Below are 57,671 nucleotides of genomic sequence, written 5' to 3' on the forward strand. Positions count from 1 at the left end.
ACGACCATGACCATCACGGAGCCGAGGTCCGGCATTCCCATGACGACCAGCATCGGGAGCGCCGCCAGGCCGAGGGCCTTGGCGACGGTCCGGTGGTCGGGGTGCAGCTGGTCGCCCGCGTCGACGCGTTCGGCGAGCAGCATCGCCATGCCGAGAATAATGGTGATCTTGGTGAATTCGGAGGGCTGGAGGGAGAAGCCACCGGGGAGGAGGATCCAGGCGTGGGCCCCGTTCACCGTGGTGCCGAGCGGGGTGAGGACGGCCATCACGAGGACGACGGACACGCCGTACATGATCGGCACGGCACCGCGCAGGGTCCGGTGGCCGAGCCAGATGGTGCCGATCATCAGGGCGAAGCCGATGCCCGTGTTGAGGGCGTGACGGAAGAGGAAGTAGTACGGGTCGCCGTGGGTGAGCGAGTCACGTCCCCGGGTCGCCGAGTAGACGAGCAGCGAGCCGATGAAGGAGAGCGCGATCGCCGAGCCGAGCAGCGGCCAGTCGAGGCGGCGCACGACGGAGTCGCGGGCCATGAGCCGGCCCCAGCCGGACCGCTCGGGGCCGTAGCGCGGGACGGAGAAGCCTGCCATCAGTCACGCCTCCCCAGGACCGCGGCGAGCGTCTGCTCGGTCGCCGGCTTCTGCGAGTTCGGGTCGTACGGCTTGATCTTCGGGGCGTCGATGGTGCCGTCCGTCTGGATCTTCGGCAGCGACTTCTGCGGGGTCGGCAGCAGGGCCTTCTTGAGGTCCTGCTTGCCCGCGGCGTCGAGGCCGTACAGGGCGTTGTAGATGTTGCGGACGGCGGGTCCCGACGCTCCGGAACCCGTACCGCCCTGGGAGATCGTCATGACGATCGAGTAGTCCTTGGTGTATGTGGCGAACCAGGAGGTCGTCTGCTTGCCGTAGACCTCGGCCGTGCCCGTCTTGGCGTGCATCGGGATCTTGTCCTGCGGCCAGCCGCCGAATCGCCAGGCGGCGGAGCCGCGGGTCGCGACACCCGCGAGGGCTTCGTCTATTTCGTTGCGCGTCTTCTTGGTGAAGGGGAGCTTGCCGTGCGACGTCGGCTCGATCTTCTGGACGGTCTTGCCGTCACCGCTGACGATCGCCTTGCCGACGGTGGGGTCGTAGAGGGTGCCGCCGTTGGAGATGGCCGCGTAGATGGTCGCCATCTGGATCGGGGTGACGAGGGTGTCGCCCTGGCCGATCGAGTAGTTGACGGAGTCACCGGCGCGCATCTTGTCGCCTTCGAGGCAGTTCTCGTACGCGATCTGCTCGACGTACGTGCCGCCCTTCTTGCCCTGCTTGCACCAGGCGTCGTGGTTGGCCTTGGCGAAGTTCTTCTTCCACTCGCGGTCCGGGACGCGGCCGCTGACCTCGTTGGGGAGGTCGATGCCGGTCTCCTTGCCGAGGCCGAACTGGTGGGCGGTCTTGTAGAACCAGTCGTTGGGGTTCTTCTTGGGGCTGTTCCCGCCGTCCTTCTGCCACTCCTGGTGGGCGAGGCCGTAGTAGACGGTGTCGCAGGAGACTTCGAGGGCGCGGCCGATGGTGATGTTGCCGTAGCCCTGGGACTCGAAGTTCTTGAAGGTCTGGCCGCCGATGGAGTAGGAGCTGGGGCAGGGGTAGTTGCCGTCGAAGGGGTATCCGGCGTTGACCGCGGCGGTCGAGGAGATGACCTTGAAGATGGAGCCGGGTGCGGCCTGGCCCTGGATGGCCCGGTTCAGCAGCGGGAAGTTGGAGTTCTTGCCGGTGAGCTTGGCGTAGTCCTTGGCTGAGATGCCGCCGACCCAGGCGTTGGGGTCGTAGTTGGGCAGCGAGGCCATGGAGACGACCCGGCCGGTCTTGGCCTCCATGACGACGACGGCGCCGGAGTCCGCCTTGTAGTTCTCGCCGGTGTTGGTGTCGAACTCGGTACGGGCGGTCTTCATGGCCTGGTTGAGCTCGTACTCGGCGACGGCCTGTACGCGGGCGTCGATGGAGGTGACGACGCTGGCGCCGGCCTGCGCCTCGTCGTTCTTGGCCTGGCCGATGACCCGGCCGAGGTTGTCGACCTCGTAGCGGGTGACTCCCGCCTTGCCGCGCAGTTCCTTGTCGTACGTGCGCTCCAGGCCGGAGCGGCCGACCTGGTCGGAGCGGAGGTAGGGCGAGTCGCTGTCCTGGGCCTTGGTGATCTCGTCGTCGGTGACGGGTGAGAGATAGCCGAGGACCTGGGCGGTGTTCGCCTTGCCGGGGGCGGCGTAGCGGCGGACGGCGGTGGGCTCGGCGGTGATGCCGGGGAAGTCCTCCGCGCGTTCGCGGATCGTCAGGGCCTGCTGGGTGGTGGCCTCGTCGGTGACCGGGATCGGCTGGTAGGGCGAGCCGTTCCAGCAGGGCTGCGGGGTCTTCGCGTCGCAGAGCCGGACCTTGTCGAGGACGTCCTTGGGCTTCATGTCGAGGACGCCGGCGAGACGGGTCAGCACGCTCTTGCCGTCGTCGTCCATCTTCAGCAGTTCGGTGCGGCTGGCGGAGACGACGAGGCGGGTCTCGTTGTCGGCGAGGGGTACGCCGCGGGCGTCCAGGATGGAGCCTCGGGCGGCGGGCTGGACGACCTGCTGGACGTGGTTGTTCTTCGCCTCGTCGGAGTACTCCTGGCCGTTGCGGATCTGGAGGTACCAGAGGCGGCCGCCGAGGGTGAGCAGCAGGGAGAAGACGAGGACCTGGATGACGATGAGGCGGATCTGGACCCGCTGGGTCCGGCCCGTCTCCGGGATGTTGGTCACGGGGCACCCCCGGTGGTGGTCGGGCTGGGTCCTGTCCGGAGTTCCGCGTCGTCCGCGCGGGACTCCGCACAGGAGCCAGGGGTACGGGGGGCGAGGCGGGCGGCCCCCGGGTGATGCGGCCTCACAGTCTCTTGACTCCCTTGATCCGTCCGGCGCGTGCGGCGCGGTTGCGGGCGGCCTTGACGCGCAGTCCGCCGCGCTGGCTGCCGATCCGGAGTCCGGTGCCCGCGGCGAGCCAGCCGGCGGACGCGTCGCCCCGGCCGGAGGAGGACTCGGTGAGCGGGTCGTTCACCGTGCGTCGGGCGGCCGCCATGATCAGCGGGACGGTGAACGGCGCCAGGAGCAGGTCGTAGACGGCCGCGGTGAACAGCAGGCTGCCGAGGCCCACATGGCGGGCCGCCGTGTCGCCGACGAGCGCGCCGACGCCCGCGTAGAGCAGGGTCGATCCGATCGCCGCGGCGACGACCACGGCCATCGGGACGAACGCGGACTTGAGCTGTCCGTTCTCGGGCCTGGCCAGGCCGGCGAGGTAGCCGATGACGCAGAGCACGAGGGCGTAGCGTCCGGCGGCGTGGTCGGCCGGGGGTGCCAGGTCGGCGAGGAGGCCCGCGCCGAAGCCGATGAGCGCCCCGCTGACGTGCCCGTACACGAAGGCCAGTCCGAGGACGACCATGAGCAGCAGATCGGGTACGGCTCCGGGGAGCTGGAGCCGGGCGAGTACGGATACCTGGACGACGAGGGCGATCACGACCAGAACGATGGAGAGCAGAGTCCGGTTGACGCGCATGGGGATCAGCTCTACCTCTGTTCGTTTACCGCGTTGTCGGCGTTCGGTGTGGCGTTCCCGCTGGGGTTCGGGTCCGGGCTGCCGCTGGGGCTCGTGCTCTGGTGGATGTTGCCGACCACGTTGCCGTTGGTGTCGACGATGTCGCCGTTGGGCGAGATGGTGACGGTGACGGTCGGGGTGGGCTTCGGCTTGGCCGGTTTGGCCGCCTTCTTCGGCAGAACCGTGTCGCGGGGGTCCTGGCGGGGTGCCTGGACGACGATGCCGACGATGTCGAGCTTGGTGAAGCCGACGTACGGGCGGACGTAGACGGTCCGGGTCAGGTCGCCGCCGGACGGGTCGACGCGGACGACCTCGCCGACCGGGACGCCGGGTACGAACGGCTTGTCCTTGCTGGAGCCGAACGTGACGAGGCGGTCGCCCTTCTTCACCTTGGCCTTGCCGTTCAGGAACTGGACGGACAGCGGGCGCGAGCCCTGGCCGGTGGCGAAGCCGAGTTCGTCGGTGGACTCCATGCGGGTGCCGACGGTGAAGTCGGGGTCGTTGGCCAGGAGCACCGTGGCGGTGTCCGGGCCGACGGTGGTGACGCGGCCGACGAGCCCGTCGCCGTTGAGGACGGTCATGTCACGCGTGAGGCCGTCCTTGGATCCGGCGTCGATGGTGACCGTCCAGGAGAAGCCCTGGGCCGCTCCTATGGCGATGACTTCGGCGGCCTTGATGCCGTACTGGCCGGCGTCCGACTTCTTGAGCATCTTGTCGAGCTCGCGGACGCGGCTGCGGTTGCGGTCGTCGCTGCCGAGCCTCGCCTTGAGTTCGGCGTTCTGCTTCTCCAGCGCGGCGATCTTGTCGTGGCGGTCGCCGGAGGCGCGTACGGCCCCTATGGCGTTGCCCACCGGATCGACCGCTGCCGCCACGCCGTTCTCCACCGGCCCGAAGACGGTGGCGGCGGCCTGCCGGGCGCCGTCCACCGGTGACTCCTCGCCGCCTCGGATGTCCACCGTGATCAGTGCGAATGCGATGGCGATCAGCAGCACCAGGAGCAGCCGGCTCTCTCGTGTGTCCCTCACGTGCGGCGGCCGTGCCTTCCTCGTAGGAATGTTCGTGCCTGTATATCAACGATCCTCCGGGCGGAGCGGCGGTGTCCGCCCGGAGGGCCCGTGGAGTTCCTACCGCCGGGGCTGGGCGTCCAGCACCTGCTGGAGTGCCTCGAACTCCTCGACGCACTTGCCGGATCCGAGCGCGACGGAGTCGAGCGGGTCCTCGGCGATGTGGATCGGCATGCCCGTCTCGTGGCGCAGCCGCTCGTCGAGACCGCGCAGGAGCGCGCCGCCGCCGGTCAGGACGATGCCCCGGTCCATGACGTCGCCGGACAGCTCCGGCGGGCACTTGTCCAGCGTGGTCTTGACCGCGTCGACGATCGCGTTGACCGGCTCCTCGATGGCCTTGCGGACCTCGGTGGCGGAGATGACCACGGTCTTGGGCAGCCCCGAGACGAGGTCGCGGCCCCGGATCTCGGTGTGCTCGTCCTTCTCCAGCTCGAACGCCGAACCGATGGTGATCTTGATCTGTTCGGCGGTGCGCTCACCGAGCAGGAGCGAGTACTCCTTCTTGATGTGCTGGATGATCGCGTTGTCCAGTTCGTCACCGGCGACCCGGATGGACTGGGCCGTGACGATTCCGCCGAGCGAGATGACAGCGACCTCGGTGGTGCCGCCACCGATGTCGACGACCATGTTGCCGGTGGCCTCGTGGACCGGCAGGCCGGAGCCGATGGCCGCCGCCATGGGCTCCTCGATGATGTGCACCTGGCGGGCGCCGGCCTGCGTGGACGCCTCGATGACGGCGCGTCGCTCGACCCCGGTGATACCGGAGGGCACGCAGACGACGACCCGCGGGCGGGCCAGGTAGCGGCGCTTGTGGATCTTGAGGATGAAGTAGCGGAGCATCCGCTCAGTGATCTCGAAGTCGGCGATCACGCCGTCCTTCAGGGGCCGTACGGCGACGATGTTGCCCGGCGTACGGCCGATCATCTTCTTGGCCTCGGAACCGACCGCGAGGATGCCGCCGGTGTTGGTGTTGATGGCCACGACGGACGGCTCGTTCAGAACGATGCCGCGCCCCCTGACGTACACCAGCGTGTTGGCAGTCCCGAGGTCGATAGCCATGTCACGGCCGATGAACGACATTGAGTTCCCCTTGTTCCCCATGAGGATGCGTCGGGCCTTCCCAAGCGAAAGCGATGATGGCTTGTTTTGGTAGGCGAGATGAGCGCTGCGGGCGTGGAAGCTTCCATCGTAGTGCCGGAAACACCGACACAGCGCGAGGGTCCTTCGCCATGCTGGGCAGAACGGGTGGCCGTTCCACTCATGGTGACGTTACGTCGAAGGGATGCGTTCCCGCGATCGGGGACCCTATACCGAAGGGCGACCGAATTACTTCGGTCGCCCCAGGTCATGAGCGCTGTTCGGCTGATCGGAGGTCAGGAAAGTCCCGGAAAGAACAGCTTCATTTCTCGCTCTGCGGACTCCTCGGAGTCCGAGGCGTGGATGAGGTTCTCCCGGGTGATCGTGCCGAAGTCGCCACGGATCGATCCGGGCGCGGCGGCGATCGGGTCGGTGGGGCCCGCCAGGGCGCGTACGCCCTCGATGACGCGCTCGCCCTCGGCCACCAGGGCGACGATCGGGCCGGACTGCATGAACTCGACGAGCGGCTCGTAGAACGGGCGGCCGACGTGCTCGGCGTAGTGCTGTTCCAGCGTGGCGCGGTCGAGCGTACGGAGCTCCAGCGCCGTGATCTTCCAGCCGGCCTTGCGCTCGATGCGGCCGACGATCTCGCCGACCAGACCGCGACGGACGGCGTCGGGCTTGAGAAGAACGAGGGTGCGCTGGGTCATGTGCGGCTCCTTGCAGGCATGCGGGTGCGGTGAGGCGAGATTACAGGGGTACGGTGACGGGCCGGCGGCCGGGTTTGGCCGCCGTGACCGCCTCGGGGCTCAGGTGCCGGCCGGAGCCTGCGCCGCCTCCTGCGCGGCCCACCGGGCCTTCACCTCGTCGATCTTGCGGCCGTAGTGCACGGAGGCCCACCACAGGGCGCCGAAGATCACACCGAGGATGAACATCACCGGGACCACGAAGCCACTGGCGACCAGGGCCACCTGGAGCACCCAGCCGAGCTGTACGCCCCCGGGGCGGGTGAGCATCCCGCACAGCAGCACGGACAGCAGCATGCCGATGCCGCAGACCGTCCAGACCGTGCCGGTCGTGAGGTCGTCGGACTTCATCGCGACGAGTCCGGCGAACCCGATCACGAAGAACTCACCGATCAGCGTCGATGCACAGAGCGTACGCACAGGGTCAGTGCCTTCCCAGGAGCAGCCGGGCCTCGCCGACCGTGATCACGGATCCGGTCACCAGCACCCCGGCGCCCGCGTACTCGTCCTCTTCCTCGGCGAGGGTGATCGCCGCCTCCAGCGCGTCGTCGAGCCGGGGTTCGACCTGGACGCGGTCGTTGCCGAAGACCTCGACGGCGACCGCGGCGAGCTCGTCCGCGTCCATCGCGCGGGCGCTGGAGTTCTGGGTGACGACGACCTCGGCGAAGATCGGCTCGAAGGCTTCCAGGAGCCCTCGGACGTCCTTGTCGCCACTGGCCCCGACCACCCCGATCAGCCGGGAGAAGCCGAACGCCTCGGAGAGGCCGTCGGCGGTCGCCCGTGCGCCCGCCGGGTTGTGCGCGGCGTCCAGGACGACGGTCGGGCTGGAGCGGACCACTTCGAGGCGGCCCGGTGAGATCACCGAGGCGAAGGCCTTGCGGATGATGTCGGCGTCGAGCGATCCGGCCTGCTCGGCGCCGATACCGAAGAACGCCTCGACGGCGGAGAGGGCCACCGCCGCGTTGTGCGCCTGGTGGGCGCCGTACAGCGGCAGGAAGATGTTGTCGTACTCGCCGCCGAGACCGCGCAGCGTCAGCAGCTGGCCGCCGACCGCGATCTCGCGGGAGACGACGCCGAACTCCATGCCCTCGCGGGCCACGGTCGCGTCGACCTCGACGGCCTTCTTCAGCATCACCTGGGCTGCGTCGACGGGCTGCTGGGCGAGGATGACCGTGGCGCCCTGCTTGATGATCCCGGACTTCTCCACCGCGATCTCGCCGGGCGTGGAGCCCAGCCGGTCGGTGTGGTCCAGGGAGATGGGGGTGACGACGGCGACCGTGGAGTCGATCACGTTGGTCGCGTCCCAGCTGCCGCCCATGCCGACCTCGACGACGGCGACGTCGACCGGCGCGTCGGCGAAGGCCGCGTACGCCATGCCGGTGAGCACCTCGAAGAAGGAGAGCCGGTAGGGCTGCTGCGCGTCGACCATCTCGACGTACGGCTTGATGTCCTCGTAGGTGGAGATGAACCGCTCGGGGTCCATCGGGGAGCCGTCCAGGCTGATCCGCTCGGTGATCGACTGCACGTGCGGCGAGGTGTAGCGGCCGGTGCGCAGGTCGAAGGCGCCGAGCAGCGCCTCGATCATGCGGGCGGTGCTCGTCTTGCCGTTGGTCCCCGTGATGTGGAGGGAGGGGTAGGCGCGCTGCGGGTCACCGAGCACGTCCATCAGCGCGGCGATGCGCGTCACGGACGGCTCCAGCTTGGTCTCGCCCCAGCGCCCGGCGAGCTCCTGCTCCACCGCGCGCAGCGCCTTGTCCACCTCCGGGTCGGCGGGGCGGGCGGGGACCTCGTCGCCCTGCGGCGGTCCTGACGCGGCGCGCAGGGTGCGGCTCCCGGCCTCGATCACCGCCAGGTCGGGGTCGCGCTGGGTCGCTTCGTCGACGATCTCCGCGAAGGTCTCGTCGGAGTCGGAGGCGTCGGGCCGGTCGGAAGGGCGGGGCTCACTCACGGGGCCCAGTCTACGGATGGGCACGGACATCGCGCGCAGCGCCCGGCGGGGCGGGCACGGGCGAGCCCTCCGGCGGATCGGGCACGGCGGAGCCCTTGGGCCGAGCGGGCACGGCGGGGCGGGTACAGCGAGAGCCCCCGCCCCCTCCTGCGAGGGTGACGGGGGCTCCGCGGCGTCTCAGCCCTGCGGGAGTGCGGCCAGCTGGCCGGAGATCCGCTCGATGTCGGCCTCGGCCTTGGTGAGCCGGCCCCGGATCTTGTCGACCACGTTGTCCGGAGCCTTGGCGAGGAACGCCTCGTTGCCGAGCTTGGCGACAGCCTGGGCGGCCTCCTTCCGGGCGGCCTCCAGGTCCTTCGTCAGCCGCTTGCGCTCGGCGCCGACGTCGATGGTGCCGGACAGGTCGAGCGCGACGGTGGCGCCCGCGACCGGCAGCGACGCGGTGGCGTGGAAGCCGTCCCCGGCCGGCTGGAGCCGCAGCAGCTGGCGGATGGCCGCCTCGTGCGGTGCCAGCGGGGTGCCGGTCAGGGTGAGCTCGGCCGGGACCTTCTGGCCGGGCTGAAGGCCCTGGTCGGAACGGAAGCGTCGGACCTCGGTGACGACCTGCTGGACGAGCTCGATCTCCTTCTCGGCGGCGTCGTCACGGAAGCCGCTGTCCCCCGGCCACTCGGCGATGACGACGGACTCCCGGCCGGTGAGCGCGGTCCAGAGCGTTTCCGTGACGAACGGAACGACGGGGTGCAGCAGGCGCAGCATCACGTCGAGGACCTCGCCCAGGACCCGGCCCGAGACCTCGGCCGGACGGCCGCCGCCGAAGAACGTGGTCTTGGACAGCTCGACGTACCAGTCGAAGACCTCGTCCCAGGCGAAGTGCCGCAGCGCCTCGCTGAGCTTGGAGAACTGGTAGTCGTCGTAGAACGCGTCGACTTCGGCGACCGTCTTGTTGAGACGGGACAGGATCCAGCGGTCGGTCACCGACATCTCGTCGGCGGACGGCAGCTCGCCCTCGATCGTCGCGCCGTTCATCAGGGCGAAGCGGGTGGCGTTCCAGATCTTGTTGGAGAACTTCGCGGAACCCTGGACCCACTCCTCGCCGATCGGGACGTCGGTACCGGGGTTGGCGCCGCGCGCGAGGGTGAAACGGAGCGCGTCGGAGCCGTACTTGTCCATCCAGTCCAGCGGATTGACCACGTTGCCGAAGGACTTCGACATCTTCTTGCCGTGCTCGTCGCGGACCATGCCGTGCAGGACGATCGTCTCGAACGGCGGGACGCCGTCGTTGACGTACAGGCCGAACATCATCATCCGGGCGACCCAGAAGAAGAGGATGTCGTAGCCGGTGACCAGGACGGAGTTCGGATAGAACTTCGCGAGGCTGTCGGTCTGTTCGGGCCAGCCGAGCGTGGAGAACGGCCACAGGCCGGAGGAGAACCAGGTGTCCAGGACATCGCTGTCCTGGGTCCAGCCCTCGCCGGTGGGCGCCTCGTCGTCCGGTCCGACGCAGACGACCTCGCCGTTCGGGCCGTACCAGACGGGGATGCGGTGGCCCCACCAGAGCTGGCGCGAGATCGTCCAGTCGTGGAGGTTGTCGACCCAGTCGAAGTACCGCTTCTCCATCTCCTGCGGGTGGATCTTGACCTTGCCGTCGCGGACGGCGTCACCGGCCGCCTCGGCGAGCGGGGCGACCTTGACCCACCACTGGAGGGAGAGGCGGGGCTCGATGGTGGTCTTGCAGCGCGAGCAGTGGCCGACGGAGTGGACGTACGGCCGCTTCTCGGCGACGATCCGGCCCTCCGCGCGCAGCGCGGCGACGATGGCCGAGCGGGCCTCAAGCCGGTCCAGGCCCTGGAAGGGGCCGGGGACCGTGATGACGGCGCGCTCGTCGAGGACGGTGAGGAAGGGCAGGTCGTGGCGCTTGCCGATCTCGAAGTCGTTCGGGTCGTGCGCCGGGGTCACCTTGACGGCGCCGGTGCCGAACTCGGGGTCGACGTGGTGGTCGGCGACGACCGGGATGGTGCGGTCGGTCAGCGGCAGCTTGATCTGCTTGCCGACCAGGTGCTTGTAGCGCTCGTCGTCGGGGTGGACGGCGACGGCGGTGTCCCCGAGCATCGTCTCGGCGCGGGTGGTGGCGACGACGATGGTTTCGTCGCCCTCGCCGTACCGCATGGAGACGAGCTCGCCGTCGTCCTCCTGGTACTCGACCTCGATGTCGGAGATCGCGGTCAGGCAGCGCGGGCACCAGTTGATGATGCGCTCGGCACGGTAGATCAGCCCGTCGTCGTACATCTGCTTGAAGACGGTCTGGACGGCCTTGGACAGGCCCTCGTCCATCGTGAAGCGCTCACGGGACCAGGCGACACCCTCGCCGAGCCGGCGCATCTGGCCGGAGATCTGGCCGCCGGACTCGTTCTTCCACTGCCAGACGCGCTCGACGAAGGCCTCACGGCCCAGGTCGTGGCGGGACTTGCCCTCCTTGCCGAGCTCGCGCTCGACGACGTTCTGGGTGGCGATACCGGCGTGGTCCATGCCCGGCTGGTAGAGCGCCTCGAAGCCCTGCATGCGCTTGCGGCGGACGAGGGCGTCGATCAGCGTGTGCTCGAAGGCGTGTCCCAGGTGCAGGGATCCGGTGACGTTGGGCGGCGGGATGACGATGGAGTACGGCGGCTTGTCGCTGTTCTCGTCCGCCTCGAAGTAACCGCGTTCTACCCAGCGCTCGTACAGCTTCCCCTCTACCTCGGCCGGCGTGTACTGGGTCGGCAGTTCGGGGTTGCTGGCTGGCTGCTGCGCTGCGTTCTCGGTCACGCCCCACAGTTTAGGGCCGTCACAGCACTGCACTGAAACCGGATTGTTCAGCGGATTCTTGGGAGGAACCCCGGGCGTTCATGCCCGGGAGGAATCGCACCCCGTGGTTGCGACGCGGAGCGTCGCGGTGTCGTGACCGGCGGAGCCGGTGAAATCGAGTCGGCGCGGAGCGTCGGGACGGCCGGTCCGGCAGGGCCGGACGTGAGGGCTCAGCCGGGGTGCTTCTGGTTCTCGATGTATTCCTTGATCACTTTGAGTGGAGTCCCACCGGCGGAAGCGGCGAAGTAGGACGGGGACCAGAAGTGGTCGCCCCATAGGTAGCGGCGGATGTGGGCGGGGAACTCCTGGCGCAGTCGGCGGGCGGAGACGCCCTCGAGGGAGCCGACCAGTCGGGACAGTGCGATCTTGGGGGGATAGTGGACCAGGAGATGGACGTGGCCGGTTTCGCCGTTGAACTCGGTCAGCTCAGCGCCGAAGTCGGTGCAGACGTCCCGCGTGATCTCCTCGCATCGGACGAGGATCTCGTCGGTGAAGGGGCCGCGTCGGTACTTCAGGGTGAAGACCAAGTGCGCGTGGGGGGGGTGGAGACAATTGTTCTGCCCCTCCTCAGATCGGGTCTTTGTTCCCATCGGGGCGATATGGACTGATTGCAGGAGTGTTAGCGTCGCCGTCATGAAGCTGGTGGTGCGGGTCAAACTCCTACCGACGCCCGTACAGGCGAAGGCACTTGAGGAAACCCTGCACGTCTGCAACGAGGCTGCTTCCTGGGCCGCACAGGTCGCCTTCGAGGAGGGCGTGCACCGCCCCCTGGGCCTGCGCAAGCACACCTACACCGAAATCAGATAACGCTGGGGACTGGGGGCGCAGGCCGCCCAGCACGCGATCAAGAAGACCTGTGACGCCTACACCACCTTGAAGGCCAACCTCCGGGCCGGCCGGTACGGCCGGCCCGGCACCAAGCGCCACACCCGCGTCTCGGGCAAGCCGGTCACTTTCCGCAAGAACGCGGCCCAGCCCTACGACGACCGCATGCTGTCCTGGCAGCACCAGGCCCGCACGGTCTCCATCTGGACCACGGCGGGCCGGTTGAAGGGCATGGCGTTCACCGGGCAGGCAGAGCAGCTGGCTGTGCTGGCCGGACACCGCCACGGCGAGTCCGACCTGGTCCGCCAGGGCGGGAAGTGGTTCCTGATCGCGACCTGCGAGATCCCCGAGAAGACCCTCAACGCTCACCCGGTGGGCTTCGTCGGGGTCGACCTGGGGATCGTGAACATCGCCGCCACCTGTGACGGCGAGCGCCACTCCGGGCGCCGGATCAACCGCAAACGTACGAACGACCGGGCGCTGCGCTCCAAGCTTCAGAAGAAGGGCACGAAGTCCGCGAAGCGGCGGGCGAAGAAGTACGCGGGCAAGGAAGCCCGCCGCAACAAGGACATCAACCACAGGATTTCGAAGCGGATCGTGGCGGAGGCTGAACGCACCGGTCGTGGGATCGCCCTGGAAGAACTGACGGGTATCCGCGAGCGGGCACGGCTGAGAAAGCCCCAACGCACCACGCTCCACTCCTGGCCCTTCGCCCAGCTCGGCTCGTTCATCGCCTACAAGGCGAAGAAGGCCGGAGTGCCGGTGATCTACATCGACCCGGCGTACACCAGCCAGGAATGCTCCCAGTGCCACCACACCGCACACACCAACCGGCCTACCCAGGCCCGCTTCGCGTGCAAGGCCTGCGGCTTCGTCGAGCACGCGGACCACAACTCGTCCCACAACATCACCCGAAGAGGGTGGATGGCATGGGTCTGCGGGGCCCAGTCAACGGCCCCAGCCCTCACACTCATCGCGTGAGAGCCGGACGCGGCCGGGACCCATCACAGCCAGTGATGACCCGAGCAGCAAGCCCGAGACTTCGCTCCCGGGCAGTTGACTAACGGTGTGCCTCCCGGTGTCCCATACCCGCGGGCCGTCCGTCAGGATGTTCGGAACGTATAAGCATCACGAACAGGGGACACCGCAGATGAGCTACAACCAGCCGGGCCCGTACGGCGGTCAGCCGCCGCAGGGCCAGCCCGGACCGTACGGCCAGCAGCCGGGCCCCTACGGCGGCCAGCCGCCACAGGGCCAGCCGCAGGGCCAGCCCGGTTACGGCTATCCCCAGCAGGCCCCCCAGGGCGTCCCGCCCCAGCAGCAGCCCCCGCAGCCGGGCTACGGCTACCCGCAGGCCCAGCAGCCCGGCCCCTACGGCCAGCAGCCCCCCGCTCCCCCGTACGGCGGCCAGCCGGTCTACGGCCAGCAGCCGGGCTTCCCCCCGGCCGCCCCGCCGAAGAAGAAGACCGGCCTGATCATCGGCGTGGCCGTCGTGGCGCTGGCGGTCATCGCGGGCGGCGTGTACTTCCTGACATCGGGCGGCGCCAGCAACAGCGACGTCGACGACTCCACCAAGGGGTACAAGCTGACGCCGACGGCGACGCTGGACGGCTACAAGAAGCAGGGCGCCGCCGGGGAGTCGGGAGCGCCGACCGGGGAGGAGAAGACCAAGCTCGACGGGCTCGGCATCAAGAACCCGCAGAAGGCGGGCGCCAATTACCAGTCGGGCACCGAGGACAACCCGATCGCGGGCAAGTCGATCACGCTCTCGGGGTACTGGGGCGACGTCACCGACCCGGCCAAGGTCATCGACAACGCGTTCAACGTCGCGGAGTCGGAGTTCGCGAAGGGCGAGGAGGGAATGGATGTCGAGCGTGTCGGCAGCGCCAAGGCCGTCACGCCGGACGGCTTCAAGGGTGCCCTCATGAAGTGCCAGGACATCAAGGTGCTGAACAAGGAGGGCGACGGCACCGCCGCCAAGGGGCCGAAGGAATTCACCCTCCCCGTGTGCGTCTGGGCCGACTACAGCACCGTGGGTACCGTGATGGGCGTGGACGTGGCCCTCTCCATGACCGGCAAGGGAATGGCTCAGAGCGATTTGGCGGACATCACAGCCAAGCTCTACAACACCTCCCGCACCAAGATCTGATCCACGCGACGCGAAGGGGCGCCCCGCCGGATCAACCGGCGGGGCGCCCCCTACGTATGTCTCTACGACACCGCTACGCCGACTTCTCGTGCCGCCCGTCGTCGCCCTTGCCGATCGTCCTCGGCTCGCGCGGGACCAGCGTCGGGTTGACGTTGTTGCGGACCACGTCCGCCGTGATGACGACCCGGGCGACGTCCTTGCGGGACGGCACCTCGTACATCACCGACTGGAGGACCTCCTCCATGATGGCGCGCAGGCCGCGCGCGCCGGTCTGGCGCAGGATCGCCTGGTCGGCGATGGCCTCCAGGGCCTCGCGCTCGAAGTCCAGCTCCACGCCGTCGAGTTCGAACAGCCGCTGGTACTGCTTGACCAGGGCGTTGCGCGGCTCGATGAGGATCTGGAGCAGGGCCTCGCGGTCCAGGTTGTGGACCGAGGTCAGGACCGGGAGGCGGCCGATGAACTCGGGGATCATCCCGAACTTCACCAGGTCCTCCGGCATGACCTCCTGGAACTGGTCGCTCGCCTGGATCTCCCGCTTGGAGCGGATCGTGGCGCCGAAGCCGATGCCCTTGGCGCCGGCCCGGGACTCAATGATCTTCTCCAGACCGGAGAAGGCGCCGCCCACGATGAACAGCACGTTCGTCGTGTCGATCTGGATGAACTCCTGGTGCGGGTGCTTCCGTCCGCCCTGCGGCGGTACGGAGGCGGTGGTGCCCTCCAGGATCTTGAGCAGGGCCTGCTGGACGCCCTCGCCGGAGACATCACGGGTGATCGACGGGTTCTCGCTCTTGCGGGCGACCTTGTCGATCTCGTCGATGTAGATGATCCCGGTCTCGGCCTTCTTGACGTCGTAGTCCGCCGCCTGGATCAGCTTCAGCAGGATGTTCTCGACGTCCTCGCCGACGTAGCCGGCCTCCGTCAGCGCCGTCGCGTCGGCGATGGCGAACGGGACGTTGAGCATGCGGGCCAGTGTCTGGGCGAGGAGTGTCTTGCCCGAGCCCGTGGGGCCCAGCAGCAGGATGTTGGACTTGGCGAGCTCGATCGCGTCGTCACGGTTCGAACCGCCGCCGTTCTCCCCGGCCTGGACCCGCTTGTAGTGGTTGTACACAGCGACGGAGAGGGCCTTCTTCGCGGGCTCCTGCCCGACGACGTACCCCTCCAGGAACTCGTAGATCTCGCGGGGCTTGGGAAGTTCCTCCCAGCGGACCTCGCTCGTCTCCGCGAGCTCCTCCTCGATGATCTCGTTGCAGAGATCGATGCACTCGTCGCAGATGTACACACCGGGTCCCGCGATGAGCTTCTTCACCTGCTTCTGGCTCTTTCCGCAGAACGAGCACTTGAGCAGGTCGCCGCCATCACCGATGCGTGCCACGAGGTGCTTCCCCTTCGCCTGGGAGACGCTTGGTTCAGCGGCTCCTGGTGCCTCTATCCGACGGTACCTTGCCTGGCCCCCCGTTCGGGCCCCCCTTGGCACGGTTCACACGGCCGGGGCCGCATGACCCTGCCGTACCAAGGGGTAGAGGCCGACGTCAGGCGGCCGCTCCGGCCGCGCTCTTGCGCGTCGCGATGATCTGGTCGACCAGGCCGTAGGCCAGGGCGTCCTCGGCGGTCAGGATCTTGTCGCGCTCGATGTCGTCGCGGATCTTCTCGATCGGGGTGGTGGAGTGCTGGGCCAGCAGCTCCTCCAGCTGGGTCCGCATCCGCAGGATCTCGTTGGCCGCGATCTCCAGGTCGGAGAGCTGCTCACGGCCGGTCTGCGAGGACGGCTGGTGGATCAGGACCCGCGCGTTCGGAAGCGCCAGGCGCTTGCCCGGCGTTCCCGCGGCGAGCAGCACGGCAGCGGCGGAGGCCGCCTGGCCCATGCAGACCGTCTGGATGTCCGGCTTCACGAACTGCATCGTGTCGTAGATCGCGGTGAGCGCGGTGAACGAGCCGCCGGGGCTGTTGATGTAGATCGAGATGTCCCGGTCCGGGTCCATCGACTCCAGGCACAGCAGCTGCGCCATGACGTCGTTGGCGGAGGCGTCGTCGATCTGCACGCCGAGGAAGATCACGCGCTCCTCGAAGAGCTTCGCGTACGGGTCGTACTCACGCACGCCCTGCGAGGTGCGCTCCACGAAGCGCGGGACGATGTAGCGGTTGTCCACCTGCGGGCCGGTGTAGAGGCCGCTCGCGGACGCGCCGGGGAAGTTGTTCATGTGGGTGTTCACCATCCTGGTGGCGTTCTGTGGCTGGGTGTCTCGGCATACGAGAGAGAAGCGGTGCGGTACGGCGCGATCCGGTGCTGACCGGGTCAGGCGCCGGTGCCGCCGCCGCCCGGAACGCCCGATGCGACGGTGATGATCTCGTCGATGAGGCCGTACTCCTTGGCCTCCTCCGCGGTGTACCAGCGGTCGCGGTCACCGTCGCGGATGATCGTCTCCACGGTCTGGCCGGAGTGGAGGGCGGTGATCTCCGCCATCCGCTGCTTGGTGCGCAGCAGGTACTGGGCCTGGATCTTGATGTCCGAGGCCGTACCGCCGATGCCGGCCGAACCCTGGTGCATGAGGATGTCGGTGTTCGGGAGCGCGAAACGCTTGCCGGCGGCGCCGCCGGTGAGCAGGAACTGGCCCATCGAGGCCGCCATGCCCATACCGATGGTGACGACGTCGTTCGGGATGTACTGCATGGTGTCGTAGACCGCCATGCCGGCCGTCACCGAACCACCGGGGCTGTTGATGTAGAGGTAGATGTCCTTGTCCGGCTCGGCGGCAAGGAGAAGCAGCTGCGCGGTGATCTTGTTGGCGATGTCATCGTCGACCTGCTGACCGAGGAAGATGATGCGTTCGCCGAGCAGTCGGCTGTAGACCTGGTCACCGAGGCCTCCACCGAGGGACGGCTCTCCGGCGGCGTAGGGCATCAGATTCGTCACGTATCCACCTGCTCGTCTCTGACGGCTCCGGCCGTCTCAGCGTCTTCGTACCGGGTGGGCCGGGACTACCCGACCCTTCCTCTTCATGGACCCTAACGCGCAGGTGGGACAACGCCATCCCGCTTCCGCAACTGTTCGCTGGGAGCGCAAGCTCCGCAGTCCGCACAAGGGTTGTAGGGGACCTGCGCCGATACGACGACGGGCTCCGGACGCCATTGGCGTCCGGAGCCCGTCGTGCGGGTTCAGCGCGAGGCTCAGGCCTCGGTCTTCTCCTCGGCGGCGTCGGCGGTGCCCTCGGCGGCCTCGACCACCTCGGTGGCCTCCTCCGCCGCCTCTTCCTCGTCCTCCAGGTCGACGATCTCACCGTTGGTGTCGACGACCTTGGCGGCCTCGACGACCACGGCCAGCGCCTTGCCCCGGGCGACCTCGCCGACGAGCATCGGCACCTGGCCACCCTCGACGACGGCCTGGGCGAACTGGTCGGGGCTCATGCCGGAGGAAGCCGCACGCCGCATGAGGTGCTCGGTGAGCTCCTCCTGGTTGACGTTCAGCTTCTCCTTGTTGACGAGCTCGTCCAGGATGAACTGGGTCTTGATGCCCTTGATGGCCTGCTCGGACGTCTCCGCCTCGAACTCCTCAAGGGTCTTGCCCTGGATCTCCAGGTACTTCTCCAGGTCGAGACCCATCTGGCCGAGCTGGTGGTGCTCCAGGTTGTGCTTGCGGGTCTGGACCTCGTCCGCGAGCAGCTTCTCCGGGATCGGGACCTCGGCGAGCTTCAGCAGCTCCTCCAGGACGCGCTCCTGGGCCTGGGTGGCCTGGTCGTACTGCTTGGTGTTCTCCAGGCGCTTGCGGCTGTCCGCCTTCAGCTCCTCCAGCGTGTCGAACTCGCTGGCCATCTGGGCGAAGTCGTCGTCCAGCTCGGGGAGCTCGCGGGCGGCGACGGCGGTGACCTTGACGGTGACCTCGGCGTCCTTGCCCTCGGCGGAGCCGCCCTTCAGCTGAGAGGTGAAGGTGGCCTCGCCACCCGCCTCCAGGCCGGTGACGGCGTCGTCGATGCCTTCGAGGAGCTCACCGGAACCGATGGTGTACGAGACACCCTCGGCGATGCCGTCCTCGAGGACCTCGCCCTCGACCTTGGCCTGCAGGTCGATCGTCACGACGTCGCCCTCGGCGGCGGCGCGCTCGACCGGGTTGGTCGAGGCGAAGCGCTCGCGCAGCTGCTCCACGGCCTTCTCGACGTCCTCGTCGCTGACCTCAAGGGCGTCGACGGTGACCTCGATGCCGGAGTAGTCCGGGATCTCGATCTCGGGGCGTACGTCAACCTCGGCGGTGAAGGAGAGCAGCTCGCCGTCCTTCAGCTCCTTGATGTCGACCTCCGGCTGGCCGAGGACGTTGAGCTCACCCTCGTTGACGGCCTCGGTGTAGAACTTCGGGAGCGCGTCGTTGACGGCCTCCTCCAGCACCGCGCCGCGGCCGAACCGCTGGTCGATGACCCGGTTGGGGATCTTGCCCTTGCGGAACCCCTTCACCGTGACCTGCTGGTTGATCTTCTTGTACGCCGCGTCGAGGCTGTCCTTGAGCTCCTCGAAGGGCACCTCGATGCTGAGCCGAACCCGGGTCGGGTTCAGGGTCTCCACGGCGCTCTTCACGGTTCGGTCTCCTTGGTGGCTGACTTCTTGGGGTTCTGCTCCACCGCACAGGAGGCGGCTTCGCGGACCGAGCCCGGTACATCAGACACACGGGCACGCATTTTGCATAGTAACGGCAAGGGGGAGAACTCCCACAACGCGATCTTGCCGGTGGTCGGGGTGGCCGGATTCGAACCGACGACCTTCCGCTCCCAAAGCGGACGCGCTACCAAGCTGCGCCACACCCCGTCGGTGCGACACGTAGGGTACATGCAGACGGGCAGTGCGTCGGACGCTTTGTGCGGCCGCCGCCGGACCGGAAGCCGCGCGGGGCCATGGGGTGTGCGGACAGCACCCGCGACCCGCTACGATGCTTCTCGTACCTCGGTCCCCGTGACCTGGGGTGTGCTGTATGCGGGCGTAGCTCAATGGTAGAGCCCTAGTCTTCCAAACTAGCTACGCGGGTTCGATTCCCGTCGCCCGCTCCATGCTTCGGGCCCGGCCCGGCGGATCCCCTCGGGGATGTCCGCCGGACCGGGCCTTTCGCGTATCCGGTCCCGGGCCGCTCCCCCGCGCGGACGCGCGGGAGAGACGGGCGCCCGGTCAGAAGCTGATCTGGTTGATGCTCTGCGCTATCGAGTCCATGAACTTCTGGATCGAGGGCGCCATGCCGGTCGATGCCAGGAAGAAGCCGAAGAGCACCGCGACGACCGCGGGTCCGGCCTTGATGGAGCCGCCTCGGATCAGGACCACCAGGATGATCGCCAAAAGAAGCACCACAGACAGCGAAATGGCCACGATTGCTCACACCCTCGGTCGGTCCGCCTTGCCGGCCCGGAGGTGTGCGGTCGCGCACGCCTCCGTGGACATCCATCGTGCCACCAACTCCCCTGTGGTCGCTGCAGGCTGACGAATCGACCTGTCGATATCGCGCCATCTTGCGCCCCCTGCGCCCCCTGTGCGCCCGGCACTTGACGGCACTCGGTCGCGGGGGGGGCCGGCCCCCCGGCCCGGGGGGCCCCCCCCCCGGGGCCCCCGCGGGGGGGCGGATGTGCCCCCCCCCGGCCCCCCGGCGCCCCCCGCCTTTGCCCGGCCGGGGGGGGGGCCCCCCGGGCCGGCGGGCCGGGGCCCCCCGCGACCGAGTGCCCGACGGCGGGACTCCTTATGCCCGACCCCTTGCAACGGTGATCGTTTCTATATCCCCACAGTTCATTCACAGGCAATTCCGACGCCCGAGCGAGACGTAATTCACGCTCTTCAACTACTTGTCGATACGCGCCATTTAAGGGGGATTAACGCGTGCATACCGGACAGTTTTCGATGGTTTGGCATTCATTCGAACGGGAACACGCAATATCCGACGGCAGTTTTACGAATGGCAATCGAGGCGTCTAGGGTGCCTGAGATGTTCCAAGCTCCGAACGTATTCCAGAGGGCCACGATCCCACCGACGACCCAGGAGTCGGAGCCCAGACACAAAGCAGCGGTGGCCACGGCCGACGGTCCGGTGCCGTCACCCGGCCCACCCGCGAAGGCGCCGGCCCCGACGAGGCGTGACGCCTATTTCGACAACGCCAAGTACCTGGCCATCGTGCTGGTCGCGGTGGCCCACTCATGGGTGCCGGTCATGGACGGGAGCAGGACCGCCCGTGCGATGTACATGGTCACGTACACCTTCCACATGCCGGCCTTCATCATCATCTCCGGCTATTTCTCACGCTCGTTCGACATGAGCCCGGCCAAGGCGAAGCGCCTGATCACCACTGTCGCCGTGCCGTACGTGGTGTTCGAGACGGCCTACACGCTGTTCCGGCGGTACGCGAACGGCGAACCCGACACCCCGATCAGCCTGACCGACCCCTGGTACCTCGCCTGGTTCCTGATCGCCCTGTTCATCTGGCGGCTCACCACCCCGCTGTGGCGCAGCATGCGCTACCCGCTGACGGTCTCCCTGGTCATCGCCGCCCTCGCCTCGGCCACCCCCGGCATCACCGAGCACCTCGACCTGCCGCGCGTACTGCAGTTCCTCCCCTTCTTCGTACTCGGGCTCCAACTCAAGCCGGAGCACTTCCAGTTGGTGCAGCGCCGCGAGGTGCGGATGCTGGCTCTGCCGCTGTTCGCCGCCGCGCTGGCCCTCGCCTACTGGCTGGCGCCCCGGATGACGACGGACTGGTTCCTGCGTGACTACGCCGCCCAGGACCTGGGCGCGCCATGGTGGTCGGGCGCGGTGATGACGCTCACCCTGTTCGCGTGCGCGACGCTGCTCACCGCCGGGTTCCTGTCCTGGGTTCCCCGGCGCCGCATGTGGTTCACGGTGCTCGGCGCCGGCACGATCTGCGGCTATCTGCTGCACGGGTTCATGGTGAAGGGCGCCGAATACTCCGGCCTCTTCGACCGGAACGACTGGCTGATCTCGCCGACCGGTCTGGTGCTGGTCACCGTCGTCGCCTCGACGGGGGTGACCCTGATGTGCACGCCACCGGTACGGCGCGCCCTGCGGTGCGTGACCGAGCCTGACATGAACTGGGCGTTCCGGCGGGAGTCCGCGAAGCTCTGAGTCCGCGGCTCCGCCACCGGACAACGGACGCATCGGACACACACCGGACACGTCGGAGCCCGGCCCGTTCATGGGCCGGGCTCCGACGTGTTGGCTCAATCCCGACGCTCGGTGGGCGAATGCGGGGCTGCGAGCCCGAGCACCCCCCGTACCAGCGCATACTTTTCGGTCAGCCGGGTACGGGTTGCCGGTTCCAGCACCGCGAGGCGGGCCGGGTCGGCGTTGTGCGCGAGGTCGGCCTCCTTGATCAGCAGGGCGCCGGGCGTGGCCAGGATGCGCCGGGAGTACGCGTGAAGGTCCTCGCCGTCCCGCTTGGTGACGGCCAGGACCATGTCCTTGACCTGCCTCGGCAGCGCGGCCCCGGCCAGCCACCGCTCCGACAGCGCGTCGTCCTCGACCGCGTCGTGCAGCCAGGCCGCGGCGATCTGCTCGTCACTTCCGCCCCGGGCCCGCACCCCCTCCGCGACGGCCGCGAGGTGTTCGCCGTACGGCCTGCCCGCCTTGTCCCGTTGCGCGGCATGGGCCTCGCGGGCGATGGCCTCGACTTCGGCCAGGGTCAGCTGTGCGCGTGATGCGGTCATGACCTGAGCCTACGAGCGGACACTCCCACCCCCTCCCCCGCCGGCTGCCGCCTTCGTCGCCCGTCCTTCGTCGCCCGCCCGTCGTCGTGAGTCCACCAGGGCGGGCATAGTTGCAACGTCAATCGTTCGGTAAACTAATTACTGACGATTTCTTGACGCTCTCTTGACCCAGCGAAGGATCAAGCTCATCGGACACGCAGACACGCTCATCGCCATGGGCGGCGCCTTCCTGGCCGCCGCCATCCTCGCCCGCGTCGGCAGCCGCATCGGACTGCCGACCATCCCCCTGTTCATCCTGGCCGGAATCCTGCTCGGCCCGCACACCCCCGGCATCGTCCTCGTCGCCGACCCGCACGACCTGGAGATGCTCTCCGCACTCGGTCTCGTGCTGCTGCTCTTCTATCTCGGCCTGGAGTTCCACCTCGACGACCTCAAGGCGGGCGGCCGCAAGATGGCGGTCGCGGGCGGCACCTACCTCGCCCTCAACGTCGGCGCCGGACTCGGTTTCGGCTTCGCGCTCGGCTGGGGCACCTCGGAGGCGCTGGTCCTCGCCGGGGTGCTCGGCATATCGTCGTCGGCCATCGTCACCAAGGTCCTGGTGGATCTCGGCCGCATCGGCAATCCGGAGACCAAGCCGATCCTCGGCATCATCGTCGTCGAGGACGTGTTCCTGGCTCTGTACCTGGCGGCTCTCCAGCCCATCCTCTCGGGCGCCGACAGCCTCGCCTCGGCCGCGGTCGACGGCGGCAAGGCCTTCGGATTCCTGCTGATCCTCGCGCTGGCCGCCCGGTTCGGCACCAAGGTCATCGGCAAGCTCATCAACACCCGGGACGACGAACTACTCGTCATCTCCTTCCTCGGTGCCGCCGTCCTCGTGGCCGGCATCTCCGAGTGGTTCGGGGTCGCGGACGCCATCGGCGCCTTCATGGTGGGGCTCATGCTCGGCAGCACGACCTCGGGGGAACGCATCCTCAAGCTGGTCCACCCGCTGCGCGACGCCTTCGGCGCGATCTTCTTCTTCGCGTTCGGCCTCTCCATCAACCCCGGCGATCTGCCGACCGTGCTCTGGCCGGTCCTGGCCGCCGTGGCTGTGACGCTCGCCATGAACGTCGTGGCCGGGCTCGCCGCCGCCAAGGTGTACGGATTCGGCCCGCAGGCCACGGCGAACATCTCCACGACCCTGGTGGCGCGCGGCGAGTTCGCCCTGATCCTCGCCACGATGGCGGCGGTAGCGGGTCTGGACGAACGGCTCTCCCCGTTCATCGCGGGCTATGTGCTCGTCCTCGCGGTCCTGGCCCCCCTGGCCGCCGGGCGCTCGCACTGGCTGGCCCGGTTCCTGCCCGGCGCGCGCGAAACGGTTCCGATCCCGATCCGGTGACGGGCGTACCCATGTTGACGAACGTCCGGTTCGAACCGGTTACGCATGGTTCAGGATTTGCGTGACAACAGCAGCAGAGCCCGGTCGTCGTTGACGTCCTTGGCGCAGGCCTCGATGAGGTGCCAGGCCGCGCCCTCGAAGCCCGTGGCGACATAGCGGTCGGCCTCGCCCGTCAGCCGGTCGATGCCTTCCGCGATGTCACGGTCGGAGGCCTCCACCAGTCCGTCGGTGAACAGCATCAGGACGTCACCGGGGGCCAGATGGCCCTTCGCGGCCTCGAACTCCGCCCCGTCGTACACCCCGAGCAGCGGGCCCTCCGCCGCCTTCTCCTCCCACTGGCCACTGCCGGCGTGGAGCTGGAGGGCGGGCGGATGGCCTGCCGAGAGGAGCTCGTAGTCACCGGACTCCAGGTCCAGCACCAGATGGATCGACGTGGCGAAGCCCTCGTCCCAGTCCTGGCGCAGCAGATAGCCGTTGGCCGCGGGCAGGAAGCTGTGCGGTGGCAGCGATCCGAGGAGTCCGCCGAAGGCGCCGGAGAGCAGCAGCGCCCGGGAGCCGGCGTCCATGCCCTTGCCGGAGACGTCGGTGAGCACGGCCTCCAGGGTGCGGCCGCCGTTGGTACGGGCCGCGACGACGAAGTCCCCCGAGAAGGACTGGCCGCCCGCCGGGCGGAGCGCCATCTCGCGGTGCCAGCCCTGCGGAAGGCGGGGCAGCGCGCTCTGGACCCGGATGCGTTCACGCAGGTCGAAGAGCATGGTGCCGCCGCGCCGCCACGGCACACCGACCCTGGCGCGGAACTGGGCGAGGATCAGGCCCAGGAATCCGCAGGCCGCGACCGTCAGTACGGTGCCGGGGGTGACCCGGGCCGGGCCGTCCTCGTACGGACCGAGCTGGAGGGCCTCCACGATCAGGGCTGCGGCGGCGGTCGCGTACAGGCCGAGCAGGCTGGCGGGCCGCAGCAGCAGGCCGCCAGCCACGATCGGCAGGACGAGCACGGTGGGCGAGCACCACACCGGGTTCAGCAGGGTGCCGCAGGTGATGGCCGGGATGGTCAGCAGCAGCCCGGCCAGCGCGATCCAGTCCGACCCGTCTCCCCGGAAGTAGTCGACCCCGGATCTGCGCAGCGTGGTGCGTACCCGGTGCGCCGATTTCCTCAATCGGGCCGGGTACGTCTCTGCTCCTGCGCGTCGTGCCATTGCGGGGACCTTATCCACCCTGCGGGCTCCGGTGCAGGGGGACCCCTGTGACAATGCGTTCGAAATCGGTTCGCCAGGCCGCCGAAGCCCTGGTAGGCATGGCATATGACTACAGAGCTCCGTGTGTTGCAGCCGTCCGAATGGAACGAGTGGTTCGAGTGTCTGGAGCTCGCGTTCGGAGGGGACCCGGAGACTCCTGAAGAGCGGGATCAGTACCGGTCCCTGACCGAGTTCGAGCGGTCGATCGGGATCTGGGACGGCGACGACGTGGTCGCGACGGCGGGGGCGTTCAGCTTCCGGGTGGCCGTGCCCGGCGGGGCGCTGGTGCCGGCGGGCGGGGTCACGATGGTGAGCGTCGCGTCCACGCACCGCAGGCGCGGCCTGCTCACCTCGATGATGCGCCGCCAGCTCGACGACTTCCGGGCACTGGGTGAGCCGATCGCCGTGCTGACCGCGTCGGAGCCCGCGATCTACGGCCGCTTCGGGTACGGCGCGGCCAGCCGCCAGATGTCCGTGGAGATAGACACGGACCGGGTGCGGCTGAGCCTGCCCGAGGGCACCGACGAGATCCGGCTGCGGTACGCGAAGAAGGACGAGGCGGTCGCGGCCTGCGAGAGCGTGTACGAGCGCCTGGTGGCGGGACGTCCCGGCACCCCGGCCCACGGTCCCGGCTGGGAGCGCAAGTCGCTGCTCGACCCGGCCAGTACGCGCCAGGGCGGCTCGGTGCTTCAGTGCCTGCTGGCCGAACGGGACGGCGAGGTCGTCGGCTATACGAACTACCACATCAAGCCGGCATGGGAGAAAGCCGGACCCAACGGGCGCATCCTGGTGAGAGACCTGGCGGCTCTGGACCCGGCGGCGTACGCGGCGTTGTGGCGTTTCCTGTTCGAGATCGACCTGACGTGCACGGTCGAGGCGCGGAACCGGCCGGTGGACGACGCGGTGCTGCACCTGGTGTCGGACGTGCGGCGCTGCGACATCCGGCAGCGGGACTCGCTCTATGTGCGGATGGTGGACGTGGGCGCCGCGCTGGAGGCGCGGACCTACCGGGGCCCGCTGGACGTGGTGTTGGAGGTCGAGGACAGCTTCTGCCCGTGGAACGCGGGGCGTTGGCGCCTGACGGCCGACGCGAAGGGGGCCGCGACGTGCAGGCGCACCGAGGACGAGGCCGATCTGGCGCTCTCGGTACGGGAGCTGGGCTCCGCCTACCTGGGCGGTGAGGCGCTCGGCTCGCTGGCGCTGGCGGGGCGGGTACGGGAGCTGCGGGCGGGTGCGGTGGCGGAGGCGTCGTCGGCGTTCCTGTCCGACGTGGCGCCGTGGCTGCCGCAGGGGTTCTAGGGCGTTCTTCGAAGGTCCAGCCTGCTCGGCGGCGCGGTGTCCCGCGGCGCCCCGGTCCGCCGGGGCCCGCGGCACAGCGCTCAGGCGGCCTGGCAGTCCGGGCACCAGAAGAGGTTCCGGGCCGCCAGGTCAGCCGTACGGATCTCCGCGCCGCAGATGTGGCAGGCCTGGCGGGCGCGGCGGTAGACGTACACCTCGCCGCCGTGGTCGTCCACGCGCGGCGGGCGGCCCATCGCCTCGGGCAGGTGCTCGGGGCGCACGGTGTCGATGCGGTTGTTCCGTACGCCCTCGCGCATCAGCGTGCCCAGGTCCGCCCAGATCGCGTCCCACTCGCGGCGGGTGAGGTCCTTGCCGGCCCGGTACGGGTCGATGCCGTGCCGGAACAGCACCTCAGCGCGGTACACGTTGCCCACGCCGGCGACGACCTTCTGGTCCATCAGCAGGGCGGCCACGGTGATCCGGCTGCGGGAGATCCGCTGCCAGGCCCGCTCGCCGTCGTCGCCGGGGCGCAGCGGGTCGGGGCCCAGCCGGTCGTGTATCGCGCGCTTCTCCGCGTCGGTGATCAGGGCGCAGGTGGTGGGGCCGCGCAGATCCGCGTGGTGTTCGTCGTTCAGGAGGCGCAGCCGGACCGTGTCGGTGGGCGGCGGGGCCGGAACCGTACCGAATCCGAGCTTGCCGAACAGGCCGAGGTGGATATGGATCCAGCCGGTGGCCTCGAAGCCGAGGAAGAGGTGCTTGCCGTGGGCGTCCGCCCCGTCCAGCACCCGGCCGTCGAGCAGGGCGGCGCTGTCGGCGAACTTCCCCTGCGGGCTGCTCACCCGCACCGGCCACCCGGCGAACCGGTCCCGGTGGTCGTCCGCGAGGCGGTGGATGGTGTGGCCCTCGGGCACGGCTGCGGCTCTCCTCGGCGACATGGCTGTGCCGCCGGGGGTACCGGCGGCACAGGGGTGGGGGCGGTCAGCCCTGCTGCGGGTGGTGGGCCGGGATCGGGGGGAGCTCGCCAGTGTTCTCGTACTCCGTGAGCATCTCGATGCGGCGGGTGTGACGCTCCTCGCCCGAGTACGGGGTCGCGAGGAAGATCTCGACGAACTTGGTGGACTCCTCCACCGTGTGCATCCGGCCGCCGATGGAGACCACGTTGGCGTTGTTGTGCTCGCGGCCCAGCGCGGCGGTCTGCTCGCTCCAGGCGAGTGCGGCGCGGACGCCCTTGACCTTGTTCGCGGCCATCTGCTCGCCGTTGCCGGAGCCACCGATCACGATGCCGAGGCTGTCGGGGTCCGCGGCCGTCTTCTCGGCGGCGCGCAGGCAGAACGGCGGGTAGTCGTCCTGGGCGTCATAGATGTGGGGGCCGCAGTCGACGACTTCGTGGCCCTGGGCCTTGAGCCACCCGACGAGGTGGTTCTTGAGTTCGTAACCGGCATGGTCGGATCCGAGGTACACGCGCATGTGAGGAGTGTGGCACGAGCGACTCCGGGTAGCCGACGACGGGGTGCGGTGTCGCCCCGATGCGCGGACCCCGTGTGTGCGATGCCATCGAGGCAACGTTCCGGCCAAAAACCGGAGGTATGGGTTCCGGTTTCGGGGTTCACCGGGCTTCGACGCCTTGCCTGCCGTTCCGCCGCCGCGGGGCTGCCGGCGCACGCAACCGAGTGATCCGAAAACGTAAGGATTCGATCCATGACGTCGCAGACGACTCTCGCAGGGCCGGGCGGACAGCCCGACGGGCCGGACCCTTCGGACCGGACGGAGTCCCCGGACGGGCTCCAGGCCGGTCTCAAGAACCGTCACCTCTCGATGATCGCGATCGGCGGTGTGATCGGCGCGGGCCTGTTCGTGGGCTCCGGGGCCGGCATCGCCGCCGCCGGACCGGCCATTCTGCTGTCGTACGCGCTGGTCGGCCTGATGGTCGTCCTCGTGATGCGGATGCTCGGCGAGATGGCGGCCGCCCGCCCCGCATCGGGCTCCTTCTCCACCTACGCCGACCAGGCACTGGGCCGCTGGGCCGGGTTCTCGATCGGCTGGCTGTACTGGTTCTTCTGGGTCGTGGTGCTCGCCGTCGAGGCCACGGCGGGTGCCAAGATCCTGGAGAGCTGGGTGCCGGGCGTGCCGCAGTGGGGCTGGGCCCTGATCGTGATGCTGGTGCTGACCGCGACGAATCTGGTCTCGGTCGGTTCGTACGGTGAGTTCGAGTTCTGGTTCGCCGGGATCAAGGTGGTCGCGATCGGCGCGTTCGTGATCGTCGGCCTGCTCGCCGTCTTCGGCATACTGCCCGGCTCGGACCATGCCGGATCGGGGCTGTCCCATCTCACCGACACCGGCGGTTTCTTCCCCGAGGGTCCGGGCGCGATCCTCACCGGGGTGCTGATGGTCGTCTTCTCCTTCATGGGCAGCGAGATCGTGACGCTGGCGGCCGGTGAGTCCGAGAACCCGCAGCGCGCCGTGCAGAAGGCCACCAACAGCGTCATCTGGCGGATCGCGGTCTTCTACCTGGGCTCGGTCTTCGTCGTACTGACGCTGCTGCCGTGGAACGACCCGTCGATCCTCGACAAGGGCAGCTATGTCGCGGCGCTCGATGTCATCGGCATCCCGCACGCCGGCCAGGTGATGGACGTCATCGTGCTGACGGCCGTGCTGTCCTGCCTCAACTCCGGCCTCTACACGGCCTCCCGGATGGCGTTCTCGCTCGGCGGCCGCGGCGACGCGCCCAAGGCGTTCGCCCGGACCAACAAGCGGGGCGTGCCGCAGGCGGCGATCCTGTCCTCCGTCGTCTTCGGCTTCGTCGCCGTCTTCTTCAACTACCAGTGGCCCGACACCGTCTTCGCGTTCCTGCTGAACTCCTCCGGCGCGGTCGCCCTGTTCGTCTGGCTGGTCATCTGCTTCACCCAGCTGCGGATGCGCGGCATCATCCTGCGCGAGTCGCCCGAGAAGCTGGTGGTACGGATGTGGCTCTTCCCGTACCTGACCTGGGCGACCATCGCGATGATCTCGTTCGTGCTGGTCTACATGCTGACCGACGACGCCGGGCGCGAGCAGGTGCTGCTCTCGCTGCTGGTCGCGGTGCTGGTGGTGGCCTTCTCGCTGGTGCGTGAGGCGCGCAGGCGCCGCGGTGCCGCCCCGGCCGGGTCCGCCCGCGGCTGATCATCCGCGGACGCGAGAGGCTCGCCGGTCTGCTGTCGCGATGCGACCCGGCGAGCCTCTTCGGAGGGAGTCGCGCGATCAGCCGCGACGGCCGATGAGCTTCCAGGACGCCGGCAGCGCGCCCATGGCGAGCGCGGCCTTCAGCGCGTCGCCGAGCAGGAACGGCGTCAGGCCGGCCGCGATCGCGGCGCTCGCCGACATGCCGGTGGACAGCGCCAGGTAGGGCACGCCGACCGAGTAGATGATCGCCGAGCCGAGCACCATCGTGCCCGCGGTGCGCAGCGCGGAGCGGTCGCCGCCCCGGCGGGCGAGACCGCCGACGACGGTGGCGGCGAGGAGCATGCCGAGCACATAGCCGAAGGAGGCACCGCCGGCGCCGGAGCTGCCGGCCGAGAACCACGGCACGCCGGCCATGCCGACCAGCGCGTACACGGCGAGCGCCAGGAAGCCCCGGCGGGCGCCGAGCGCGGTGCCGACCAGGAGCGCGGCGAAGGTCTGGCCGGTGACGGGGACCGGGGAGCCCGGGACCGGAACGGCGATCTGGGCGGCTATGCCGGTCAGCGCGGCACCGCCGAGCACCAGCGCGGTGTCCACGGCATAGCGGTGCCGGGCGGCGGGCAGCAGGTCGGCGAGGACCGCTCCGGTACGGACGGGGGCGGCGGCAGCAGTACTCATCGGGACTCCGCGGGGTGAGGGCAGGTGGGGACAGACTGAGGCCGACGTTAGCCGACGGGGCATCGCCGGATCACCATCAGCGGCCGACAAAGCGGCGGTTGAGGGATTGGTGGGGTTCACACAAAGGACGGCGCGCAATCACGCCGAGGCGTGATGCTCGTCACTGAGGTGGGGGCGGGTTCTCCCCTGCCTCGGGGGAACACCTTCGAAGCGATGACTGTGAATTCCCTCTAAAGGTCCGGTTGATGGGGCGGCCAACCCGCCGGGTCCGGGTGTGAGCCTTGTGTGAGCCTGGTGCCCGTATAGCGGACGGCCGTTCCCCGTGAACGGTGTGCGTGTTCAGACTGGGCGCACATCCCCCCACACACCCCCACCACGTCCCCCTTCCCCGTCCCACCTACCGAACAGAGCTCGTCCATGTCTCGGACCTCCGCGCCTCCCCCCACAGGCTCCCCGGCCGCCGCCTCCGGCACCGGAAGCGACTCGGCCCTCACCCACGGACTCAAGCAGCGCCATCTGTCGATGATCGCCCTCGGCGGTGTCATCGGCGCCGGACTGTTCGTCGGCTCCGGAGCGGGCATCGCCGCCGCGGGACCCTCGATCGTCATCGCCTACGCGATCTCCGGGCTGCTGGTCATGCTCGTGATGCGCATGCTCGGCGAGATGTCGGCGGCCAATCCGGCCTCCGGTTCGTTCTCCGTCCACGCCGAGCGGGCGATCGGGCCGTGGGCGGGGTTCACGGCGGGCTGGGCGTTCTGGGTACTGCTCTGTGTCGCCGTCGGCCTGGAGGGCATCGGCGCCGCCAAGATCGTCACCGGCTGGCTGCCCGGGACCCCGGAGTGGGCCTGGGTGGCGCTGTTCATGGTGGTGTTCCTGGGGACGAACCTGGCCTCGGTGACGAAGTTCGGTGAGTTCGAGTTCTGGTTCGCCGCGCTGAAGGTCGCCGCGATCACGCTGTTCCTGGTGCTGGGCGTGCTGGCGATCCTCGGCGTGCTCCCGGGCACGGACGCCCCGGGCAACGCCAACCTCAGCGGCGAGGGCGGTTTCATGCCGAACGGCTCCGAGGGGCTGGTCATCGGCCTGCTCGCCTCCGTCTTCGCGTACGGGGGTCTGGAGACCGTGACCATCGCCGCGGCGGAGTCCGAGAACCCGGTACGGGGTGTCGCGAAGGCCGTGCGGACGGCGATGTGGCGGATCGCGCTGTTCTACGTCGGGTCGATGGCGGTCATCGTCACGCTGGTCCCGTGGGACGACCCGGAGGTGGTGGACGTGGGCCCGTTCTACGCGGCCCTGGACCACCTCGGCATCAGCGGCGCGGCGGAGATCATGAACGTGGTCATCCTGATCGCCCTGCTCTCGGCGATGAACGCCAACATCTACGGCGCCTCCCGCATGGCCTGCTCCCTGGTCGCCCGGGGCCAGGGCCCGAAGCGCCTCGGCCGGGTCACCTCCGGGGTGCCGCGCACGGCGGTCCTGGTCTCGTCGGTGTTCGGCTTCCTGTGTGTGCTGCTGAGCTACTGGCGGCCCGACGACGTGTTCCCCTGGCTGCTCAACATGATCGGCGCGGTGATCCTCGTCGTCTGGATCTTCATCGCCGTCTCCCAGCTCATCCTGCGCACCCGGCTGGAACGCGAGGCGCCCGAGAGGCTGGTGGTACGGATGTGGCTCTTCCCGGGCCTGACAGTGGTGGCGCTCCTCGCCATGGCCGGCATCTTCCTCCTGATGCTCCGCCAGCCCGACACCCGTGACCAGCTGGTGGCGACGGGCGCGCTGACGGCGGTCCTGATCGCGGTCGGCGTCGTACGGCAGCGGCGCTCCGCGGCGGCGGACGAGTAACCCCGCTGCGCGAAGGAAGCCGGGCGGGCCGGAACACTCCGGCCCGCCCGGCTTTTTCGTGTGCGCGGGAGCGGTTCCGGACCGTGGTCCTGGGCCGAAGGACTGATCCCCACACCTCTTCCTGCTGTTAGCCTGCTCTTGCGTATAGATTGCAACAACAACAGTGCAGCAGCTGGAGGGTTCGCATCATGGCCACGTACACGCTTCCGGAACTCCCCTACGACTACGCGGCGCTCGAACCTGTCATCAATCCGCAGATCATCGAGCTCCATCACGACAAGCACCACGCCGCGTACGTGAAGGGCGCGAACGACACCCTGGAGCAGCTGGCGGAGGCGCGGGACAAGGAGGCCTGGGGGGCCGTCAATGGGCTCCAGAAGAACCTGGCGTTCCACCTCTCCGGCCACATCCTGCATTCGATCTACTGGCACAACATGACCGGCGACGGCGGCGGCGAGCCCCTCGCGGCGGACGGCGTCGGCGACCTCGCGGACGCGATCACCGACTCCTTCGGCTCCTTCGCGGGCTTCAAGTCCCAGCTGACGAAGGCCGCGGCCACCACGCAGGGCTCCGGCTGGGGCGTCCTCGCCTACGAGCCGGTCAGCGGGAAGCTGATCGTCGAGCAGGTCTACGACCACCAGGGCAACGTCGGCCAGGGCTCGGTGCCCGTTCTGGTCTTCGACGCCTGGGAGCACGCCTTCTACCTCCAGTACAAGAACCAGAAGGTCGACTTCATCGAGGCGATGTGGCGCGTCGTCAACTGGCAGGACGTCGCGAAGCGCTACGCGGCCGCCAGGGAGCGCGTGAACGTGCTGCTGCTCGCGCCCTGAGCCCCGGCGCGCCGAGAACGTCCTGCCTCGTGATCGTCTTCTCAGCCTTCACCGGGCAGGCGGATGAAGGAGGGCCCCCTGCGAGGACGTGACTCGCGGGGGGCCCTCTGCTGTGCGGGCGGGGGCTCCGGGGAGTTCACCGGGCCGAGGTGTCGTCCTTCGTCCAGGGGCCGACGCCGAGCCGGCCCGTGGTTCCGAGGTCGAGTTCCGGGGTCACCGTCACGGGCGCGGCGCCGGGCTTCGCCGTGACCCTGACGTACGGGGCGTTCACCGCGTCGCCCGCGCCGGTGGTGTTGCGCCACGCCAGCGTGGCGCGCGCGGACTCGCCCGGCCGCAGCGTGACGGCCACCGGGGCGGCGTCGCCACCGATCCCGCTGGAGATCTTGTCGGTGCCGCGGAGGATCCGTACCCCGCTCACGGGCTCGCGGTCCTCGTCCAGCAGCCGGAGTCCGGGATATCCCTCGACCGCGTAGTCGGCCGTGCCGCAGTTGAGCAGGTGGAGGCCCACCACGCGCAGCCCCATGGCCGCGTCCCCCTGGTCGGCCGAGACGCGGATCCCGGAGGGCGGGCAGGCGTCGGACGCGGAGGGCGCCTCGGCCGCCGCGACGGTCCGCACCTTGATGATGCGGGCCTGCCTCCCCCGGCCCATGACCGGCTCGCCGTCCGTGTCGAGGGCGCGCCGCACGGTCCGGCCGGGCTTCACCGACTCGACCGTGCGCGTGGTGGTGTCCATGGCCTGGCCGGAATCGTTCATCAGGCTGAACGTGAGGGTGAAGGTGAGCGCTTCCTGCTCGGTGTTGGTGACCTCGAACTCGGTGACCGGGGCCCCGGAGGGGCCGCAGAGCCGGTTGACGAGCTTCACGCCGTCCCACGTCCGGCCCGAGGGGTCGGCCACGGGCGAGGCGGAGGCGCACGCGGAGGAGGCGGCGGCCGCCGGGCCACCGGCCGGCTCCGTCCCGCATCCGGCGAGCAGGGCAATGCTCGCGAGGGCGGCGCTCACGGCGAGAGGGGTGGCGGTACGCATGCGCCCAGAAGATCAGGGGCCGCCCGCCCCTGCTGTGCCCCAGGTCACATATCGCGTCACGGTGGCGTCACAACAGCGGCCGGGCGCGCGGCGGACGAGGAAGGCCCCTGGAAGGGCGTGAACCTCGGTGGCCTCCCGTGCACCGGCCGGCGGTACGGATCAGCCGGTCAGCGGGCCCCCGAGAGCCGGCATGGGAACGACGTCCCCGGCATCCGGCGCTGCCACCCGGACGGCCTTCCCGTGATCCGCCAGGTACATCGTCGCCACAACACCCGCCTCCCCCATGGGCCATTCGAGCCGGGTACGCACGAGCCGGCCGCTCCCGTCGATCCAGGCATCCACGCCGACGGCCGGCACGCCGTCCATCTCCCATACGGAATCGACCTTGGCCCGTACGTCCTCGGCCATCCGCGACGTGACGGTCTCCTGGCTGAGCGTGCCTCTGTAGTGGACGGCGGTCGCGCCGTCCACCTTCTCCTCGCCGACCTTCGAAGCCCCGCGCATGTGTGCCACCTGGTCCAGGACATGCCGGGGGTCGTTCGCCGGGGCGCGCAGTATGTAGTGCGCCTCCGTCTTGTCCTGGCGGATCGACCCCCAGGCACCGTCCATCTCGGAGAACCCGCTGATGTAGACGGTGCCGCCGTGAAAGATCTCCTCCATCCGGGGCGACTTCTGGCCGGGGCTGTCCACGTCGCGGAGCTCGGCACCGAGGTGCCCCCGGTTGCCTGCCCAGTCGAAGTCACCGTCGATGGAAACGACGAAGCGTTTGGTACCGTCGCCGACCTCGATCTCCTCATCGATCCGGGCGCTGCTCTTCTTCGTCGCCATCACCGCGGCGCGTACCGCAGCCCCGTGGTCGGTCTTCGGAGCAGCGGCTTTCGCAGGCTTCTCCGCCTCGCTCACCGGCCCGGATCCGGCCCCGTCCCCGCCGCCGGAGGAACAGCCCGCGCACAGGAGCACCGCGACAAAGGCAGCAGGTATGAAGGGGCGGCGCATTATATCTCCGTGGTGGTCGCGTCGCCGGCGTCTCGGCGACACCGGGCGCGTGATCGTACCAACGGGCGCACCGCAGGATCCTGCCTGGTCGCGGCGCTGCCGGCAGAAGAGCGCCGGACGGGCCGCCCACGTCCTGACTCGGCCGGAGCCCAGCCGGAGCCGGACGCGGTGTACGACCGAGGCGGCCGGGTGCGGGGCCGGGCGGCCCCGCACCCCGGTGCCGCGGCGGGCAGGCGTTGCCCGCCGCGGCACCGGCGGTCACTCGAAGTTGGGACCGGCGGTCCGGGTCCGCTTGATCTCGTAGAAGCCGGGGATCGAAGCGACCAGCAGCGTGCCGTCCCACAGCTTCGCCGCCTCCTCGCCCTTGGGGGCGGGGGTGACGACCGGGCCGAAGAAGGCGATCTGCTCGCCGTCCGGGCCGGGCACCGCGATGACGGGGGTGCCGACGTCCTGGCCGACCTTGTCGATGCCCTCCTGGTGGGAGGCGCGCAGCTCGGTGTCGTACGCGTCCGAGTCGGCGTAATCCGCGAGCTCGGCCGGCAGGCCGACGTCCTTCAGGGCGCCGACGATCGCCTCGCGGGTGGGGCCTTCGCCCTGGTTGTGGAAGCGGGTGCCGAGCGCGGTGTACAGCGGGCCGACGATGTCGTCACCGTGCTTCTGCTGGGCGGCGACCACCACCCGGACCGGGCCCCAGGCCTTCTTCTCCAGCATGTCGCGGTACTCGTCGGGCAGCTCGTCCAGCCGGCTCTCGTTGAGCACGGCCAGGCTCATCACGTGCCACCGGACCTCGACGTCGCGGACCTTCTCCACCTCCAGCATCCAGCGGGAGGTCATCCAGGCCCACGGGCAGAGCGGGTCGAACCAGAAATCGGCGGGGGTCTTGCCGGTCACCGTGCTGTTGTCGGACATCTCTCTCCCTCATGAGGACCGTTCGCATGCTGTGACCGGGAACACCGCCGGACACCCCGGCCATTCCCGAACGCGTGGCCGGAAGCAGGCATGGGAGGATCAAAATATTCGAAGGTGACACAAAGGAGTGTGCTCGTGCCCGGTGAGAACCTGTCCCGCGACGAGGCCCGCGAGCGGGCCGAGCTGCTGACCGTCGACGGCTACGACGTCGTGCTCGACGTCCGTTCCGCGATCGGTGGGCCGGACGGGGAGGGCGAGCGGACCTCCGGTCCGCGGACCTTCCGCTCGGTGACGACGATCCGGTTCCGCTCGGCGCGTGCCGGTGCGACGACGTTCGCCGACCTGATCGCCCCGTCCGTGAACGCGGTGACCCTGGACGGCACGGCGCTGGACCCGGCGGCCGTCTTCGACGGTGTGCGCGTCAGCCTGGCGGACCTGCCGGAGGGCGAGCACGTCCTGGTGGTCGACGCGCAGTGCGCGTACAGCAGGACCGGCGAGGGCATGCACCGCTTCGTCGACCCCGAGGACGGCGAGGTCTACCTCTACACGCAGTACGAGCCCGCGGACGCGCGCCGGGTCTTCGCCAACTTCGAGCAGCCCGACCTCAAGGCTCCCTACCGCTTCCAGGTGACGGCCCCCGAGGAGTGGACGGTCTGGAGCAACGGGGCCGAGGAGTCCCGTGACGGCGGGGTGTGGCGGTTCGCCGAGACCGAGCCGATCTCGACGTACATCACGGCGGTCGTCGCCGGTCCGTACCACTACGTGACCGACTCCTACAGCCGTACGCTCGACGACGGCACGACGCTGGACATCCCGCTCGGCGCGATGTGCCGCAAGGGGCTCGCCCGGCACTTCGACGCCGACGACATCTTCCTGATCACCAAGCAGGGCCTGGACTTCTTCCACGACAACTTCGACTACCCGTACCCGTTCGGCAAGTACGACCAGGCCTTCGTGCCCGAGTACAACCTCGGCGCGATGGAGAACCCGGGCTGTGTCACGTTCCGCGAGGAGTACATCTTCCGGGGGAAGGTGACGAAGGCGGCGTACGAGAGTCGGGCCAACGTCATCCTGCACGAGATGGCGCACATGTGGTTCGGCGACCTCGTCACCATGCAGTGGTGGGACGACCTGTGGCTCAAGGAGTCCTTCGCCGACTTCATGGGCGTCTTCGCCATGGTGGAGTCCACCCGGTTCGAGGACGGCTGGATCACCTTCGCCAACAACCGCAAGTCCTGGGCCTACCGGGCCGACCAGCTGCCGTCCACGCACCCGATCACGGCCGACATCCGTGACCTGGAGGACGCCAAGCTGAACTTCGACGGCATCACGTACGCCAAGGGCGCCTCGGTGCTCAAGCAGCTGGTGGCGTACGTGGGGCGGGACGCGTTCCTGGAGGGCGCACGGCGCTACTTCAAGAAGCACGCGTACGGCAACACCCGGCTGGGCGACCTGCTTTCGGTGCTGGCCGAGACGTCCGGGCGGGACATGACCTCGTGGTCGCGCTCCTGGCTTCAGACCGCCGGCGTCAACTCGCTGACCCCGGTGGCGACCTACGACGCCGCGGACCGGATCACCGAACTGGCGGTCCTCCAGGAGGCGGCCGAGTCGCACCCGGAGCTGCGGCCCCACCGGGTCGCGGTCGGCCTGTACCGGCGTACGCCCGACGGCGGCCTGGTGCGGTACGCCCGCGCCGAGGCGGACGTGTCGGGGCCGCGCACCGTGATCGCGGAGCTGGCCGGCGCCGAGCGGCCCGAGCTGATCCTGGTGAACGACGACGACCTGACGTACTGCAAGGTCCGCTTCGACGAGGTGTCGCTGGCCACGCTCCGGGAGCACCTGGGCGACATCACGGACCCGCTGGCGCGGGCGCTGTGCTGGTCCGCGCTGTGGAACCTCACCCGGGACGGGCTGATGCCGGCCCGTGACTTCGTCTCGCTGGTCCTGTCCTTCGCCGGCCGGGAGACGGACATCGGTGTGCTCCAGATGCTGCACGCCTGGACCCGGAGCGCGCTGACGCACTACGCGGCTCCCGCGTGGCGCGAGGAGGGCGGCCGGGCACTGTCCGAGGGCGCGCTGCGCGAGCTGCGGCTCGCGGTGCCGGGCAGCGAGCACCAGCTGGCCTGGGCCCGCTTCTTCGCCGCGGTCGCCGCGTCGGACACGGACTTCCAGCTGCTGTCCGGGCTGCTCGACGGCACGGCGCGGATCGACGGGCTCGACGTCGACCAGGAGCTGCGCTGGGCGTTCCTGTCGCCGCTGGCGTCGCACGGCGCGGCCGACGAGGCGGCGATCGACGCCGAACTGGCGCGGGACGACACGGCGTCCGGCAAGCGGCACCAGGTGCGGTGCCTGGCCTCGCGGCCGTCGGCCTCGGTCAAGGCGCAGGCGTGGGCGGGCGTCGTGGAGTCGGACGCGCTGTCCAACGCACTGGTGGAGGCGACGATCGCGGGGTTCGAGCAGTCGTCGCAGCGGGAGCTGCTGGCCCCGTACGCGTCCCGGTACTTCGAGGCGATCGAGCGGGTGTGGGCCGAGCGGTCCATCCAGATCGGGATGGCCGTGGTGAAGGGCCTGTTCCCGTCCCTCCAGGACGATCCCGCCACGCTGGAGGCGACGGACGCGTGGCTGGCGGAGCACGCGGACGCGGCCCCGGCGCTGCGGCGGCTGGTGCTGGAGGCCCGCGACGACCTGGCGCGGGCGCTGCGCGCCCAGGCGTGTGACGGCGTAGCCGCCTGACGGCGTCCGGGGGCCGGCCTCGCCGGGTGCCGGGCGGGCACCCGGGCGGGGTCCGCCCCGGCCCCCGCCGGGTGCCCGGCGGCACCGGGTCGCGGCGGGCCGGGGTGTCGGCTGGCAGCGGCCCCGTAGGCCGGGCCCGGCAGGGGCCCGGTGTGCGGGTGGCGGCGGCTCGCACGGGCGTGTGCGTGAGGCGCTCGGCCGTGGTGGCGCGCCCCCTCGGCACGGCGCGCATTCCCCGTCGGTTCCACCCTTTTCGACCGTCTGACGTCCTTGCATCAGGACGGTGTTGTCCGGGAATGTCGACGGGCCTGTAACAGGGGTCGGGTCCCGGTCGCGAGCGGGATACACCGGAGCATGACCGAGAACGCCCCGCCCTCCCCCTGCCGCCTCCGCAGCACCTCGGACGTCCGGCAACGCGTCCTGTCCGCCGCCCAGTTGAAGGCCCACGGGGTCTCCCCCGCACAGGCCGTCGAACAGTGCAGGGCCGGTGGGCCGTGGCAGCGGCCGCTGCCCGGTGTCTTCGTGCTGCACCCGGGGCCGCTCACCCTCCGGGAGCGGCTGCGGTCGGCGCTGCTGTACGCGGGACGGCCACCGGCCTCCGGGCGGCGGACCGCGGCGACGCGGCCCGGCGGCACGGACACGGAGTACGGCGAGGCGATGATCACCGGACTGGCCGCGCTCTCGCTGTACGGCTTCGCCGCCGCGCCGCCGGCCGTCTCCACGGACCGTGTCGACGTGCTGGTGCCGCGCATCCGCCGGCCCCGGTCGGTCGGGTACGTCCGTCTGACGCGGGCATCCGAGCCGCCTCGGCCCGAACAGCTGGACGGCATGCCGGTGGCTCCGGTGGCCCGCGCTCTCGCGGATGCCGTCGCCGGCCTCGCGGACGCCCACACCGTACGCCGGCTGCTCACCGAGGCGGTCCGCGAAGGCCACTGCGAACCCGTCGTCGTGGTCGGCGAGTTGAACCGCGCCAAGGTGCTCGACCGCCCGCAGGTGGTGAACGCCGTGGACTCGCTGCTCGCCGAGGGCCGGACGCTGGCGGAGGAGCGGCTGTACGCCATGGTGCGGGCCCATGGGTTCCCGGAGCCGCTGTGGAACGTGGACCTGCGGCTGCCGGGCGGTCCGCACCTGGGCGCGGTCGACGCCTACTGGCCCGAGGAGGCGGTCGCCGTGGAACTGGACACCCGGGCCCCGCGCCACAGCCGGCTCGACGACGGCCGGCGCCAGGCGGAGCACGAGGCCCAGTGGTCCGCGTACGCCGCCCGGCGCGAGCACCTGGAGCGGCTCGGCGTCACCGTCGTCCACCTCACCCCGCAGAAACTCCGCGACATGAGGGAGCAGCAGGCGGCCATCGTGCGGACGGCGCTGACGGCATCGGCCGGCCGCGCACCGGCCGCGTACGTGATGATCCTGCCCAGGTGAGGCCCTCGCGCGCCAGGTATCCACCGTTTCGTCCCAGGTGACGCTTCAGCACCAATGGCGGAAGTCCGCCATGTCTACAACTCGCCCCCCACAACTCTCCACAAACCCCTGTCATTTACGAAAGGGTAAGCGGTCATCCGGTACCGATTTCCGGACTCTCTCTTTCACATACAGGGATGCTGATGACCTCCGAATCCCCCAGCTACATACCCGGGGCGAGACGCGTCGCGCGCGTCGCGGCCGCCGCCGGACTGGTGGCCGCGCTCGCCGCCACCGGGACCGCCCCCGTCTTCGCCGCCGACGACCCGGCCGCCGCGCCCGTCAAGGCCGCGGCCGACAACGCTCCGGCGGACAAGCTCGGCACCGCGGACTCCGATGTTCTCGCCAAGGCCAAGGCCAAGGGCGAGAAGAACATCACCATGATGGTCGCCACCACGCCCGGTGCGACCGAGCAGGTCCGCGAGCAACTGGACGCCGTCAAGGGCTCCGTGCTGGGACGTGCGTACGACAAGCTCGGTTACGTGCGGGCCACCGTGCCCACCTCGGCCGCCGAGGCCACCATCAAGGCGGCCTCGAAGCTGAGCTCCGTCCACGGCATCGATCTCAAACAGGAGATCGTGCTGGACGACCCGACCCCCGAGGCCGACCGGGCCGCCGGTGGCAAGGTCTCGGTGAAGTCGACCGGGACCTACCCCGCTCCGGGCAGGAAGACGCCGGCGAAGAACCCGTACAACCCGTCCTTCGAGACGGGCGCGGTCGACTTCGTCCAGCAGCACCCGAAGGCCGACGGCCGCGGCGTGACCATCGGCATCCTCGACTCGGGTGTCGACCTCGGCCACCCCGCGCTCCAGAAGACCACCACCGGTGAGCGCAAGATCACCGACTGGGTGACGGCCACCGACCCGGTCAGTGACGGCGACGGCACCTGGCTGCGGATGACGAACGCCGTGTCCGGCCCGACGTTCACCTACGGCGGCCGCACCTACTCGGCTCCGGCGGGCTCGTACCGGATCAGCGTGTTCCAGGAGGCCGCCACCAAGGGTGGCGACATGGCGGGCGACCTCAACCGCGACGGTGACACCACCGACGCGTGGGCCGTCCTGTACGACCCGGTCACCGGCACCACCCGGGTGGACCTGAACAACAACGCGGACTTCTCGGACGACGCCGTCCTCAAGCCGTACAAGGAGAAGCACCAGGTCTCCTACTTCGGCACGGACGACCCCCGGACCGATGTCGTCGAGCGCATCCCGTTCGTCGTGGAGACCCGCAAGAACGTCGTGTACAACGCGGCGGGCGCCACCGCGGACTACGTCAACATCGGCGTCATCGAGTCCGAGCACGGCACCCACGTCGCGGGCATCACCGCCGCGAACGGCCTGTTCGGCGGCAAGATGAACGGGGCCGCGCCCGGCGCGAAGATCGTCTCCTCGCGCGCCTGCACCTGGTCGGGCGGCTGCACCAACATCGCGCTCACCGAGGGCATGATCGACCTCGTCGTGAACCGGGGCGTCGATGTCGTCAACATGTCGATCGGTGGTCTGCCGCCGCTCAACGACGGCAACAACGCCCGCGCGGAGCTGTACAAGCGCCTCATCGACATCTACGGCGTCCAGCTGGTCATCTCGGCCGGCAACGACGGTCCGGGCGTCAACACCATCGGTGACCCCGGCCTCGCCGACCACGTCATCTCGGTCGGCGCGTCCATCTCCAAGGAGACCTGGGCCGCGAACTACGGCTCCGGCGTCACCAAGAAGTACGACATGCTCCCGTTCTCCTCGCGCGGTCCGCGTGAGGACGGCGGCTTCACGCCGACCCTGACGGCCCCCGGCGCGGCGATCAACTCGACGCAGACCTGGCTGCCCGGCGGTCCGGTCAAGGAGGCGGGCTACTCCCTCCCGGCCGGCTACTCCATGCTCCAGGGCACGTCGATGGCCTCCCCGCAGGCCGCGGGTGCGACCGCGCTGCTGCTGTCCGCCGCGAAGCAGAAGCACATCGAGCTGCCCCCGGCCGAGCTGCGCACCGCGCTGACCAGCACCGCCACCCAGATCAAGGGAGTGCCCGCGCACGCCCAGGGTGCCGGTCTGATCAACATCATCGGCGCCTGGAAGCAGATCGAGAAGAAGGGCGCCCCGGCGCACGAGTACACGGTCAAGGCGCCGGTCGACACCGCGATCGACTTCGCGCTGAAGACTCCCGGCTTCGGTACCGGTCTGTACGACCGCGAGGGCGGCCTGAAGGCCGGCCAGAAGAAGTCGTACGACGTCACCGTCACCCGCACCACGGGCCCGGACAAGAACGTCAAGCACAAGCTGTCGTGGAAGTACAACGACGGCACGTTCAAGCTGACCGGCCCGAAGTCCGTCTCGCTGCCGCTCGGCAAGCCGGTGACGGTCAAGGTCCAGGCGAAGCCGGGCAGCGCGGGCGTGCACAGCGCGATCCTCCAGCTCGACGACGCGAAGACCTCCGGTGTGGACCAGCAGATCCTCGCCACGGTCGTCGTCGCCAAGGACCTGGTGAAGCCGGGTTACGCGTACACGGCGTCCGGCTCGGTGCAGCGCAACGGCACCACGTCGTACTTCGTGAACGTGCCGGAGGGCTCCAAGACCCTTGAGGTCGCGATGAGCGCCCTGCGCTCGGGCAGCCAGACCCGCTTCATCTCCATCCACCCGTACGGGGTCGCGGTGGAGGACAGCGGAACGCCGTTCTGCTACCCGAACTACGAGAACCCGGCCAACACCTGCCGCCCCGACGTGCGCTCGTACGCCGACCCGCAGGCCGGTGTCTGGGAGATCGAGGTCGAGGCCCGGCGCACGTCGCCGCTGCTGGACAACCCGTACAAGCTGGATGTCTCGCTGCTCGGCGCGACCTTCGACCCGGCGGTGCAGACCATCGCCGAGGCGAAGATCGGCACCCCGGCGGCGGTGAACTGGACGGTCACCAACAACTCGGGCGACCTCGCGGGCACGCTCAAGGGCGGCTCGCTGGGCTCGGCCGACGTCGAGCGTCCGTCGATCTCCACGGGCGGCGAGTACGTCAAGGAGGTGACCATCGGTGAGGGAGTCGAGAAGCTGGACTTCGCCATCGGCTCCACCTCGGACGCCAACGCCGACCTGGACCTGTACGTCTTCAAGGGATCGGCCCAGGTGGGCGCCTCCACCACGGCCGGCTCCGAGGAGGCCGTCTCGCTGGTGAACCCCGCCGCGGGCACGTACACCGTCCTCATCGACGGCTACGACGTCCCGGCAGGCACCACCGAGTACGACTACCGCGACGTCTACTACTCGGCGTCGCTCGGCACGATCAACGTCGACGAGTCGAAGGCCGTGAACCTGGCCTCCGGCGCTTCGGCGCAGGTCGGCGCCGAGGTCGCGGTCGCCGGGGCGGCTCCCGAGGGCCGGCAGTTCTTCGGCGAGGTCCAGCTGGTGAACGCGCGGGGCACCGCCGCGGGCACCGGCAGCGTCGTGATCGAGAAGGTCACGCCGTAACGGCATCGCGCTGAACATGTGATCCTTACGACAGTGGGGCGGGCGCCGGACAGGCGCCCGCCCCACCGCGCTGTCCGGGGCCCGCGCGCGCTGTCCGCTTCGCGGACAATGGATTGGACAAGCCAGGCGTGGACAGACGCATCATGAAGCGGCAACCGTGCCCGTTCGTACGTCTCAAGGAGTTCCTGTGAAGGTCGGAATCGTCGGCGCCACCGGTCAGGTCGGCACAGTCATGCGCAGCATCCTGGCCGAGCGGAAGTTCCCCGTCGCCGAACTGCGGCTCTTCGCCTCCGCACGTTCCGCGGGCTCCACGATCGCCTTCGAGGGCACCGACATCACCGTCGAGGACGCCTCCACAGCCGACTACACGGGCCTGGACATCGTGCTGTTCTCGGCCGGCGGCGCGACGTCGAAGGCGCTCGCCGAGAAGGTCGCCGCCCAGGGCGCCGTCGTGATCGACAACTCCTCCGCCTGGCGCAAGGACCCCGAGGTCCCGCTGGTCGTCTCCGAGGTCAACCCGCACGCGGTGGCGAACCGCCCCAAGGGCATCATCGCCAACCCGAACTGCACCACGATGGCCGCCATGCCCGTGCTGCGCCCGCTGCACGCCGAGGCCGGCCTGGAGGCGCTGACCGTCGCCACCTACCAGGCGGTGTCCGGTTCCGGAGTGGCCGGCGTCGCCGAGCTGCACGGCCAGGCGTCCAAGGTCGTCGCCGACGCCGACAAGCTGACCCACGACGGCGGCGCCGTCGACTTCCCCGAGCCGGGTGTCTACAAGCGCCCCATCGCCTTCAACGTGCTGCCGCTGGCCGGCTCGATCGTCGACGACGGCTCGTTCGAGACGGACGAGGAGCAGAAGCTCCGCAACGAGTCCCGCAAGATCCTGGAGATCCCGGAGCTGAAGGTGTCCGGCACCTGTGTCCGGGTGCCGGTCTTCTCCGGCCACTCGCTCCAGGTCAACGCCCGTTTCGCCCGTCCGCTCAGCGTGGAGCGCGCCACCGCGCTGCTGAAGGACGCCCCGGGCGTCGAGCTCTCGGAGATCCCCACCCCGCTCCAGGCCGCCGGGCAGGACCCGTCGTTCGTCGGGCGGATCCGGGTCGACGAGACCGTGGAGAACGGTCTCGCGCTCTTCGTCTCCAACGACAACCTGCGCAAGGGCGCCGCGCTGAACGCGGTGCAGATCGCCGAGCTGGTCGCGGCTGAGCTGAACGGCTGACGCGGCGGGCAGGGGCGGGGCGGTACCGCCGCGCGGAGCCGCCCACCCCGCCCGTCCCTTGCCTGAACGGGGTCCGGGCCCCGGACCACGGGCCCCGGTCTCCCCTTGTCCTCAGCCGCCGGACGGGTTCGCCGCCCCGAGCCCGTCCGGCGACCCGGGAGCGGGGCCGGGGCGCCGCACCTCGAAGTGCCAGCAGCCGTACTCCACGGCCCGCACATGCACCAGCGCCACCCCCGGCTGGGCAAACGCCTCCGCGAAGGCCTCGTCGTACCCCCGCTCCTCGTCCGCCGGGACCGTCAGGAGCCGGCCGCCGACGATACGGCCCTCCGCGTCGTAGCGGCGGACGGTGCGCAGCGTCCCCGCCCGTGAGAACGGGTAGCCGGGGCGGTCCGCCGAAGGCCCCTCGCACTCCTCCGCGTGGATGAAGACCGGGCCCTGCTCGTCGTACGCCCCGGGACGGGCCCAGGTGGCCGCCGCCCAGCGCCGCAGCGGCGCGTACGAGACGAGGGCGATCCGCTCCCCCGCCTCGCCGCCCCGCAGGCAGCAGCGCAGCGGGCTGCCCGCGTCCGTGGCGGTGTACGGGACGCACAGGTGTCCCGCGTCGTCGGTGTCCCGGAGTTCCTTCAGCGCGGCCGGGCCGATCGCGCGTGCCTCGTAACCGGTCATACGACGAGAATGGCTCGCCGCGCCGGTCAGCCCCGGCGGGAAACGGACATCGCCCTGGGCGCGGGTCACGTGGAAGGATGACCGGAAACATCACAGATCAAGGAGATGACCGCGTGCCTGGCACGAATCTGACCCGCGAAGAGGCACAGGAGCGGGCGCGCCTGCTGACCGTGGACGCGTACGAGATCGATCTCGACCTCTCCGGAGCGCAGGAGGGTGGGACCTACCGGTCCGTCACCACGGTGCGTTTCGACTCCGCCGAAGCCGGTGCGGAGACCTTCATCGACCTGGTCGCCCCGGCGGTGCACGAGGTCGAGCTGAACGGCAGGGCCCTGGACGTCGCGGCCGTGTTCCGCGACTCGCGCATCACGCTGCCGCACCTGGTGGCGGGCTCCAACGAGCTGAAGGTCGTCGCCGACTGCGCGTACACCAACACCGGTGAGGGTCTGCACCGCTTCGTCGACCCGGTCGACGAGCAGGCCTACCTGTACACCCAGTTCGAGGTCCCGGACGCGCGCCGCGTCTTCGCGAGCTTCGAGCAGCCCGACCTGAAGGCGACCTTCCGGTTCACCGTGAAGGCCCCGTCCGGCTGGACCGTGATCTCCAACTCGCCGACGCCGGAGCCCAAGGACGACATCTGGTCCTTCGAGCCTACGCCGCGTATCTCCACGTACATCACCGCCCTGATCGCCGGCCCGTACCACTCGGTGCACAGCAGCTACGAGAAGGACGGCCAGTCCGTCCCGCTCGGCATCTACTGCCGCCCCTCGCTCGCCGAGTACCTCGACGCGGACGCGATCTTCGACGTGACCCGGCTGGGCTTCGACTGGTTCCAGGAGAAGTTCGACTACGCGTACCCCTTCGCCAAGTACGACCAGCTCTTCGTCCCGGAGTTCAACGCGGGCGCCATGGAGAACGCGGGCGCGGTCACCATCCGTGACCAGTACGTCTTCCGTTCCAAGGTGACGGACGCGGCGTACGAGACGCGGGCCGAGACGATCCTGCACGAGCTGGCCCACATGTGGTTCGGCGACCTCGTGACGATGGAGTGGTGGAACGACCTGTGGCTGAACGAGTCGTTCGCCACCTACACGTCGATCGCCTGCCTGGCGTACGCCGACGGCTCGCAGTGGCCGCACTCCTGGACCACGTTCGCCAACTCCATGAAGACGTGGGCGTACCGCCAGGACCAGCTGCCCTCGACGCACCCGATCATGGCCGACATCCGTGACCTGGACGACGTCCTGGTCAACTTCGACGGCATCACGTACGCCAAGGGCGCCTCGGTCCTGAAGCAGCTGGTGGCGTACGTCGGCATGGACGCGTTCTTCCAGGGCGTCCAGGCGTACTTCAAGGCGCACGCGTTCGGCAACACACGCCTGTCGGATCTGCTGGGCGCGCTGGAGAAGACCTCCGGCCGCAACCTGAAGACCTGGTCGAAGGCGTGGCTGGAGACCGCGGGCATCAACATCCTGCGCCCGGAGATCGAGACGGACGGGAACGGCCACGTCACCTCGTTCACCGTCCTCCAGGAGGCACCGGCGCTGCCGGCGGGCGCGAAGGGCGAGCCGACGCTGCGTCCGCACCGCATCGCCATCGGCTTCTACGATCTCGACGCGTCCGGCAAGCTGGTCCGCACCGACCGCATCGAGCTGGACGTCGACGGCGAGCGCACCACCGTGCCGTTCCCGGCCGGCACCGCGCGTCCCGCCGTCATCCTGCTCAACGACGACGACCTCTCGTACGCGAAGGTCCGCCTCGACGAGGAGTCGCTGCGGGTCGTCACGGAGCATCTGGGCGACTTCACCGAGTCGCTGCCCCGGGCCCTGTGCTGGGCGTCCGCCTGGGACATGACCCGCGACGGCGAGCTGGCCACGCGCGACTACCTCTCGCTCGTCCTGTCCGGGGTGGGCAAGGAGACGGACATCGGCGTCGTCCAGTCCCTGCACCGTCAGGTGAAGATGGCGCTCGACCTGTACGCGGCGCCGGAGTGGCGCGAGGCGGGGCTGACCCAGTGGACCGAGGCGACGCTCGCGCACCTGCGCTCGGCGGAGCCGGGCAGCGACCATCAGCTGGCCTGGGCCCGCGCCTTCGCCGCCACGGCCCGTAACCCGCAGCAGCTCGACCTGTTGCAGGCGCTGCTCGACGGCACCGAGGCGATCGAGGGCCTGGCCGTCGACACCGAGCTGCGCTGGGCCTTCGTGGAGCGGCTGGCCGCCACCGGTCTGCTCGACGACGAGGAGATCGACGCCGAGTACGCGCGCGACCGGACGGCGGCGGGCGAACGCCACGCGGCCGCCGCCCGTGCGGCGCGGCCCTCCGAGGAGGCGAAGGCCGAGGCGTGGGCGTCGGTCGTCGAGTCCGACAAGCTGCCGAACTCCCTCCAGGAGGCGGTCATCGGCGGGTTCGTCCAGACCGACCAGCGCGAGCTGCTGGCCCCGTACGCGGAGAAGTTCTTCGCCGCGGTGAAGGGTGTCTGGGACTCCCGCAGCCACGAGATGGCGCAGCAGGTCGCCATCGGCCTCTACCCGGCGCTCCATGTCTCGCAGGAGACGCTGGACGCCACGGACGCCTGGCTGGCCTCGGCCGAGCCGAGCGCCGCGCTGCGCCGGCTGGTGTCGGAGTCGCGGTCGGGTGTGGAGCGGGCGCTGAAGGCCCGGACGGCGGATGCCGAGGCTGCGACCGCGTAGTTCCCGCACGAGAAAGACCGCCCGGCGGGCGGGCGCCGAGCGCCTGCCGGCCGGGCGGTTGCCGTGGGGGCCGCAGAGGTGCGGGGCCGCAAGGGCCGGGCGGTTGCCGTAGGAGCCGGGCGGTTGCCGTAGGGGCCTGTCAGGAGACCGACTCCTCGTAACGGCGGGCCAGTTCGGCGGCGCCGGACTCCGTCAGCGAGCCGTGCAGGCGCATCCTGGCCACTCCGCCGTCGGGGAAGGCGTCGAGGCGGACGTGGGTGACGACGGCACGGTCACGGAGCGGGAAGCGGTGCGGGGTGTCGGGCCGGAGCCTGGTGCGCGGGATGATCTCGAACCATTCGCCCGTCTCGCCGTCGCGGCCCTGGAGGGCGATCCAGCCCGCCGCGTTCCCCTTGAGGCAGGCCGTGTCGATCTCGACCGCGCGGACCGCGCCCTGGGCGGCCAGCCGGAATCGCACCCAGTCGTTGGTGCCCCGGACGCGGCGGCGGCGGTTCTCCCAGCCGTCGTCCATCCGGCGGGACGTGCCGGGCAGGATGATCTGGGTCGGCGAGGAGTAGAAGCGGTCCGACGCGTCCTCGTAACTGCCGCCGTTCAGGACCGAGATCAGGTCGAACGTGCCGAGCGTCGCGAGCCAGGCCGGGTCGGGAAGCACCTCGCCGTGCACCCGGAGGCGGGCGATGCCGCCGTCGGGGTGCTGGCAGAGTCGCAGGTGGGTGTGGCGGCGGTCGCTGATGATCTCGAAGCCGTTGGCGGCGTGGCCCCGTACCGGGGTCGGCGGGACGATCTCCTCCCACTTCACGTCGTCGGCGAGGAGTTCGCCGGGGCCGGGCGAGCCCGCCATGGAGGTGGCCTGCACCGAGACGCGCTGCGGGTAGTTGCCGCGGAAGTGCGCGGTGTCGACGACGATGCCCCGGATGATGCCGGGGGCGCCGAGACGGATCAGGGCCCAGTCGTGCTCGTCCGGGGCGGGGAACGGGTGGGCGGCGTCGGCGCCGCGCCTGCGGCGGGTCTCCCAGCCGTCCATGATCTTGCCCTTGTGGCCGAAGTGCCCGGGGTCGAAGACGGCACGCTCCCGGACCAGGAGGTTCTCGCGCTGGGCGAAGAACTCGTCGTTGGCGGCGATCACCCCCGCGCCGAGACGGCGGTCGGCGAGGTCGACCAGTTCGGTGAAGGGGAGGCCGGTGGTGCGGTAGTCGGCATACGGGTCACCACCGCCGTACGGGGCCGCGTCGTTGGCGTGGGGGTCCTCGCGGGAGTTCTCGTGGGGGTGCTGGCGGGGGTTCTCGTGGGGGTTCTCATTCTGTTCGAAGGTCATGCGTGCACTGTCGTACGGCGAAAGCCATCAGGTCCATCGAAAGTTTCCGCATACATCGTTAAGTCCGACTGAACGGTTGCGCGGCCTCCCGCAGCGCCGCGAGCACCCGGGCCACCCCCGCCCCCCGCTCGGCGCCCCGCCGGACCGCGGCCACCACATGGCGGCGCGGCCGGTCGTCGCCGAGGGCCCGCATCACCACACCGTCCCGGCCCTGCCGCTCGGCCGACGCCATGCGCGGGACCAGCGCGACCCCCATGCCCGCCTCGACCATGGCGAGGATCGCCGTCCAGCCGGAGGCGCTGTGCGCCTGCTCCGGGACGAAACCCGCGGCCTCGCACGCGGCGGTGGTGATCTCGGACCAGGGCTCCGATCCGCCGAAGATCCACGGCTCGGCGGACAGATCGGCCAGCCGCAGTCCGGGCGCGGCGGCAAGCCGGTGGCCGGCCGGCAGCGCCACGTCCAGCGGGTCCGCGAGCAGCGGCAGCACGGCGAACCGGGGATCACGGGCGGTCGGGGCGTGCGCGGCCAGCGAGAGCGCCAGGTCCACCTCGCCGGCGGCGAGGAGTTCGTACGCCTGCGCCGCCTCGGCCTCCCGGACCCGCACCTCCGGCCCCGGACGGTCCCCGTCGCGCAGCGCCCGCACGGCGGGCACGACCAGGGCGGGTACGGCGGTGGCGAACGCGGCGATCCGCACCTCGCCCGCCTCGCCGCGCAGATAGCCGGTCAGTTCGGCGTCGGCGCGCTCCAGTTGGGCGAAGACCGCCTCGGCGTGGCGCAGCACCAGATGGGCGGCGTCGGTCAGACGGACACGCCGGCCCTGCGCCTCGGTCAGCGGTACACCGAGCTGCCTGGAGAGGTGGGAGAGCTGCTGGGAGACGGCCGACGGGGTCATCAGCAGCGCGTCGGCGGCCGCGGTGACGGTGCCCCGGTCGCGCAGGGCCCGCAGCACTCGGAGCTTCTTGACATCCCACTCGGTCATGGCCGCAACCTACCGGGCAGGCCCGGCTCCGCCCCGGGAACCGGGCTGGAGGCCGGGGCCGCTGGTTCCGGGCCCGGGTCCGGACACGCGAATGCGCCGCGCGGTACCGAGGTACCGGCGGCGCACCCGGGACGTTCCGGGGTGTCCCGAGAGGCTCTAGGCCTGCTTCTTGGACTTGTCGAGGACCATGACCAGGCCCGCGATGACCACGAACAGGGCGATGGGCGCCACGACGAACAGACCGATCGTGTCGAACACACTCAGGCCCGGACCCGGGTCGTCGCCGTCGTCGCGGGTGAGCGCGAGCGCGGGGGACGACATCAGCAGCATCATCAGCGTCGTTCCGGCAGCGACGGCGCCGGCGCGCATAGCGTTCTTCTTGTCCACGGTGCAAACGTAGCGAACGCCTACGAGCGACGCTCGCCCGGGGGTGCCGTACGGGTCCCCGGAAGCTCCTGGCGAGGTCTGAGGACGTCCATCAGCCGGTGCAGCCGGGGTGCGGCGGCGAGTTCCTCCAGGGTGACCGGGCGGCCCTCCGCGTCGGCGATGGGCAGCCGCCAGTTGGGGTACTGGTCCCAGGTGCCCGGCAGGTTCTGCGGGCGGCGGTCGCCGACGGTGTCGGGGAGCCAGACCCCGGCCATGCGGGCGGGGGTGCGCAGCAGGAAGCGGTGGACGGCGCGGACGGCGGCCTCCTCGTCGTCCCCGCCCTCGGGGAGCATGCCCAGGCGGGAGAGCAGACCGAGCCACTGCGCGGTGTCGGAGCCGTCCTCCGTGCGCTCCTCGTCCAGCGGGCGGGTGAGCAGGCCGAGGCGGTGGCGCAGCGTCACATGGTCGCCGGTCAGCCGGGCAGCGGTGGACGGCAGGTCGTGGGTGGTGGCGGTGGCCAGGCAGTCCGCGCGCCAGTCCTCGGGGGCGAGCGGACGGCCGGTGCCGGACCAGTCCCGCTCGAACCAGAGCACGGAGGTGCCGAGGACACCGCGCCGGGCGAGCGCCTCGCGGACGCCCGGCTCCACGGTGCCCAGGTCCTCCCCTATGACGACGGCCCCCGCGCGGTGGGCCTCAAGGACCAGGACGGCGAGCATCGCCTCCGCGTCCTGGCTGACGTAGGTGCCCTCGGTGGGCGGGCGCCCCTCGGGCACCCACCAGAGCCGGAACAGGCCCATGACGTGGTCGATGCGCAGAGCTCCCGCGTGGGCGAGGAGCCCGCGCAGCAGTTCCCGGTACGGGGCGTAGCCCGAGGCGGCGAGCGCGTCGGGTCTCCAGGGCGGCAGCCCCCAGTCCTGGCCGCGGGCGTTGAAGGCGTCCGGGGGCGCGCCTACGGACATGCCGTGCGCGAAGGCGTCCTGCTGGGCCCAGGTGTCGGCGCCGCCGGGGTGCACCCCCACGGCGAGGTCGTGGACGATCCCGACGGCCATCCCGGCGTCCTCGGCGGCGCGCTGGGCGGCGGCGAGCTGAGCGTCGGTCAGCCAGGCGAGCCGGCAGTGGAAGTCGACCCGGTCCAGCAGATCCGCGTGCGCGCGGGCGGTCCGCTTGGAGCGGGGGTCCCGCAGGCCGGCCGGCCAGGAGTGCCAGTCGGAGCCGTACACCTCGGCGAGGGCGCACCACAGGGCGTGGTCCTCCAATGCCTGTCCCTGCTCGGCGAGGAAGTCGCAGTAGGCGGCACGGCGGCCGGGCGTCAGGGGTACGGCGACGAGGATGTCGAGGGCCTGCCGCTTGAGCGCCCAGACGGCGTCCCGGTCGATCAGGGCGCCCTTGTTCAGCACGGCGTCGCTGAGCTCCTGGGCGCGGCGGCGCAGCTCGTCGAGGGCGGCCGGGTCGGGGGCGTGCCCGTACTCCGGGACGGACTCGATGCGCAGGTGCACGGGGTCGGGGAACCGCCGCGAGGACGGGCGGTAGGGCGAGGGGTCGGTGGGGCTCCCCGGGACCGCGGCGTGCAACGGGTTGACCTGGACGAAGCCGACCCCGAGGGCGCGTCCGGACCAGGAGGCCAGATCGGCGAGGTCGCCGAGGTCGCCCATGCCCCAGGAGCGGGCGGAGAGCAGGGAGTACAGCTGGACGAGGAAGCCGTGGCTGCGCCCGGTCGGCTGCGGGACCCGGGCCGGGGCGACCACCAGCGTGCAGGTCTCGGCGGGGGCACCCGGCGCCCGGACGGTCAGCCGGTGCACCCCCAGCGGCGGCTCGGCCCACCAGCCGGGCGTGGCACCGGTCGAGGGCGAGGCCTCGTGCGTCGGGGACGCGGCACCGGCCGACGGCGGAGCCTCATGCGTGGAGGGCGCGGCAACCGGCAGCGGGGTCTCGTGTGCCGGGGACATCACAGGCATCGAGGGCGCCGAGGACAGCGCAGGCGTCAAGGCCGTCGCGGGCACCGCGGGCGTCGCGGCCCGGACTGCGTCACGGACGGCATCCCGGACGGCGCTCGGGCCGGCACCCGGGACGGAAACGGCCGGAACCGTACCCCCGGCAGTGACGCGCATCGGGGGCGGCGGGGCCGGCGCGGGCTCCTCCGGACGGACCGTCAGCACCGTGCCGGGCGGCAGCGCGGTCAGGGCCGGCGGCAGCGGGTCCCCGGTCCACACCACCAGCGTGGCCGGGAGCAGCCGGGAGCCGGCCGCGGACTCGGTGGCGGCGAGCGCCTCCCGTACCGCTTCCGGCGTGGCGGCGTCGACACCGAGCGCGGCGAGCACCGCGACGACCGTGGCCTCGGGGACGGGCACCGTGACGTCGGCGGACGGGGAGAAGGAGGTGGCGACGCCGTGCAGTGCGGCGAGCCGGGACAAGCCCATTCAGACTCCTGGGGACTCCATGCCCCGAGCGCTGCCGGAAAAAGCCGGCTCGCTGGTCAGCGGGGCGAGGACGGCGAGCGGGGGTTCGCTGGTCAGAGGTGTGGCATCGGCGAGCGGGGGCTCGCTGGTCAGGGGTATGGCGTCGGTCAGCGGCGCTTCGCTGGTGAGCGGGCCGGAGCCGGGAACGGTGGCCGGGCACGCGCTGATCAGCGGGGCGGAAACCGGCATCTGTTCGGTCGGGGCACCCGGTACCTGCGGGGTCAGGGCGGAGAGCAGAAGCTGCGCGGCGGCGGGCATGGTGGCCTCCTGGCCGTGGGGAACAGGACACAGCAGGCCTACCCAGCGGACGCGGCCGCAGACGTAGGCGTTATGACAACGAGTTCAACGTGCTCCGGGTCACAATCCGTTCCCCGAAGGCCGGTTGCCCGCAAGACGTCCTCCGATTTCGGCCATTCGGCGTCGTCTTTCGCGTGTACCGGTGACCTTCGCGCGCCGTTCACACCGTCTGCCATTTCTGGCATTCCGCCCAGAGCGACCCTGCGCATTGACACCCTCGCGCGCGGGTGGTGGGCTCGGGGGCCCACCGGTGGAAGCGAGGGAGCCAGGCATGCAGCTCAGGCGCAGGAAGCACGCGACGGCCGTCGCCGTGGCCGTGCTCGGCGGGCTGCTCTCCGCGGGAGCGCCGGCCGCCGTCGCCGCCCCCTCGGCACCCGGTACCCCCGCCGTCACCCACCCGGACCGCACCGACGACGCCGCGCCGCCCGCCGTGTGGCCGCGGCCGCAGAGCATCAAGGCATCCGGGACCCCGGTACCGCTCTCCACCGAGGCCACCCTGGTCGCCGGCGAAGGAGCCGACCCGTACGCGGTCGAAGCTCTCCGCACGGTGCTGCGTGACGCGGGTGTGCGGACCGTCCACACGTCACTGCCCGGCGGCGGGCCCGTCATCCGGTTCGGCGGGGACGGCGCCCTGGACGCGCTGCGCACCCTGCGCGCGCCCGAACGCGGCGACCTCCCGTCCGGCGGCTACCGGATCGCGGTCGGCCGGGTCGCGGACCGGGACACCGTCGCCGTGGACGGCATCGGCGACGACGGCCTGTTCCACGCGGTCCAGACACTGCGTCAGCTGACCGGAGACGGCCGCATCGCCGGCGTCACCGTCCGGGACTGGCCGGCCGGCGCCGTACGCGGGATGACGGAAGGTTTCTACGGACAGCCCTGGTCCCAGGAGGAACGGCTCTCCCAGCTCGGCTTCATGGGGCGCACCAAGCAGAACCGGTATCTCTACGCGGCCGGTGACGACCCGTACCGGCAGGACCGCTGGCGCGATCCCTACCCCGCCGAGCGCCGTGCCGAATTCCGCGCGCTGGCCGAACGGGCCGCCGCCGAGCATGTGACGCTCGGCTGGGCCGTGGCTCCGGGCCAGTCCATGTGCCTGTCCTCCGACCGTGACGTGAAGGCGCTGACGAAGAAGATCGACGCCATGTGGGCGCTGGGCGTGCGGGTCTTCCAGGTGCAGTTCCAGGACGTCAGCTACAGCGAGTGGCACTGCTCGGCCGACGCCGGCACCTTCGGCAGCGGCCCGGAGGCCGCGGCCAGGGCGCAGGCCCGTGTCGTGAGCGAGGTGGCGCGGCATCTCGCGGACCGCCACCCGGGCTCGGAACCGCTGTCGATGATGCCGACGGAGTACTACCAGGACGGGGCGACGGAGTACCGCACCGCGCTCGCCCGGGAGCTCGACGAGCGGGTGCAGGTCGCGTGGACCGGCGTCGGGGTCGTGCCGAGGACCATCACCGGCGGTGAACTGGCGGGTGCGCGGACGGCGTTCCGCCATCCGCTGGTCACGATGGACAACTACCCGGTCAACGACTACGCGCAGGACCGGATCTTCCTGGGCCCCTACACCGGCCGGGACCCGGCGGTCGCCACGGGCTCGGCGGCGCTGCTGGCCAATGCGATGGAGCAGCCGTCCGCGTCCCGGGTCGCGCTGTTCACCGCCGCCGACTTCGCCTGGAACCCGAAGGCGTACCAGCCGCAGGAGTCCTGGCAGGCGGCCGTGGACGATCTCGCGGGCGACGACGCCCGCAGCAGGGACGCGCTGCGCGCGCTGGCGGGCAACAGCGCGGGGTCCGTGCTGGGCGGCGACGAATCGGCTTATCTGCGGCCCCTGTTCGCGGCGTTCTGGAAGTCGCGTACGGGTGACGGCGCCCCGGCGCGCGACGAGGCGGCGCGCCGTCTGCGGGCCGCTTTCACGGTGATGCGCGAGACCCCGCAGCGGCTGGCCGGAGCGGCCGGCGGGCGGCTGGACGACGAAGTGCGTCCGTGGAGTGAGCAGTTGGCCCGTTACGGCAGAGCCGGTGAGCTGGCCGTCGATCTGCTCCAGGCACAGGCGCGCGACGACGGGGCGGCCGCCTGGGAGGCCTCGCTGGCCCTGGAACCGGCTCTCAAGGCCGTGAAGACGGGCGGCGCGACGGTCGGCAAGGGCGTGCTCGGCCCGTTCCTCGACCGGGTGCGTGAGGAGTCCGGGGCGTGGACCGGCTCGGACCGCGACAGCGGCACGGTGGCCGAGGCCCCGGGCAGCTATACGGTGCGGTTCGCCCGGGTCCGTCCGCTGGAGGCGGTCACCGCGATGACGGTGCCCGGCGACGACACGACGGTGTCGGGGGCGACGGTCCAGGCCCATGTGCCCGGCGAGGGCTGGCGCAGCCTCGGCACCCTGTCGGCGCGGGGCTGGACCCAGTCGTCGGGCCAGGGTGTACGGGCCGACGCGGTCCGGATCAGCTGGCCGACCGCCACCCCGGCGGTCATCGGGGCGCCGCCCCTGATCATCCCCCCGCTGGCGGGCGCCGCCCCGTCCGCGGGGACGGCCCCCCGGGTGCGCTCGCTCGTCCCGTGGTTCGGCGACGAGCCCGCCGCCCGGCTCGACCTCGCACGCGGGGAGACGGACGCCGAGATCGGCGGGAAGCCGCTGCGGGTCGAGGCAAGGCTCTCCGCGCGCCGCCCGGCCGAGGTGCGCGGCGCGCTCACGGCGAAGGCGCCGAAGGGCATCGAGGTGCGGGTGCCGAAGCAGACGACCGTGCCGCGCGGTTCCCGTACCGGGGTCCCGGTGGAGATCACCGTCCCCGCGGGCACGCCCGCCGGTGAGTACGAGGTTCCGTTCGCCTTCGGCACCGAGGAGACCACGCTGACCGTGCGGGCCTTCCCCCGTACGGCCGGCCCCGATCTGCTGCGTACCGCCACCGCCTCCTCGTCCGGCGACGAGACCGAGGACTTCCCGGCGGCCGCGGCATCGGACGGCGACCCGGAGACCCGCTGGTCCTCACCGGCCGAGGACGGCGCCTGGTGGCAGGCCGAGCTGCCGGCCCCGGCCCGGATCGGCCAGGTGGTGCTGGACTGGCAGGACGCGTACGCCTCCCGCTACCGCGTACAGGTCTCCGCGGACGGCCGCACCTGGCGCACGGCGGCCACCGTGCGGGGCGGCCAGGGCGGGCACGAGTCGGTCCGGATGGACGCGAAGGACACCCGCTTCATCCGGATCCAGGGCGACGGGCGGGCCACCGAGTACGGCTACTCGCTCTGGTCGGTCCAGGCGTACGCGGTGGCCGGCCAGGACGACTGACGCACCCCGGGTCGCACATCCGGGTGCCGCGTCCCGTCCAGGTCCGTCCGCGCGGGGGCGCGCATCCGGTCCCGGGGCCCGCGCCCCGGGACCGCCCGCGCCCGGTGTGCTCAGGCCGAGATGCCGTCGATCCGGGCCATCGCGTCGTCCGCGCCGAACGGCTGGAGGTAGGGCAGCCAGCGCGGGTCGCGGTGTCCCGTGCCGATGATCCGCCAGGCCAGGCCGGTCGGCGGGGCGGGCTGCTGGTGCAGCCGCCAGCCGAGCTCGGGCAGATGGCGGTCGGCCTTGACGTGGTTGCAGCGGCGGCAGGCGGCCACCACGTTGTCCCAGGCGTGCTGCCCGCCCCGGCTGCGCGGAATGACGTGGTCGACGCTGGTCGCGGCGGCGCCGCAGTACATGCAGCGCCCTCCGTCCCTGGCGAAGAGCGCGCGGCGGGTCAGCGGGACCGGACCCCGGTAGGGGACGCGCACGAACCGCTTCAGGCGGACGACGCTGGGGGCCGGGACGGCACGGGTGGCACTGTGCATGAAGGCGCCGGACTCTTCGAGGCAGATGGCCTTGTTCTCGAGGACGAGGACGAGTGCGCGGCGGAGCGGTACGACACCGAGTGGCTCGTACGACGCGTTGAGAACCAGGACATGCGGCACGTGGACGCCTCCTTGTACGCCGGCGGCGCGTGGCTCGCGCCGGGACGATCCGCTCTCAGTCTCCCCTCCTGCCTGGTCGGAGCGCCACCACGTGGGGGTAACGGGCCGGAGGGATTTTCCTCACGGGCCGTACCGCCCGGACGACGGAACGCGTGCGGAACAGGCTCTTCGGGGGCCCGCCCGCCTCGGTCGCGCCCGGTGTGCGATCGGCCACAGAACGCCCGCGCGGCACCGTTTCCGCCGCTCTCGCCGGACGAGTCCCCCACCTCGTGCGTATCCCGGGTGAAACGCGTCTCTCCCCTCGATCACGGCAACGGAGCATTCCGGATGCCCCGTTAGTGTGGTTGTTCAGCGCTCGCCCAATCGGAGGTTCTGCCGTGTCCCTGTCCGCCCTGTTGGCCGCAGCCCCGTCGCCCGAGCCCGGTGGCTCGCTGGACGAAGCCGCGAAGCAGGCCGGCAACGCCGCGAGCTGGGTGGAGGAGAACTGGTCCACCTGGCTGAACACCGGTCTGCGGATCGTGCTCATCGCCGCCATCGCGATCGCGTTGCGCATCGCCGTCCGCCGGACCCTGACCAAGCTCATCGAGCGCATGAACCGCAGCGCCCAGGCGGTGGAGGGCACCGCGCTCGGCGGTCTGCTGGTCAACGCGGAACGGCGCAGACAGCGGTCGGAGGCGATCGGATCCGTACTCCGTTCGGTGGCCTCCTTCCTGATCCTCGGCACTGCCGCCCTGATGATCCTGGGCGCGTTCGAGATCAACCTGGCCCCGCTGCTGGCCTCCGCGGGGGTCGCCGGGGTGGCACTCGGTTTCGGCGCGCGCAACCTGGTCACCGACTTCCTGTCCGGTGTCTTCATGATCCTTGAGGACCAGTACGGCGTCGGCGACACCATCG

At 70.5% G+C, this 57,671-nt stretch carries 45 protein-coding genes, 2 tRNA genes and 1 pseudogene (2 of these 48 cut by a window edge); 17 read left to right on the forward strand and 31 right to left on the reverse strand.

What is annotated here, in order from left to right; translation table 11 throughout:
• The 10 genes and pseudogenes from rodA to tnpA all read right to left on the reverse strand — a co-directional run.
• Positions 1-587, reverse strand: partial view of a rod shape-determining protein RodA gene (gene rodA / locus ACZ4LX_RS16040; protein WP_467644335.1) — the 5' portion only. 604 nt of this gene lie to the left of the window's left edge; the window shows 587 of its 1,191 coding nt (coding positions 1-587); its start codon is at positions 585-587; its stop codon lies off the left edge, out of view.
• A complete protein-coding gene (gene mrdA, locus ACZ4LX_RS16045) occupies positions 587-2,752 on the reverse strand; it encodes a penicillin-binding protein 2 (protein ID WP_467644338.1) in 2,166 nt (721 codons plus the stop codon). The genes rodA and mrdA overlap by 1 nt, the downstream gene beginning before the upstream one ends.
• Positions 2,753-2,873: 121 nt before the next feature.
• Entirely contained in the window at positions 2,874-3,539 is a 666-nt protein-coding gene (gene mreD / locus ACZ4LX_RS16050) for a rod shape-determining protein MreD (RefSeq protein WP_467644341.1), read from the reverse strand.
• Positions 3,540-3,550: 11 nt separating this feature from the next.
• Positions 3,551-4,603, reverse strand: a complete 1,053-nt coding sequence (gene mreC, locus ACZ4LX_RS16055) for a rod shape-determining protein MreC (RefSeq protein WP_467644344.1) — start codon at positions 4,601-4,603, stop codon at positions 3,551-3,553.
• Between the two features lie 99 nt (positions 4,604-4,702).
• Complete coding sequence (locus ACZ4LX_RS16060) at positions 4,703-5,722, reverse strand: rod shape-determining protein (protein ID WP_073723157.1); 1,020 nt, start codon at positions 5,720-5,722, stop codon at positions 4,703-4,705.
• Positions 5,723-6,015: 293 nt separating this feature from the next.
• Complete coding sequence (ndk, locus tag ACZ4LX_RS16065; RefSeq protein ID WP_018103190.1) at positions 6,016-6,429, reverse strand: nucleoside-diphosphate kinase; 414 nt, start codon at positions 6,427-6,429, stop codon at positions 6,016-6,018.
• 99 nt (positions 6,430-6,528) lie between these two features.
• Positions 6,529-6,885: a DUF4233 domain-containing protein gene (locus ACZ4LX_RS16070; RefSeq protein WP_467644352.1), complete on the reverse strand. Its 357-nt coding sequence runs from the start codon at positions 6,883-6,885 to the stop codon at positions 6,529-6,531.
• A gap of 4 nt (positions 6,886-6,889) precedes the next feature.
• The gene (gene folC, locus ACZ4LX_RS16075; RefSeq protein ID WP_467644356.1) at positions 6,890-8,413 is read right to left on the reverse strand and encodes a bifunctional tetrahydrofolate synthase/dihydrofolate synthase; all 1,524 of its coding nucleotides are present in this window, start codon (positions 8,411-8,413) and stop codon (positions 6,890-6,892) included.
• Positions 8,414-8,590: 177 nt separating this feature from the next.
• Positions 8,591-11,212, reverse strand: coding sequence for a valine--tRNA ligase (locus ACZ4LX_RS16080; RefSeq protein WP_467644361.1), 2,622 nt, complete (start codon positions 11,210-11,212; stop codon positions 8,591-8,593).
• A gap of 209 nt (positions 11,213-11,421) precedes the next feature.
• Positions 11,422-11,852 (reverse strand): annotated as a pseudogene (tnpA, locus tag ACZ4LX_RS16085) (IS200/IS605 family transposase).
• Positions 11,853-11,884: 32 nt separating this feature from the next.
• On the opposite strand from tnpA, the gene ACZ4LX_RS16090 reads away from it, so the two are divergent.
• From ACZ4LX_RS16090 to ACZ4LX_RS16100, 3 genes are all read left to right on the forward strand, one after another.
• Positions 11,885-12,058 carry a hypothetical protein gene (locus ACZ4LX_RS16090; RefSeq protein ID WP_467644363.1) on the forward strand — a complete coding sequence of 58 codons (174 nt, stop codon included), beginning with the start codon at positions 11,885-11,887 and terminating at the stop codon, positions 12,056-12,058.
• 66 nt (positions 12,059-12,124) lie between these two features.
• Positions 12,125-13,057, forward strand: coding sequence for an RNA-guided endonuclease InsQ/TnpB family protein (locus ACZ4LX_RS16095; RefSeq protein WP_467644367.1), 933 nt, complete (start codon positions 12,125-12,127; stop codon positions 13,055-13,057).
• Positions 13,058-13,226: 169 nt separating this feature from the next.
• Complete coding sequence (locus ACZ4LX_RS16100; protein ID WP_467644370.1) at positions 13,227-14,225, forward strand: hypothetical protein; 999 nt, start codon at positions 13,227-13,229, stop codon at positions 14,223-14,225.
• Positions 14,226-14,298: 73 nt separating this feature from the next.
• Here ACZ4LX_RS16100 and clpX read toward each other — a convergent pair whose 3' ends face one another.
• The 5 genes from clpX to ACZ4LX_RS16125 form a co-directional block, all read right to left on the reverse strand.
• Complete coding sequence (clpX, locus tag ACZ4LX_RS16105) at positions 14,299-15,597, reverse strand: ATP-dependent Clp protease ATP-binding subunit ClpX (RefSeq protein WP_467644373.1); 1,299 nt, start codon at positions 15,595-15,597, stop codon at positions 14,299-14,301.
• 157 nt (positions 15,598-15,754) lie between these two features.
• Complete coding sequence (locus tag ACZ4LX_RS16110) at positions 15,755-16,438, reverse strand: ATP-dependent Clp protease proteolytic subunit (RefSeq protein WP_467644376.1); 684 nt, start codon at positions 16,436-16,438, stop codon at positions 15,755-15,757.
• An 80-nt stretch (positions 16,439-16,518) separates the two neighbouring features.
• Positions 16,519-17,124 carry an ATP-dependent Clp protease proteolytic subunit gene (locus ACZ4LX_RS16115; protein ID WP_467644608.1) on the reverse strand — a complete coding sequence of 202 codons (606 nt, stop codon included), beginning with the start codon at positions 17,122-17,124 and terminating at the stop codon, positions 16,519-16,521.
• A gap of 266 nt (positions 17,125-17,390) precedes the next feature.
• Positions 17,391-18,785, reverse strand: coding sequence for a trigger factor (gene tig / locus ACZ4LX_RS16120; protein ID WP_467644379.1), 1,395 nt, complete (start codon positions 18,783-18,785; stop codon positions 17,391-17,393).
• A gap of 151 nt (positions 18,786-18,936) precedes the next feature.
• Positions 18,937-19,013: transfer RNA gene (locus ACZ4LX_RS16125), tRNA-Pro, on the reverse strand.
• A 165-nt stretch (positions 19,014-19,178) separates the two neighbouring features.
• Here ACZ4LX_RS16125 and ACZ4LX_RS16130 point away from each other — a divergent pair.
• Positions 19,179-19,252, forward strand: a tRNA-Gly gene (locus ACZ4LX_RS16130).
• Positions 19,253-19,367: 115 nt separating this feature from the next.
• On the opposite strand, the gene ACZ4LX_RS16135 is transcribed toward ACZ4LX_RS16130, so the two are convergent.
• Complete coding sequence (locus tag ACZ4LX_RS16135) at positions 19,368-19,562, reverse strand: hypothetical protein (protein WP_145763503.1); 195 nt, start codon at positions 19,560-19,562, stop codon at positions 19,368-19,370.
• A gap of 607 nt (positions 19,563-20,169) precedes the next feature.
• Here ACZ4LX_RS16135 and ACZ4LX_RS16140 point away from each other — a divergent pair.
• A complete protein-coding gene (locus ACZ4LX_RS16140) occupies positions 20,170-21,321 on the forward strand; it encodes an acyltransferase family protein (protein WP_467644384.1) in 1,152 nt (383 codons plus the stop codon).
• 95 nt (positions 21,322-21,416) lie between these two features.
• On the opposite strand, the gene ACZ4LX_RS16145 is transcribed toward ACZ4LX_RS16140, so the two are convergent.
• Positions 21,417-21,902, reverse strand: coding sequence for an HD domain-containing protein (locus ACZ4LX_RS16145; protein WP_467644386.1), 486 nt, complete (start codon positions 21,900-21,902; stop codon positions 21,417-21,419).
• Between the two features lie 214 nt (positions 21,903-22,116).
• Here ACZ4LX_RS16145 and ACZ4LX_RS16150 point away from each other — a divergent pair, with 214 nt between their 5' ends.
• Complete coding sequence (locus ACZ4LX_RS16150) at positions 22,117-23,280, forward strand: cation:proton antiporter (protein WP_467644611.1); 1,164 nt, start codon at positions 22,117-22,119, stop codon at positions 23,278-23,280.
• Between the two features lie 50 nt (positions 23,281-23,330).
• Here ACZ4LX_RS16150 and ACZ4LX_RS16155 read toward each other — a convergent pair whose 3' ends face one another.
• On the reverse strand, positions 23,331-24,476 hold the full coding sequence (locus tag ACZ4LX_RS16155) for a PP2C family protein-serine/threonine phosphatase (RefSeq protein WP_467644389.1): 1,146 nt from the start codon (positions 24,474-24,476) through the stop codon (positions 23,331-23,333).
• A 105-nt stretch (positions 24,477-24,581) separates the two neighbouring features.
• On the opposite strand from ACZ4LX_RS16155, the gene ACZ4LX_RS16160 reads away from it, so the two are divergent.
• Positions 24,582-25,814, forward strand: a complete 1,233-nt coding sequence (locus tag ACZ4LX_RS16160; protein WP_467644393.1) for a GNAT family N-acetyltransferase — start codon at positions 24,582-24,584, stop codon at positions 25,812-25,814.
• Positions 25,815-25,894: 80 nt separating this feature from the next.
• Here the strand turns inward: ACZ4LX_RS16160 and ACZ4LX_RS16165 are convergent, their stop codons facing one another.
• Together ACZ4LX_RS16165 and ACZ4LX_RS16170 are read right to left on the reverse strand one after the other, a co-directional pair.
• The gene (locus ACZ4LX_RS16165) at positions 25,895-26,704 is read right to left on the reverse strand and encodes an Fpg/Nei family DNA glycosylase (RefSeq protein ID WP_467644396.1); all 810 of its coding nucleotides are present in this window, start codon (positions 26,702-26,704) and stop codon (positions 25,895-25,897) included.
• A 67-nt stretch (positions 26,705-26,771) separates the two neighbouring features.
• The gene (locus tag ACZ4LX_RS16170) at positions 26,772-27,260 is read right to left on the reverse strand and encodes a ribose-5-phosphate isomerase (RefSeq protein ID WP_467644399.1); all 489 of its coding nucleotides are present in this window, start codon (positions 27,258-27,260) and stop codon (positions 26,772-26,774) included.
• Between the two features lie 231 nt (positions 27,261-27,491).
• Here ACZ4LX_RS16170 and ACZ4LX_RS16175 point away from each other — a divergent pair, with 231 nt between their 5' ends.
• On the forward strand, positions 27,492-28,952 hold the full coding sequence (locus ACZ4LX_RS16175) for an amino acid permease (protein WP_467644402.1): 1,461 nt from the start codon (positions 27,492-27,494) through the stop codon (positions 28,950-28,952).
• 78 nt (positions 28,953-29,030) lie between these two features.
• Here ACZ4LX_RS16175 and ACZ4LX_RS16180 read toward each other — a convergent pair whose 3' ends face one another.
• The gene (locus ACZ4LX_RS16180) at positions 29,031-29,627 is read right to left on the reverse strand and encodes a biotin transporter BioY (RefSeq protein WP_467644406.1); all 597 of its coding nucleotides are present in this window, start codon (positions 29,625-29,627) and stop codon (positions 29,031-29,033) included.
• A 417-nt stretch (positions 29,628-30,044) separates the two neighbouring features.
• Between ACZ4LX_RS16180 and ACZ4LX_RS16185 the strand changes: the two genes are divergently transcribed.
• Positions 30,045-31,463 carry an amino acid permease gene (locus tag ACZ4LX_RS16185; protein WP_467644411.1) on the forward strand — a complete coding sequence of 473 codons (1,419 nt, stop codon included), beginning with the start codon at positions 30,045-30,047 and terminating at the stop codon, positions 31,461-31,463.
• 188 nt (positions 31,464-31,651) lie between these two features.
• Complete coding sequence (locus ACZ4LX_RS16190) at positions 31,652-32,293, forward strand: superoxide dismutase (protein WP_467644414.1); 642 nt, start codon at positions 31,652-31,654, stop codon at positions 32,291-32,293.
• Positions 32,294-32,429: 136 nt separating this feature from the next.
• On the opposite strand, the gene ACZ4LX_RS16195 is transcribed toward ACZ4LX_RS16190, so the two are convergent.
• From ACZ4LX_RS16195 to ACZ4LX_RS16205, 3 genes are all read right to left on the reverse strand, one after another.
• Entirely contained in the window at positions 32,430-33,317 is an 888-nt protein-coding gene (locus ACZ4LX_RS16195; RefSeq protein ID WP_467644418.1) for a DUF4232 domain-containing protein, read from the reverse strand.
• Between the two features lie 159 nt (positions 33,318-33,476).
• The gene (locus ACZ4LX_RS16200) at positions 33,477-34,313 is read right to left on the reverse strand and encodes an SCO4651 family lipoprotein (RefSeq protein ID WP_467644422.1); all 837 of its coding nucleotides are present in this window, start codon (positions 34,311-34,313) and stop codon (positions 33,477-33,479) included.
• Between the two features lie 258 nt (positions 34,314-34,571).
• Positions 34,572-35,222, reverse strand: a complete 651-nt coding sequence (locus ACZ4LX_RS16205) for a mycothiol-dependent nitroreductase Rv2466c family protein (protein WP_467644425.1) — start codon at positions 35,220-35,222, stop codon at positions 34,572-34,574.
• A gap of 135 nt (positions 35,223-35,357) precedes the next feature.
• Between ACZ4LX_RS16205 and pepN (ACZ4LX_RS16210) the strand changes: the two genes are divergently transcribed.
• From pepN (ACZ4LX_RS16210) to ACZ4LX_RS16225, 4 genes are all read left to right on the forward strand, one after another.
• Complete coding sequence (pepN, locus tag ACZ4LX_RS16210) at positions 35,358-37,955, forward strand: aminopeptidase N (protein WP_467644428.1); 2,598 nt, start codon at positions 35,358-35,360, stop codon at positions 37,953-37,955.
• A 354-nt stretch (positions 37,956-38,309) separates the two neighbouring features.
• Positions 38,310-39,377, forward strand: a complete 1,068-nt coding sequence (locus ACZ4LX_RS16215) for a hypothetical protein (protein ID WP_467644431.1) — start codon at positions 38,310-38,312, stop codon at positions 39,375-39,377.
• A gap of 176 nt (positions 39,378-39,553) precedes the next feature.
• Complete coding sequence (locus ACZ4LX_RS16220) at positions 39,554-42,865, forward strand: S8 family serine peptidase (RefSeq protein ID WP_467644433.1); 3,312 nt, start codon at positions 39,554-39,556, stop codon at positions 42,863-42,865.
• A 187-nt stretch (positions 42,866-43,052) separates the two neighbouring features.
• The gene (locus ACZ4LX_RS16225) at positions 43,053-44,081 is read left to right on the forward strand and encodes an aspartate-semialdehyde dehydrogenase (protein ID WP_467644436.1); all 1,029 of its coding nucleotides are present in this window, start codon (positions 43,053-43,055) and stop codon (positions 44,079-44,081) included.
• A 111-nt stretch (positions 44,082-44,192) separates the two neighbouring features.
• On the opposite strand, the gene ACZ4LX_RS16230 is transcribed toward ACZ4LX_RS16225, so the two are convergent.
• Positions 44,193-44,747 (reverse strand): DUF1203 domain-containing protein, encoded by a 555-nt coding sequence (locus ACZ4LX_RS16230; RefSeq protein ID WP_467644439.1) that lies wholly within the window; start codon positions 44,745-44,747, stop codon positions 44,193-44,195.
• Positions 44,748-44,860: 113 nt separating this feature from the next.
• Here ACZ4LX_RS16230 and pepN (ACZ4LX_RS16235) point away from each other — a divergent pair, with 113 nt between their 5' ends.
• On the forward strand, positions 44,861-47,437 hold the full coding sequence (gene pepN, locus ACZ4LX_RS16235; protein WP_467644443.1) for an aminopeptidase N: 2,577 nt from the start codon (positions 44,861-44,863) through the stop codon (positions 47,435-47,437).
• Between the two features lie 139 nt (positions 47,438-47,576).
• On the opposite strand, the gene alc is transcribed toward pepN (ACZ4LX_RS16235), so the two are convergent.
• From alc to ACZ4LX_RS16260, 5 genes are all read right to left on the reverse strand, one after another.
• Positions 47,577-48,752, reverse strand: a complete 1,176-nt coding sequence (gene alc / locus ACZ4LX_RS16240) for an allantoicase (RefSeq protein ID WP_467644447.1) — start codon at positions 48,750-48,752, stop codon at positions 47,577-47,579.
• A 58-nt stretch (positions 48,753-48,810) separates the two neighbouring features.
• Positions 48,811-49,731 carry a LysR substrate-binding domain-containing protein gene (locus ACZ4LX_RS16245; RefSeq protein ID WP_467644451.1) on the reverse strand — a complete coding sequence of 307 codons (921 nt, stop codon included), beginning with the start codon at positions 49,729-49,731 and terminating at the stop codon, positions 48,811-48,813.
• Between the two features lie 156 nt (positions 49,732-49,887).
• Positions 49,888-50,118 (reverse strand): hypothetical protein, encoded by a 231-nt coding sequence (locus tag ACZ4LX_RS16250; RefSeq protein WP_467644454.1) that lies wholly within the window; start codon positions 50,116-50,118, stop codon positions 49,888-49,890.
• Positions 50,119-50,138: 20 nt separating this feature from the next.
• A complete protein-coding gene (gene malQ / locus ACZ4LX_RS16255) occupies positions 50,139-52,514 on the reverse strand; it encodes a 4-alpha-glucanotransferase (protein ID WP_467644456.1) in 2,376 nt (791 codons plus the stop codon).
• A complete protein-coding gene (locus tag ACZ4LX_RS16260; protein ID WP_467644459.1) occupies positions 52,515-52,811 on the reverse strand; it encodes a hypothetical protein in 297 nt (98 codons plus the stop codon).
• A gap of 310 nt (positions 52,812-53,121) precedes the next feature.
• On the opposite strand from ACZ4LX_RS16260, the gene ACZ4LX_RS16265 reads away from it, so the two are divergent.
• Entirely contained in the window at positions 53,122-56,130 is a 3,009-nt protein-coding gene (locus tag ACZ4LX_RS16265; RefSeq protein ID WP_467644462.1) for a beta-N-acetylglucosaminidase domain-containing protein, read from the forward strand.
• A 110-nt stretch (positions 56,131-56,240) separates the two neighbouring features.
• Here the strand turns inward: ACZ4LX_RS16265 and ACZ4LX_RS16270 are convergent, their stop codons facing one another.
• The gene (locus ACZ4LX_RS16270) at positions 56,241-56,777 is read right to left on the reverse strand and encodes an HNH endonuclease (RefSeq protein ID WP_018552807.1); all 537 of its coding nucleotides are present in this window, start codon (positions 56,775-56,777) and stop codon (positions 56,241-56,243) included.
• Positions 56,778-57,154: 377 nt separating this feature from the next.
• Between ACZ4LX_RS16270 and ACZ4LX_RS16275 the strand changes: the two genes are divergently transcribed.
• Positions 57,155-57,671: the start of a mechanosensitive ion channel family protein gene (locus ACZ4LX_RS16275; protein WP_467644466.1), read on the forward strand. The gene runs 554 nt beyond the window's last position; only the first 517 of its 1,071 coding nucleotides appear in the window; its start codon is at positions 57,155-57,157; the stop codon falls past the right edge of the window.

It is taken from the genome of Streptomyces sp. NPDC026062 (assembly GCF_055568375.1).

What these genes read in the sequence shown, in the direction of transcription:
- ACZ4LX_RS16160 (WP_467644393.1), top strand. Translation starts at nt 24,582, where the DNA reads ATGACTACAGAGCTCCGTGTGTTGCAGCCGTCCGAATGGAACGAGTGG.
- ACZ4LX_RS16180 (WP_467644406.1), bottom strand. Translation starts at nt 29,627, where the DNA reads ATGAGTACTGCTGCCGCCGCCCCCGTCCGTACCGGAGCGGTCCTCGCC.
- ACZ4LX_RS16195 (WP_467644418.1), bottom strand. Translation starts at nt 33,317, where the DNA reads ATGCGTACCGCCACCCCTCTCGCCGTGAGCGCCGCCCTCGCGAGCATT.
- ACZ4LX_RS16100 (WP_467644370.1), top strand. Translation starts at nt 13,227, where the DNA reads ATGAGCTACAACCAGCCGGGCCCGTACGGCGGTCAGCCGCCGCAGGGC.
- ACZ4LX_RS16170 (WP_467644399.1), bottom strand. Translation starts at nt 27,260, where the DNA reads ATGCGCGTGTACCTCGGATCCGACCATGCCGGTTACGAACTCAAGAAC.
- ACZ4LX_RS16150 (WP_467644611.1), top strand. Translation starts at nt 22,117, where the DNA reads ATGGGCGGCGCCTTCCTGGCCGCCGCCATCCTCGCCCGCGTCGGCAGC.
- ACZ4LX_RS16265 (WP_467644462.1), top strand. Translation starts at nt 53,122, where the DNA reads ATGCAGCTCAGGCGCAGGAAGCACGCGACGGCCGTCGCCGTGGCCGTG.
- ACZ4LX_RS16205 (WP_467644425.1), bottom strand. Translation starts at nt 35,222, where the DNA reads ATGTCCGACAACAGCACGGTGACCGGCAAGACCCCCGCCGATTTCTGG.
- ACZ4LX_RS16090 (WP_467644363.1), top strand. Translation starts at nt 11,885, where the DNA reads ATGAAGCTGGTGGTGCGGGTCAAACTCCTACCGACGCCCGTACAGGCG.
- mreD (WP_467644341.1), bottom strand. Translation starts at nt 3,539, where the DNA reads ATGCGCGTCAACCGGACTCTGCTCTCCATCGTTCTGGTCGTGATCGCC.
- ACZ4LX_RS16175 (WP_467644402.1), top strand. Translation starts at nt 27,492, where the DNA reads ATGACGTCGCAGACGACTCTCGCAGGGCCGGGCGGACAGCCCGACGGG.
- ACZ4LX_RS16060 (WP_073723157.1), bottom strand. Translation starts at nt 5,722, where the DNA reads ATGTCGTTCATCGGCCGTGACATGGCTATCGACCTCGGGACTGCCAAC.
- alc (WP_467644447.1), bottom strand. Translation starts at nt 48,752, where the DNA reads ATGACCTTCGAACAGAATGAGAACCCCCACGAGAACCCCCGCCAGCAC.
- ACZ4LX_RS16215 (WP_467644431.1), top strand. Translation starts at nt 38,310, where the DNA reads ATGACCGAGAACGCCCCGCCCTCCCCCTGCCGCCTCCGCAGCACCTCG.
- ACZ4LX_RS16145 (WP_467644386.1), bottom strand. Translation starts at nt 21,902, where the DNA reads ATGACCGCATCACGCGCACAGCTGACCCTGGCCGAAGTCGAGGCCATC.
- ACZ4LX_RS16230 (WP_467644439.1), bottom strand. Translation starts at nt 44,747, where the DNA reads ATGACCGGTTACGAGGCACGCGCGATCGGCCCGGCCGCGCTGAAGGAA.
- ACZ4LX_RS16260 (WP_467644459.1), bottom strand. Translation starts at nt 52,811, where the DNA reads ATGCCCGCCGCCGCGCAGCTTCTGCTCTCCGCCCTGACCCCGCAGGTA.
- ndk (WP_018103190.1), bottom strand. Translation starts at nt 6,429, where the DNA reads ATGACCCAGCGCACCCTCGTTCTTCTCAAGCCCGACGCCGTCCGTCGC.
- ACZ4LX_RS16155 (WP_467644389.1), bottom strand. Translation starts at nt 24,476, where the DNA reads ATGGCACGACGCGCAGGAGCAGAGACGTACCCGGCCCGATTGAGGAAA.
- ACZ4LX_RS16110 (WP_467644376.1), bottom strand. Translation starts at nt 16,438, where the DNA reads ATGGTGAACACCCACATGAACAACTTCCCCGGCGCGTCCGCGAGCGGC.
- ACZ4LX_RS16185 (WP_467644411.1), top strand. Translation starts at nt 30,045, where the DNA reads ATGTCTCGGACCTCCGCGCCTCCCCCCACAGGCTCCCCGGCCGCCGCC.
- ACZ4LX_RS16140 (WP_467644384.1), top strand. Translation starts at nt 20,170, where the DNA reads ATGTTCCAAGCTCCGAACGTATTCCAGAGGGCCACGATCCCACCGACG.
- ACZ4LX_RS16200 (WP_467644422.1), bottom strand. Translation starts at nt 34,313, where the DNA reads ATGCGCCGCCCCTTCATACCTGCTGCCTTTGTCGCGGTGCTCCTGTGC.
- malQ (WP_467644456.1), bottom strand. Translation starts at nt 52,514, where the DNA reads ATGGGCTTGTCCCGGCTCGCCGCACTGCACGGCGTCGCCACCTCCTTC.
- ACZ4LX_RS16220 (WP_467644433.1), top strand. Translation starts at nt 39,554, where the DNA reads ATGCTGATGACCTCCGAATCCCCCAGCTACATACCCGGGGCGAGACGC.
- ACZ4LX_RS16115 (WP_467644608.1), bottom strand. Translation starts at nt 17,124, where the DNA reads ATGCCCTACGCCGCCGGAGAGCCGTCCCTCGGTGGAGGCCTCGGTGAC.
- ACZ4LX_RS16190 (WP_467644414.1), top strand. Translation starts at nt 31,652, where the DNA reads ATGGCCACGTACACGCTTCCGGAACTCCCCTACGACTACGCGGCGCTC.
- ACZ4LX_RS16245 (WP_467644451.1), bottom strand. Translation starts at nt 49,731, where the DNA reads ATGACCGAGTGGGATGTCAAGAAGCTCCGAGTGCTGCGGGCCCTGCGC.